The following is a 55,552-nucleotide window of genomic DNA, read 5'->3' on the forward strand; positions in this document are numbered from 1 at the left end:
CAACCTGCGCCCGTTCGGCGAACCCACCGGCCCCGATGTGGCATCGCGGTACTACGACTCGGTCGGCAACACCTTCGACTACGTCTACGAATTGATCGGCGACACACTCACCATCTGGGCCGGCGCGAAGGGCAGTCCCGCCTACTACGAGGGCACCTTCGACGCCCACGGCACCACTGTCACCGGTGCATGGGTCTACCCGGGCGGCGGTGGATACACCTCGACCATGACCCGCATCTGACCCGGCGGCCCCACGCCGCCCGGCCCAGACCCGGGCCGGGCGGCGCGGGGCGCGCTTTCGGGCGCCGGTCAGGCCAGAGTGAGATCGAGGCGGGAAAGGCGGCGCACCAGATGGCTCGGCGCCCAGCTCGGCGCGGGGGCGACGGCGCGGAAATCGCGCGTCCGGCGCAACAGCATGCCGATCGCCGCGCGGGCTTCCATACGGGCCAGCGCCGCACCGACGCAGAAGTGGATCCCGCGGCCGAAGGCGAGAGTGGTGTCGGCCACCACATGCCGGTAGTGCCCCCGGAACGGGGACTCCAGCCGCAGGACCTCCTCGACGAAGACCGGGATCAGGTCCGGCTCGGTGCGCAACATCGCGGCGAGCTCGGGCCGGGTGGCCAGCAGCCAGGCAGCGGTCAGCGCCGGCAGCACCATTGCGCGTTGTGACCGGTGCAGCGGATCGTCACCGGTGGCCAGCACGTGGCCGGCGTCGCCCAGGGCTGCCAGTTCGATCTCGGTGACGGCCCCATCGGGATGAACCATCATCGTCGCCGTCAGATTCGACGAGAAATCGGCCGGCCGGGCCGCCGCCTCTGCCACCAGGTCCCAGCTCGACACCAGATGGAACCGCGATCCACCGACCCGGTGCACCGGCGACTCGCGGCGTAGCCGGTCGTAGAACGGATAGGGGTCACCGAGTTCGTCCATGAGGTCCACGCTCGACCACGCGGCCCGCGGCACGGACCCCGCTCGGTCGCGACCTTCGCCGAATCCCCCGCGCTCATCCGCATCGCCGCCGACCTCACCGGCACCGGCCACGACAACCCCCTCGCCGCGACCTGGCTCATCCGATCCGTGCTGTCGATGCTGATGTGGCCGACCGACCCCGATACCGAAACCCGGCTCCTCCAGCACTTCCTTCTGCCCGCACTGACCGCCCCAGGCCCGCCGCAGCCGCCCGTCCGGAAAACCCGTCGGTGGATACCGCGTCACGCCGGGGCGCCGGTGGAACCGGAGAGCCGTGAGCGGGCCAGCCCGGTGGCGTCGCGCTCCAGGATCATCCACAGCGCGGTGATGTCCTCGACCAGGCGGTCGCGGGTGACCGATAAATCCCCACCGGCCCAGGACAGGATCGTTTGGGCAGTGCCGCCGATGACGAAGGCGGGGGCGGTGGAGGCCAGGGAGTCCTGTTCGAGTGACAGGTCGTGGGTGGTGCGGGCGTGCGCGATCAATGCGGCGGTGAGCCCCGCGATGACGGCGGTGCGTTTGTCGTGCGCCACCGGGGTGGTAGGGACACCGCCGAGGAGGACGAGCGCTTTGCGCGGGTCGTCACCGAGGATATCGACGACGGCGGCGATCGCGCCGCGGGCTTGTTCCCGCACCGGCCGGTCGAGCAGCGGGACGTAACCACCCACGGCCGCTTCGGCCACCTCGGCGGCGATCGATTCGATGACCGCGTCGGCCAGGGCGTCGAGACCGTCGAAGCTTTCGTAGAAGTAGCGCTTGTTGAGTTTGGCCGACCGGCAGAGCGCCTCCACCGTCGCCGTGCGCCAACGGTTCTCGGCCATCTCGGTGAGTGCGACGTCGATCAGGGCGCCGCGCCGGCGCAGCGTCCGCGTGGCTGCGGAATCTCCTGCGTACTTCCGTTCGGCGGTCGACACGCCGTCATCCTCCCATTTCCGCTGCCGGGCCGTTGACACACCGTCCATTGATCTGGCACAGTTCCGTACCAAATCAACTGGTACGGAAACGTACCAGATTGGAGAGAGTGATGACGGCACAGTGGGAACAACGAACGTCGGCGCCGCGCGCGATGTGCGAAGAGCTGCGGGACAGGGTGACGGCACATCCGGTTTCGGCTCGCGCGCAGGCGTGGGATTACCTCGCGGGTCTCGGTGCGCGGGAGGATCACGCCGGACTCGCGGAGGTGTTCGCCGCGGGGAGCGCACCCGAAGGACCGGACGGGAAAATGGAGGGCCTGATCGTCGGGAAACTCTTCGGAATCCCCGAAGCGCGGCTCGCGAATCCGCTGATGCGTATCGACCCGACCTGGCGGGGCAAAACCTTCGATGCCGCCGGCGGGGTCGGCTGGAACCGGCTTTCACCGATCGCCCGTTTCGTGATGCCGGTCATCACCGCCGGCTACCGCGGGCTGCGCCGCGTCGGCGCCGAGATGGAGGGTTTCGACTTCGCGCACGCCCTCGCCCCGAGCTGGATCGAACCGGACAAGACCGTGCGCGCCTTGGACTACGCGGTACCCGAATACCGCAATCCCGGCATCCGGACCTTCCCCATCGCGCGGACCCGCGACGAGATCGTCGAGGTGATCCCCGGCGTCTACCTCGGCCGGGCACTGCTACGGATGAACAACGGCGCGATCAGGCTCATCGCCTACTTCGCGCTGCGCGAGCCGATCGGCAGCCCGCTGTGATGGAGGTGCGCGGCGCCCGGGTCTGCATCACCGGCGGGGCGCGCGGGATCGGACGGGCCACCGCCGCGGAACTGATCGCCCGCGGTGCCCGGGTGTGGATCGGCGATCGCGATCTACCGGCCGCCGAACAGACCGCCGCCGAGATCGGTGCCACCGCCCATGTTCTCGATGTCACCGACGAGAACAGCTTCCGCACTTTCCTGGCCGCCGCGGAAGAAGACGGCCCGATCGACATGCTGGTCAACAATGCGGGCGTCCAGTTCATGGGCGGTTTCGCCGACCAGGACCTGGCCGCGATGCAGCGTGAACTCGCCGTGAACCTCGGCGCCGTGCTCACCGGCGTGCACTTGGTGCTGCCCGGGATGCGGCTGCGGCGGCGCGGGCACATTGTCAATGTCGCGTCCATGGCGGGCAAGATCACCACGCCCGGGATCGCGACCTACTGCGCGTCCAAGTTCGGGGTCGTGGCCTTCTCTCGCGCACTGCGGGCCGAACTCGCGGGCTCGGGCGTCACCGTCACCACGGTGCTGCCCGCCGCCACCCACACCGACCTCACCTCCGGCGTGCGGTTACGACTACAGCCCACACTCGCACCGCAGCAGGTCGCCACCGCTATCGCCGACAGCACCCGCCACGGCCGCGGCGAGGTGACCGTGCCCCGCTGGCTCGCACCGATGGGCCTGATCGAAGAACTGACGCCCACCCCGGTCCTGTGGTGGCTCAAACGCTTCGTAGGCGGCACCGAGTACGGCGGATACGACCCAGCACAGCGAAAGGACTACCTGGATCGCATCCGGTGACGGTGCCCCCGGCAGCCGGCGACCCCACGGACTGCCCGCCGGCACGAGGTCCCGTTCGGGCAGGACCGGATCGTCGGAAGGCTTCTCGGACCATGGGCATCGCAAAATCCGCAGGCGAACCGTCTCGGCTCCCGTTCCGCCGATCGCGCCACGAGTACCGCCCGCACCGACCGAGCATGGGTGGCGTAGCGAGCCCGTACGCCACACCGAATTGCGGACAGCATCTGGCCTATCCGCCGTTACGGTCGAGAACATCACGACGAGGCCGATGTGGACACGGAGAGTTCGGCCGGGAACCGGCGGCGGACCGAACCCGCCACCACGTGAGGTTCGCCGATCGACCCCCCTGCCGAACAGGGCGAATCGCGAACGCCCGCAACGCTTTTCTACGGTGGAGGTTCTGGCATGCTCGATCATCTCGCGGTTCAATGTGCCGATGTCGCGGCCGCGGCCGCCTTCTACGATCGGGTACTCGCCTCCTTGGGAGGGACCCGGATGATCGACTTCGGCGAAGTCATCGGCTACGGGAGTACGAACTCGCCCGGGCCCGATTTCTGGTTGGGACCGCTGCCTCCCGGAGCCGGGTTCCGTGAAACGCATATCGCTTTCACCGCACCGAGCCGAGCGGCGGTGCGCGCGTTCTTCCACGCAGCTGTGGACACCGGCGCGGAAGTCCTGCACCGGCCGCGGCTCTGGCCGGAGTACCACCCCGCGTACTACGGCGCGTTCGTGCGAGACCCCGACGGCAACAACGTCGAAGCCGTATGCCGGCACCCGGAGTAGCCTCGAGCGGTTCTCGAATCAGCGCCCTACCGTGGCGGCGCCGGAGTCCACAGCGGGAATCCCGGGGCGCAGCACTCGACGGACTCCCCGGCGCCGGCCTCGGGCGCAGAACGCGGGGCCTTCCCGGCCCGGGAACCGCGGGCGTCTGCCCTGAGTGCGTGCCGGGCAGGAATTTTCGCGGCGGTCCGTCAGGTTCATCCGCTGAGGCCCACGGCGACAAGACGGCGCGGGAATCCCGTGGCCGGCCGGCCACCGGCACGGGCATCGGAAGGAACATGATGAAGTACGCAGTCAGCTACAGCACCGCCCATTTCGGTGCGGATCCGGATCGCCTCGCCGCCTACGCACGGCATGCCGAGGCCTGTGGATTCGAAGGGCTGTACCTGCCCGAACACCTGGTCCTGTATCCCGGGGCGACACTGCACAATTTCGAGGTACCACCCGCCCTGCCCTTCACAGACCCGCTGGACACTCTCGCTTTCGTCGCCGCGGTCACCGACCGGCTGCTGCTCGGCACCGGGGTTCTACTGCTGCCCTATCGGCATCCGGTCGTGCTGGCCAAGCAGCTGGCGACGATCGATGTGCTGTCGAAGGGGCGGATGCGGCTGCTGTCCGTCGGGCTGGGCACACTGCCGGCCGAGGCGGCCGCGGCCGGCGTCGATTTCCGCACGCGCGGGCGACGGGCCGACGAGGCGATCGATGTGCTGCGGTTGCTGTGGTCCGGTGACGAGGAGGGGGTGAGTTATCACGGCGAATTCTTCGACTTCGAGAACCTGGTCCAGTTCCCCAAGCCGTACGAGGCCCGCACCTTGCCCGTGCACATCGGTGGTTCCAGCGCGGCCGCCGCACGCCGGGCCGGGCTGCGTGGCGACGGGTATTTCGCGGGTGGGGCGCTGCTCCCGGACGAGCGCGCGGCGCAGTGGGAACTGGCCCGGGCGACCGCGGCGGAGACGGGACGCGATCCCGGTGCGCTCGAGTACACGCGGTGGAGCGGACTGGATATGACCGACGAGCGATTGGCCGCCTTCACGGCGCAGGGAGTGACCCGGGTGGTCGTGAGCGCTACGGCCACCGATCCGGCCGAACAGCAGGACGAACTCTCCGAATTCGCCGAACGCTTCCTCGCCGAGGGTTCCTGACCGTTCGACCTGGTCCGCGCGGTTCAGACCGCGCGGACCAGGGCCTGGCGGCCACGGAGATCGGCCAGTAGGACCTCACCGCTGTGGAAGACCTCGATATCCTCGCGGGCCTGTTCCGGCACCCCGGCTGCCCCGAGGGCGCATCGTTTGAATGCCCGGGCGGCCGAGCTGAGGGGATGATGGGCGGACAGGACCCGGCACGCGAGTTCGGCGGGCAGCTCGTCGCCCCAGACCGCGAGTTCGGCCAGCCCCTTGTCCAGGCAGTCGATGGCGCCTTTGCGGACCCATTCGTTCGAAACGAAGACGTCCGGCGCCAGCAGCACACTCTCCGGCCAGGTGCCGTGCACGGGCGAGGCCATGGCGGTGGTGAGGTCCAGGACGGTCGCGCCGAGGATCTCGAGCGGGCGCACATCGTCGTGTTCGGTGAGCACGGCGACCACCTCCCAGCCGCCCATCATGCGGTCGAAGATGAACCCGCCCGCGTACCGCACCGCGTCCACGGTGTTCGGCGCGACGATTGCCAGCCGGTGGCGCAGCGGGTGACGGCGGGCGTGCGCACGCATGAAGTCGACCGGACGTAGCCCGGGACCGACCATGGTTTCGGTGTCCGGAGGGCAATCAGCCGCACTGTCTTCATCCCGTGAACCGATCACCGGGTACTCCGTTCGATAAACCAACTGCTGAAACAGTAGGGTCGAACGGCGATATGTGATGCACGTCTCATCGAATTATCAGGTGTGCTATACATCACAGACCAAGGTCTTTGGCAATGATAACTTTCATGACCTCGCTGGTCCCGGCGTAGATCCGCGCGACCCGGGCATCGGTGTAGAGCCGGGCGATCGGATACTCCATCATGTAGCCGTAACCACCGAACAACTGCAGGCACCGGTCGACGACCCGGGCCTGGGTCTCGGTGGCGAACAGTTTCACCCGGGCGGCGTCCGCACCGGAGAGCTGCCCGTCCACCAGATCCCGCACCGCGCGATCCACCAGGGTCTGCCCGGCCTCGATCTCGGCGGAGATCGCGGCGAGTTCGAATTTCGTGTTCTGGAACGACGCCACCGGCGTCCCGAATGCCTTGCGCTCCTTGACGTAATCGATGGTGGCGTGCAGCGCCGCCCGCGCCTGCGCCACCGACCCCACCGCCACCGTCATCCGCTCCTGGGGCAGATTGTGGCCGAGATAGCCGAAGGCGGCACCCTCCTCCCCCAGCCTGTTGACCACCGGTACCCGGACATCGGTGAACGACAGCTCCACCGTGTCCTGCACCTTGCATCCCATCTTGTCCAGGACCCGGCCCCGCTCGAAACCGGGCATCCCGTCCTCCACCACCAGCAGGGTCAGGCCCGCCCGCCGGTTGTCCGGATCGGTCGCGGTGCGGGCCACCACGATCACCAGATCGGCGAGCAGCCCGCCGGTGATGAAGGTTTTCGCCCCGTTGAGCACGTAGTCGTCGCCGTCGCGGACCGCGGTGGTACGGATACCGGCGAGATCGGAACCGGTGCCCGGCTCGGTCATGGCGATCGCGGTGAGCAGGCTCCCCTCGGCGAGTCCGGGGAACCACCGCTGCCGCTGCGCCGCGTCGGCGTACTCGAGGAAATACGGCAGGATGACGTCGAGCTGGGTCCGCACGGTACTGAGGGTCACCAGCGCCCGCTGGGCCTCCTCCTGCAACACCACGTTGTACCGGTAGTCCCGGTCCCCCATCCCGCCGTACTCCGCCGGGATCGCGGTACCGAGCAGGCCGAGTTCGCCGAGCCGCCGGAACACCTCGCGCGGCATCTGCCCCTGCTTCTCCCAATCCGGGTATCGGGGCACGACCTCCTTCTCGATGAACTCGCGCGCCAGATCCCGGAACGCTTCGTGGTCGGCGGTGAACAGATCGCGACGCATATTCTTCCTAGGAGACGAGTTCGACGACGGTGGCATTGGCGGTGCCGCCGCCCTCGCACATGGTTTGCAGGCCGAAGCGGATCCCGTGATCCCGCATGTGATGGATCATCCTGGTCATGAGCACCGCGCCCGAACCACCGAGTGGATGCCCGACTGCGATGGCGCCACCCAGCGGGTTGAGCCGCTCCGGGTCGGCCCCGGTTTCGGCCTGCCAGGCCAGCGGGACCGGCGCGAATGCCTCGTTCACCTCGAAGACTCCGATATCGGCCACCGTGAGCCCGGTTCTGCGCAGTACTTTCTCGGTCGCCGGGATGGGACCGGTGAGCATGAGCACCGGGTCGGCGCCCGCCACCGCGCCCGCGCGGTAGCGCACGAGCGGGGTCAGGCCGAGTTCGGCGGCCTTCTCGGGAGTGGTGACCAGCAGGGCCGCGGCGCCGTCGGAGATCTGGGAGGAGTTACCCGCGTGGATCACGCCGTCGTCCTGGAACGCCGGTTTCAGATTCGCCAGCTTCGCGGCGGTGGTACCGCGGCGGATCCCCTCGTCGGCGGTGACCTCGCCGCCCTCGGTCGTCTCCCCGGCGGGCGCGTCGACCGCCACGATCTGCGCGTCGAACGCGCCCCGGTCCTGGGCGGCGGCCGCCAGTTCGTGCGAGCGCGCGGAGTACTCGTCGAGCGCCGTTCGGGTGAAACCCCATTTCCGGGCGATGAGTTCGGCCGAGATCCCCTGGTTGAAGGAGAAATCCTCGTAACGCGCCAGCACCGCCGGGCCGTACGGCTGCCCGGTCGCGCGGGCCGCCCCCAGCGGCACCCGGCTCATCACCTCGACCCCGCCGGCCACCACCAGATCCTGCTGACCCGACAGCACCGCCTGCGCCGCGAAATCCAGGGCCTGCTGACTCGATCCGCAGGCCCGGTTCACCGTGGTACCGGGGATGGATTCGGGCCAGCCGGCGGCCAGTACCGCGTAGCGGCCGATATTGCTCGACTGATCACCGACCTGGGACACACAGCCCCACACCACATCGTCGATCAGCGCCGGGTCGACGCCGGTGCGTTCGGCGAGGGCCCGCAACACCACCGCGGACAGGTCGGCGGCGTGCACGCTCGACAGGCCGCCCTTCCGTTTACCGACCGGTGTGCGCACCGCGCCGGCGATCACTGCTTCCCGCATCTACCCGCTCTCTTTCTCGCCGCCGGCCGGGGGCAGCGACCAGGCGCCGGTGAAACGCGGGGCGCGTTTCCCGGCGAAGGCCGCGTACGCCTCCGGCGCGTCGGCGGTAGCGAAATTGACTCCCTGGGCCCGGGCCTCGCCGGCCAGAGCCTCTCGTAATGTCGAGTCTGCACCCTCGTTCAGCAATGCCTTGGTCTGCGCCAGCGCGACCGGCGGCCCGGCCGCCAGCCGGTCCGCGAGATCCGCGGTGAACGCGTCTATCTCGGCGTCCGCGATCACCCAGGTGACCAGTCCCAGCGCTTCGGCGCGGGCGGCGTCGACGGTCTCGGCCAGCAGAGCCAGGCGTTTGGCCTGTTGCAGGCCGACCAGCTTCGGCAGCAACCAGGAACCACCGAGATCCACCGACAGCCCGCGCCGCGCGAAGATCTGCGCGAATGTCGCCCCCGGGGTGGCGACCACCAGATCGCAGCCCAGGGCGAGATTCCACCCGGCGCCGACCGCCACTCCGGTCACCTTCGCGACGGTGGGAATCGGCAGTTCGTGCAGTTGCAGGGCGAGATCGGTGAAGATCCGCAGTTTGTCCATCGGGTGCCGGGCATCGGGCACCGAGATATCGGCTCCCGAACAGAATGCGCCCCCGGCCCCGGTGAGAACCAGCGCACGCACGGACCGATCGCTGCCGGTATCGCGCAGGACATCCGCCAGTTCCCGCCACATCGCCCAGGTCATGGCGTTCTTGCGGTGCGGCCGGTTCAGGGTCACCGTCCGTACTCCGGCCCGGTCGGCCACCAGCAGCTCGGGTTCGCCGGTGGGCGGCGCACTGTTGGTCACTATCGCTCCCCCGCGGCCCGGTACGCGGGTCCGATCACCGAGCCGGCGCGCAGCGCGTCGATCTCCGCCGCCGACCGGCCCAGTTCCCGCAGCACGGCGTCGGTGTGCTCGCCCAGTCCCGGAACCGCGCCCATGGGCGGATCGAAACCGCGGATCACGGCCGGCGGCAGCAGGGCGGGCACCGGACCGCCGGGACTGTCCACCGCGCGCCAGCGATCGCGGGCCGTCAGCTGCGGATGGTCGATCATCTCGGCGGCGGTGTTGTACCGCGAGTTGCCGATACCGGCCTCGTCGGCGGCCTTCTGCACCTCGGCCAGGGTGTGCCGGGCACACCAGCCGCCGATGGCCCCGTCCAGCGGCGCACGGTTGCGTACGCGGTCGGAATTGGTCCGGAAACGGTCGTCCCCGGCGAGATCCGGGCGGCCGAGGATCTCCCGGGCCAGCCGCTGCCACTCCCGGTCGTTGGTGGTGCCGAGCACCACGGTCTGTCCGTCCCCGGTGGGGTAGGCGCCGTACGGCGCCACCGCGGGCGAGCTCATACCGAGCGGCTGCTGCTCCACCCCGGAGTGCCGGGTGTAGTTCAGGTGGTAGCCCATCATCTCGGCCATGGTGTCGAAGAGGCTGATACTGATCGAGCCACCGGTGGTACCGGTCTCCCGATATCGTCCGCACAGCTGGGTCACGATCGACAGTGCCGCATACAGTCCCGTGGTCACATCCGCCACCGCCGGTCCGGGTTTGGCCGGTTCGCCCGGGTGCCCGGTCACCGAGCACACCCCGGATTCCGCCTGGACGAGCAGATCGTAGGCGCGTTTGTGCGAGAGCGGGCCGCCCGCCCCGAAACCATCTATCTCCAGCGCGATCAGATGTGGATGGCGGTCGGCCAGATCGGCCGGGGCAAGGCCGAGCCGTGCGGTGGCGCCCGGCGCCAGATTCGACACCAGCACATCCGCGCGGGTCAGCAGTTCGTGCAGCACCGCCAGACCCCGGCCGGATTTCAGGTCGAGGGTGACCGACTCCTTGCCCCGGTTGACCCAGACGAAATGGGCCGCCTGGCCCGCCACCACATCGTCGTAGTGCCGGGCGAAATCACCGCCGGCCGGGTTCTCCACCTTGATCACCCGGGCACCGAAATCGGCGAGGGTGCGGGTGCACATGGGCGCCGATACCGCCTGTTCCAACGCCACCACCAGCACTCCGGCCAGCGGTCCGGCGGTGGCCATCACATCACCATGCCGCCGTCGACCGGCAGCACCTGGCCGGTCACGAACGACGCGGCATCGGAGGCCAGGAAGACGAACGCGCCCGCGACCTCGTCGGGTTCGGCCCAGCGGCGCAGCGGGATCCGGTTGAGCATCTGCTCCGCGAATTTCTCGTCGGTGCGGATGGTTTCGGTCATGGGGGTCGCGGCCAGCGGCGCGAGCGCGTTCACCAGGATGTTCTTCCGGGCCAGTTCCCGGGCCAGCGATTTGGTGATGCCGATGATCCCGGCCTTGGCGGCGGAATAGTTGACCTGACCGAGGGTTCCGGTGAGGCCCGCGGAAGAGGTCACGTTGATGATGCGGCCGGTGCCGTCGGACGGTAGATAGGGCAGGACGGCCTGACTGCAGTTGAACGTGCCGAGCACGTGCACATCGAAAATCTTGCGCATGGAGTCCGGCGTGGTCTTCGAGAACATGGCCGGAGCAGTGATCCCGGCATTGTTCACCACGATATTGACCGTCCCGCCGCCCAATTCGGCGGCCTGCCGGGCGGCGGCCGCCGCGGAATCGGGATCGGCCACGTTCAGGGCGCACGCCCGCGCCGTGCCGCCGTCGGCGGTGATCTTCTCGGCGACCGCACCCGCGGCGCCGCCGTCGAGGTCGGTGACCAGTACCGCGGCCCCCTGGGCGGCCAGTGCGCGGGCCACGGCCGAACCGATACCGCCCGCCGCCCCGGTGACCAGGGCCGTGCGGCCGGTCAGATCGAACAAACCGTTGTTCGCTGCCATCAGTAACTCCTCGGCATTCCCAATACGTGCGACCCCAGATAGTTGAGGATCATTTCCTGACTGATCGGTGCGATCCGCATAACCCGCGACTCCCGGAAATACCGGGAGATGTGGTACTCCTCCGAATAGCCCATTCCACCGTGTGTCTGCATTGCCCGGTCGGCGGCCTCGAAGCCTGCCTCCGCGCAGAGGTATTTCGCGGTATTGGCCTCTCGGCCACACGCTTTGCCCTGGTCGTACAACCAGGTCGCCTTGCGCAGTACGAGTTCGGCCGCGTCCAGCCGGGCCAGCGAATCGGCCAGCGGGAACTGGATCCCCTGGTTCTTGCCGATCGGCCGCCCGAAGACCTCACGCTCGTTCGCGTACCGGACAGCCCGATCCAGCGCGACCCGGCCCAGCCCGAGCGCTTCGGCCGCGATGAGCATCCGCTCGGGGTTCAGGCCGTCGAGCAGATATTCGAACCCGCGGCCCTCCTCCCCCACCCGGTCCTCGACCGGTATCCGCAGATCGTCGATGAACAACTCGTTGGAGGACACCGCATTGCGGCCCATCTTCGGGATGGGCCGGATATCGATGTGGTCGCGGTCGATATCGGTGAGGAACAGCGTCATTCCGCTGGTCTTCTTCTCGACGTCCTCGTACTTCTGCGTGCGGGTCAGCAGCAGGATCTTCTCCGACTCCAGTGCCTTGGAGATCCAGACCTTGCGGCCGTTGACCACATAGCGGTCCCCGTCGCGGCGGGCGAAGGTGGTGATACGGCTGGTGTCCAGGCCCGCGCCCGGTTCCGTGACCCCGAAGCAGACGTGCAGGTCGCCGCGTGCGACCCGGGGCAGCGTGCGCTGCTTCAGTTCTTCGGAACCGTGCACGATCACCGGTTGCATACCGAAGATCGACATATGGATCGAGGTGGCGGCGTTCATTCCGCCGCCGGACCGCGACACCTGTTCGGCCAGGATCGAGGCCTCGGTGATTCCGAGACCGTGCCCGCCATACTCCTCGGGAATGCACAGGCCCAGCCAGCCGCCGTCGGCGATGGCGCGATAGAACTCGGTGGGGAATTCGTGTTCCCGGTCCTTCTCCATCCAGTACTGATCGTCGAATTTCCGGGCCAGTTCGGCCACGGAGTCGCGGATCAGCCGCTGATCCTCGCTCAGCTCGAAACTCATACCGTCGGACACATCAACTCCCTCTCGTCGTCGCCGGACCGCGGCCGCGCACCGCCGCCGCGAACCCGGCCCCGCCGCGGTGGCCCGGCGCGGCCGACCGCGGTGTACACCTGCACCGCCGTCGCGGGCGGCGGGTCCCCGCACCCGGATCGGGTCACCGATGAGGCGGAATGTTCCACTGTTTGTCCCGACCGGTTCGCCGCCGCGGCTCCGGATCGGTCCGCCGGCGCTGCCCGGGCGATTCACCGCCGCGCCCGGAGCGGTTCCTCCGGAGCGGTCCACCACTCGGTCCCGGAACGGTTCGCCGCTGCGAGACCGGCGGATTCACGTCAGATATCACCTGCCCCGCCGCCACGCGCGACACCGCGTCGGTCCGATATCGGCCCTATGGCGATACAGCGCGGTAGGCCGCAAACTCTCACCGCTGCGGCACCGTGACCGCACCGGATTCCTGCTCTGTGGGCCCGGGCAACCGCTCGGCCAGCAGGGCCAGATCGTAGGACTGCCGGGCCATCCAATACCGCAGGATCCCGGTCAAGGAGTAGCGCAGGAACAGCGCCGCCCCCACGATGCTCAACGCGACTCCGGCCAGAGCGATGACGAGCGCGTCACGCTGGACCAGCGCGTCGGAGGTGTTGTGCGACATCAGGTATGCCGGCACCGTCACCACCGGTCCGAGGATCAGTAGTGCCACGCCCACGCGCAACCACAGCGCGCCGCGGCCGGCGGCGGGGTCGGGGATCTTCAGTTCGGCGAGCTCGGCGACGAAACGGTCGGCCCGGGTCGATTCGGTCATGCGGAACTTCCTAGGTAGAGAGTGGCCAATTCGTTGCGGAGCCCTTGGTCGGGCGGGCCCTGATATTCGACGCGGCCGCGCACCAGGACGGCGGCGGAGTCGGCGATATCCAGGACGGCGGCGGCGAACTGTTCGACGACGAGCACCGCGACGCCCTGCCGGGCGATCTCGGCGACCTGTTCGTAGAGACGGCCCACCACCAGCGGCGCGAGCCCCATGGACAATTCGTCCAGCATCAGTACGGCCGGATCGGTGGCCAGGCCGCGCGCCAGCGCCAGCATCTGCTGCTCGCCGCCGGAGAGGGTGCCCGCGGTCTGCTCTGCCCGCTGGGCCAGGATCGGGAAGCGGGCGAAGGCGATCTCCTCGATCTGCGCGCGGGGCCGGCCGGTGAAGGTCATCATGAGCAGGTTGTCGCGCACGGTGAGATTCGGGAAGATGCCCCGGCCCTCGGGGATCAGGCAGACCCCGGCGCGTGCCAGGTCCCGGGGATCGACGCCGTTCACCACGCGTCCGCCGAGGCGGAGTTCCCCGTCCGCGACCGGATGCACCCCGGCCGCGACCGAGAGCGTGGTGGTCTTACCGGCGCCGTTGGGGCCGAGCAGTGCGACCACCTCGCCCGCGCGCACACTCAGATCGACACCGTGCAGCACGGTGATCGCCCCGTAGGCGGCGCGGATATCGCGTAGTTCCAACAGGGTGGTCATGCGGCCCCCAGGTATGCGGCGAGGACCTGTTCGTCGGCGCGGATCTGCTCCGGGATCCCGTCGGCGATCACCGTGCCGAGGTCCAGGACGTACACGTGGTCGCAGACGTTCATCACCAGGCCCATATCGTGTTCGACCAGCACCACCGCGGTGCCGTCGGCGGCGACCGAACGCAGCAGCCCGGCGAACCGGTCCGTTTCCGTACTGTCCTGCCCGGCAGCGGGTTCGTCGAGCAGCAGCAGCGTGGGCCGCACGGCCAGCGCCCGGCCCACCTCGACGAGCCGCGCCAGCCCGGTCGGCAGGGCGTCGGCGAGATCACCGGCGCGGGCTCCCAGTTCGAGGCGGTCGATGATCTCGTCGGTGAGCTGCGCGGCGCGCCGCCGGTGCGGGCCGAGTTCGGCGGCCACGAGCAAGTTGTCGCGGACCGAGAGCCGGCCGAACAGTTCGAGCCGCTGGAACGTGCGTGCCATCCCGTGCCGGGCCCGGCGCGCCGGAGCCAGCCGGGTGATGTCCTGCTCGCCCAGCCGGACCCGGCCCGCCGCGGGACGCCGCAATCCGCAGATCACATCGAACAGGGTGCTCTTCCCCGCTCCGTTGGGGCCGATCAGGCCGGTGACCTGCCCGGCCTCGGCACGCAACCCGGCACCGTCGAGGGCCCGCCGGCCGCCGAAGGTGACGGTGACATCGCTAACGTGCAGCAGTGACGGCATGGTCGAGCACCTCCTTGTCCGCGGCACGCCACGGGCGTTTCACACCCCACCATTCGACCGGTACGTCCGGTTCGCTCGCGGCGGTCCGTTGTTCCCGGTTGTCGGCCCAGATCCGGACCGCGAAGACACCGAGCACCGAGCCCCAGAACAGGATCCAGCCGTCGACGGCGCCGGCCAGCCGCAGCAGCCACAGCACCACCGGAATACCGATCATGGCGGCCAGGGCCGCCCGGTTGCGGATGGCCGCCTCGAAACCCTCCCGCATCCGCGCCACGGCACCGTGGCTCACCACCCCGCCGCCGAAGGCGATACCGGCCAGGGCCGGGATCACATGGATCAGGTTCTCGGTGGACGGGAAGAGCACCGGGACCGCCAGCAGCGGCCCGTAGAGCGCGACACCGACGAACAGCCCGTTGCCCAGGGCACCGAGTCCGGCGAACACGGCGACCAGGAAGATCGGCATCCCGGCCACGAAATTGAACTGTTCCGGTGTCACCGACCCGATCTGCATACCGTAGAGCGCGCCGCCCAACCCGGCCAGGCCCGCACTGAGCGCGAAGACCGCGACCTTGGCGAGCAGCAGGTTGCCGCCGAGGGTCGCGTAGGCGGCCTCGCTGTCGCGCAGGGCGATGAGCCGGCGGCCGAAACGCCCGCGGCGCAGCACCGCAACGCCGAGGGTGGCCAGTGCCAGGCAGACCGCCGCGAAGACGGTGATCTGCGCGGTCTCGTCCAGTTTCAGCCCGAAGAGATTCACTCCGGCCACTTCCACCGAGCCCTGGTCGAAGAACGCGATCCGCACGCTGCCGATCTCGAACGCGGGCAGGGTGAAGATCCACCGGTCCAGGATCACCGCGAAGGCCGCGGTGCCCAGGGCCAGGTACACCCCGGACAAGCGCAGCGCCGGGATCGCGACCAGCGCCCCCGCGACGGCCGCGATCAGTACCGCCCCGAGCAACCCCCACCACTGACCGTCCGGGGCCAGATGGGCGTAGGCGACGGCGCCGATACCCGCCATGCTGAGCTGTGCCAGCGAGATCTGTCCCGCGTAACCGGACAGCGGGACGAACGACAGCGCGATGACGCCGAAGGCGAACATCGGACCGTAGGCGATCAGATCGCTTTCGCCGAGGGTGGTGGCGACCATCAGGCCGAGCAGCGCGATCACGCCGGCGAAGAACAGCGCCCCACCGCGCGACGGGGTGGGCACCGGGCTGAGTTTGCGGTCGCGGCCGCGCAACCGACCGTGCGGGAAGAGCAGCAGCGCGATCAGCAGCAACAGCGCCGGCGCGGCCAGTCGCAGCCCGGGCAGGTATTCGTTCTGCGGCAGGTATCCGGTCAGGTAGCTCTCCATCAGCCCGACCACGATCGCGCCGACGAAGGTCATCGGCAGACTGCGCAGACGGCCGAAGATGGCCGCGGTGTAGGCGCTGACGATGAGCAGCGACAGCGTGGCGGCGTCCAGCGAGACCGTCGGAGCGATGAGAATGCCGCCCACGGCGGCCAATTCGATACCGAGTATCCAGGCGACCCGGTTGGCGCGGAGGGGATCCGCGCCGGTGAGACCGGCGAGCGCGCGATCGTCGACGGTGGCCCGCATCTCCGCCCCGGTCCGGGTGTTGAACAGCAGCACCCGCAGACCCACCGCGACGGCGACCGCCACCAGCATGGTCAGCACCTGATGCCAGGTGACGGTGGCCGAGCCGATCCGGAGGGGTTCGGTCTCGGCGAAGAAGGTGGGCAGGGTGCGGGCCCGCATCGGATCCCAGATCCAGCGCGCGGTGGCGATGAGCCCGCTCAGCAGCGCGACCGTCATCACCAGTTTCTCCGCGTCACCGAGACCCTGGACCGCCCGCAGCGCCCGCTCCACGAGCAGGCCGGACAGCGGCGCCAGCACCAGCAGCACGATCGCCAGGGCGACCGGGACCGGGACATCCCACCCGGCGGTGAGCTGCCAGTACGAGAACGCCGCCATCATGCCGGCGGCGCCGTGCGCGAAGTTGAAGATGCCGGTGGTCGTATGGGTGAGCACCAGACCGCTGCCGATGACGGCATAGACGGCGGCGGTGCTCAGCCCGACGATCCCGAAGGCGAGGAATTGATCCATGATCGATTACTCGACGTCCGCCATGGTCTTGCCGACATCGGCGAGCGTCATCGGCTCGCCGTAGTCACCGGTGTAGCGGTAGGGCGGGGTGTTGCAGCGGAACAATCCGTTGTCGGCGCCGAACTCCACGGGTTTCCAGCCGTCCGGCGTCGCCTGCATGACGTTGAAGCAGGTCGGCGGGGCGTCTTTGTTCGTGAGGTCGTTCGGGCTGTGCAGCCCGCCCCCGTTCCAGGCGTTCTCTTTCTGCGCCGCTTCGATCAGGCAGGTCCGGGTCAGCTCGGCACCGCAGCTGCTCGCCGCTTTGGCGAACAGCAGCCAGGCCGAGAAGGCACGGACGGCCGGCAGGGTGATCACCGCGTCCGGCGCGTACTCCTGGTAGAGATCCTGCAACTGCTGCATGGCCGCCGACCGGTCGGCCGACTGCGGCGGTACCACGCCGCCCAGGTCGACCAGGTTGTTCTGGAAGCTCGCCGAGCGTCCGAGCAAGTCGACGTAGTCGGGCCGGAAGGCGTTGTTGTTCGGGTCGATCCAGTCGAGCTTGTAGTCCATCGAGGTCAGCTTCTCCTCGAGTTTGGCCAGCGGCGCGTCCTCGCCGTACCAGATCAGCCCGCGGACCCCGCTGTTCTTGATGGCCTGCGCATAGGGCGTCCAGTCGGTGACCCCGCCCACCGGGTACAGCTCGTTGTAGATGACGTTCGCGCCCATCGCCTTCAGCGATTCGACGGCCTTGTCACCGAGCACCTTGGTGACCGGGGAGTCGCCGTTGATGATCCCGACCGCGCCCGCCGACTGCGGGTAGGCCTCCGTGGTCAGCCACCGCCGGAAGGCGTTGTAGGGGTCGTAGTGGGCGTAGGTGCTGGGTGAGGGGATCACCTGCAGATCGGTACCGAGGTTGGGCTGCTGGGAGACCTGCGCCGGGATATCGGGCAGGGTGCACTCGAGGCGTTCCTTCACACCGAGACCGTCGAGTCCGGCGCCGCCGCCCACCAGCGCGAAATCGGTCCGGCAGGCCTCCACCATCTTCTGGCGTACCGCCATCACCTTGGAATCGTGGGTCTGGGTGGTGATGGTGCGGCCGTTGATCCCGCCCGCGGCATTGCACCACGAGGTGAATACCTTGGCGGCGTCCACGAATTCCGGGTTCTTCGAATAGCCGACATCGGAGAAGACGCCGATGGTGATCTCGGTGTCGGTGACGCCCTGGGTCGGCGCTCCGGTGGCGTCGCCGTCCTGGCAGACACCGGTCAGGTCCCCGAAATCGGCGACCACCGAATCACCGGACGAGGTGTTCGCGGTTTCGGTTCCGGTGCGGCCTCCGCAACCGGCGGTGGCGAGCAATGCCACGGCGATCAGGCCGGCGGCTATTCGCTTCGGTCTCACGACGGTCCTTTCTGCGCCGGCCCCATCGGCCGGCCGATCGTGATCGGGCGGTACAGCGTCCGCCCGCGCACCGAGTTCCGCGGCGAGACTTCCCGGTCGGCCGGGCCGTATCCATAGCTCTCGGTGAATGAAAACTAGCTTCTCACTTATCGAGAATCAATATCCTCTTTTTCGGGTACCCCGGAGCTTCGAGGTCACGACACAGCACCCGAACATCGGCCCGCCCGCACCGCACAGTGGCCACGACCTGTCCGTAGACCCTCGCGTTGACTAACGGGCCGCCGCATGGAAACCTGTTATCCGAAAGCGAGAATACCATTCTCATCGAGAGGAGGCGCGATGCGTGTACCGCCGCTACCCGCCGAAGAGTGGGACGACGAAGTCGACGCCGCGCTCCGGGTGATGCTCCCGCGCCGGCTGCGCAATCCGGAATCGGCGAGCAACGCCCTGTCGACGCTGGTCCGGCATCCGGCGCTCACCAAGGCGTTCCTGACCCTGAACGTCCATCTGCTGTTCCGGTCGTCGCTGCCGGCCCGCCTGCGTGAGCTCGCGATCCTGCGGGTCGCGCACCGGCGGGACTGCATCTACGAGTGGAACCACCACCGGGAAGCCGCGTTGGCGGAGGGCATCACCGAAGCCGAGATCGAGGCGGTCCGGCGGGGCGAGGCCACCGCGGCGCTCGATCAGCTGATCCTGCGGGCGGTCGACGAGCTCGACGAGAAGTCGAATCTGGCCGACACCACCTGGGACGCGCTGTGCGCACACCTCGACGAACAGCAGCGCATGGACCTGATCTTCACCATCGGCACCTACAACACGCTCGCCGCGGCCTTCAACACCTTCGGCGTCCGATCCGAGTACGAGAGGTAATCCCTTGGCACACTTCAACAAACCGGCAGCGGGTAGCTGGACCGAGCATTACCCCGACCTGGGCACCGAGCCGGTCGACTACAGCGATTCCATCGACCCCGAGTTCTACGAGGACGAGCGCAACGCCATCTTCAAGCGGACCTGGCTCAATGTCGGCCGGGTGGAACGGCTGCCGCGCAGGGGCAGCTACTTCACCAAGGAGCTCTCCGCCGCGGGCACGTCGCTGATCATCGTCCGCGGCAACGACAACGCGGTCCACGCCTACCACAATGTCTGCCGCCATCGCGGCAACAAACTGGTCTGGGACGATTTCCCCAACGAGGAGACCTCGGGCTTCTGCAAACAGTTCACCTGCAAATACCACGCCTGGCGCTACAGCCTCGAGGGCGAGCTGACCTTCGTCCAGCAGGAGAAGGAGTTCTTCGGCCTCGACCGCGCCGACTACGGCCTCAAGGACGTGCGCTGCGAGGTGTGGGAGGGGTTCATCTTCGTCAACCTCGACGCCGACGCCGAACCGCTGACGACCTTCCTCGGCCCGATGATCAAGGGCCTCGAGGGCTATCCGTTCCACGAGATGACCGAGGTGTTCAGTTACAAGGCCGAGGTCGGCAGCAACTGGAAGCTGTTCATCGACGCCTTCGCCGAGTTCTACCACGCGCCGATCCTGCATATGAAGCAGGCGGTCAAGGATGAAGCCGACAAACTGGCCGGCTACGGCTACGAGGCGCTGCACTACGACCTGCAGCCGCCGCATTCGATGATCTCCTCCTGGGGCGGTATGGCGCCGCCCAAGGACCTGAACATGGTCAAACCGATCGAACGCGTGCTGCGCAGTGGTCTGTTCGGCCCCTGGGACCGGCCCGATATCGAGGGCCTGGACCCGCTGCCCGTGGGCATCAACCCGAGCGGGCACAAGGCCTGGGGTGTGGACGAGTTCGAGATCTGGCCCAACTTCTCGCTGCTGTTCTGGGCGCCGGGCTGGTACCTCACCTACCACTACTGGCCGACCGCGGTGAACAAGCACATCTTCGAGGCCAACCTGTACTTCGTACCCGCGAAGAATGCCCGGGAACGCCTGGCCCAGGAACTGGCCGGAGTGACCTTCAAGGAATACGCGTTGCAGGATGCCAACACCCTCGAGGCCACCCAGACCATGATCGCGACCCGCACCGTCACCGATTTCCCGCTCAACGACCAGGAGATCCTGCTGCGCCACCTGCACAAGACCGCCCAGAAGAAAGTCGAGGAGTACCGCAATGGCAACTGAGTCGAAACTGCCCGCCGAATTCGCCGATCTGGCGCGGTTCGAGGACTGGATCCTGCCCACCGAACCCGAGCGCTATGCCAAACGGCTGGCCTCCACGATGCCGGAGATGCAGGAGTTCTACGACGCGGGAATGGCGCGGCTCGAGGACGCCATCGCCTACTGCGACCGGTTCGACCTCGACGATCTGCCCGATGATGCTCGCAATCTGTTCCATCTGCTGCAGTCGCTGGTGATGGCCTCGTTCCCGGTGGAGGTGTGGAAGCAGCCACGGGTGCCGGACAGCGGTGCGGCCTACCTGGATATCGTGCGGGAGCCGGTGGTGTGAGCATGCTGACTCTGCGAGCCGCCGGTCTGCTCGATGTGGACACCGGCGAGATCGTCCGGCCCGGTATCCTGCGCGTCGAGGGTGATCGGATCGTCGGAGTCGGCGGTGAACCCGAGGGTGAAATCGTGGAGTTGGGCGATCTCGTCCTGCTCCCGGGGTTGATGGATATGGAGGTCAACCTGCTGATGGGTGGGCGGGGCGAAACCGGCCTCGTCTCCTCGGTGCAGGACGATCCACCACTGCGCATGCTGCGCGCGGTGGGCAATGCCCGGCGCACCCTCCGCGCCGGATTCACCACCGTGCGCAACCTCGGGTTGTTCGTCAAGACCGGCGGTTATCTCCTGGATGTGGCGCTCGGTAAAGCGATCGACGCGGGATGGATCGACGGACCGCGTATCGTCCCGGCCGGCCATGCCATCACACCGACCGGCGGGCATCTGGATCCCACGATGTTCGCCGCGTTCGCACCGAATGTTCTCCAGCTGACCTTGGAGGAGGGCATCGCCAACGGCGTCGACGAGGTACGCAAAGCGGTCCGGTACCAGATCAAACACGGCGCCCAGCTGATCAAGATCTGCGTTTCCGGCGGGGTCATGTCGTTGACGGGTGCTCCGGGCGCACAACACTATTCGTCCGAGGAACTGCGCGCGATCGTGGATGAGGCACATCGGCGCGGTTTGCGCGTCGCCGCGCACACCCACGGCGCGGAGGCGGTCAAGGAAGCGGTCCGGGCCGGCATCGACTGTATCGAGCACGGTTTCCTGGTCGACGACGAAGCCATCGATATGATGGTGCAGGCCGGCACCTATCTGGTGCCGACCACTCGGCTCGCCGACGCCATGGATGTGTCCAAGGCCGCCCCGGAGTTGCAGGCCAAGGCCGCCGAGATGTTCCCGAAGGCACGTACTTCGGTGAAGGCGGCCTTCGACGCCGGGGTCAAGATCGCGGTCGGCACCGACGCACCGGCCATTCCGCACGGCCGCAATGCCGACGAACTGGTGGCATTGGTGGAGCGCGGCATGGACCCGCTGTCGGTGTTGCGGGCGGCCACGGTCACCGCGGCCGACCTGATCCAGGTGAATGATCGCGGCCGGCTGGCCGAGGGACTGCTGGCGGATGTGATCGGGGTACCCGGCGATCCGCTGGCCGATATCACCGTCACCCAGCAGGTGCGGTTCGTCATGAAAGGCGGGAAGGTCTATGGCGGCAATCGATGACCTGATCGAGATCCAGCAGTTGCTCGCCCGCTACGCGGTGACCATCACCAAGGGCGATATCGACGGTCTGATCGGCGTATTCGCCCCCGACGGCACCTACAGCGCGTTCGGCGACACCTACACCCTCGAGGTGTTCCCCGAACTCGTGGACGCCGCCCCCAAGGGCCTGTTCCTCACCGGCACCCCACTGATCGAACTGGACGGCGATACCGGCACCGGCACCCAACCGCTGTGCTTCGTAGAGCATTCCAGTCACGATATGCGGATCGGCTACTACAGCGATACCTATCTGCGCACCGAACAGGGCTGGCGGTTACGGACCCGCGCCATGACCTTCATCCGGCGCAGCGGCATCCACGATTCCGGGATCCCGCACGCTTTCGAGCGGCCGGCGGTATGAGCGGGTCAGGCCCGGAGGCGGAAGCGAAGCGTGACCACGCAGGGCCCCCGCTCATACCCGATGGACACAGCATGAGCGGGTCAGGCCCGGAGGCGGAAGCGAAAGTCGAGGAGTTCCGGTCCGGCTTGCGCGTCTGGCTGGACGAGCACGACCTCGCCCCCGGACCGGAACCCGGTTTCGACGCCCAGGTCGCGCAGCTGGCCCGGGTCCGGCGGGCGCTCTACGACGGGGGCTGGATGCGGTACGGCTGGCCGGAGACCGTCGGCGGGTTCGGCGGCGAACCGCTGCTGCGGGCGGTGCTCGGTGAGGAGGTCGCCACCCGCGGCCTGGCCGAACCGGGTATCTACTCGATGGTCGAGGTGCTCGCGCCCACCATGATCTCCTACGCCCGGCCCGAACTGGCCGCGCGGATGGTGCCCAGGCTACTCGACGGCAGCGAACAGTGGTGCCAGGGTTTCTCCGAGCCGGGTTCGGGCTCCGATCTGGCCTCCCTGCGCACCCGGGCCGACCGGCGGGGGACGGACTGGGTGATCAACGGTCAGAAGGTGTGGACCAGCCTGGCGCAGTTCGCCGCCCGCTGCGTCCTGCTGACCCGCACCGGCCCCGGGCACGACGGGATCACCGCGTTCTTCGTCGATATGGACACGCCGGGGATCACCGTACGACCGCTGCGCACCATGCACGGCGTGGACGAATTCGCCGAGGTGTACTTCGACGATGTGGTGGTGGGCGCCGAACGGATGCTCGGCCGGCCCGGCGACGGCTGGCGGGTCGCTATGGATCTGCTGCCGTACGAACGCTCCACCTGCTTCTGGCATCGCATCGCCCACCTGTTCACCCGGCTCGACCGGGTCCTGGATCAGACCGCCGCCGGTGACGACGCCGATCTCGGCGCCGCCTATCTGGCGCTGCACACCGTGCGCTGCCGGTCCCGGGCCACCCAGCGGCGACTGGCCGGCGGTGCCGCCCTGGGGCCGGACACCTCCGTCGACAAGGTGCTGCTGGCGACCGCGGAACAGCAGCTGTTCGATACCGCGCGCGATCTGCTCCCGGGTGTCGTCGAACTCGACGAGACCGAATGGCGCTCGGAATTCCTGTATTCGCGCGCGGCGACCATCTACGGCGGCACCGCCGAGATCCAGCGCAACATCATCGCTCGCCGCCTGCTCGACCTGGGGAAGGAGTGAGCGGTGGACGCCGACGAACAGATTCTGCTCACCGATACGCTCCGCAAGACGATGAGGGCGACCACCGGCGCCGGCCTGTATTCGGCGCTGTGTGGCCTGGGCTGGCACGACCTGCTCACCGGTCCCGCCGTCACCGCCGGGATCGCCGTCCCCCTGGTCTTCCGGCTGCTCGGTGAAACCGGCACGCACGCCCCGCTGCTCGACGATGTGATCGCGCACGCGGCGGGCCGGCCGGTCGGCGAGCGGATACCGCTACCGTTCACCGGCGGCGCCTGGGTGCGCTGGGTCGACGAACGGCCGGCAGGCGCACCGGAACCCGTCGATCCCGAACTGCCGTTGGCGCGTACGAACGACACCACCGGGGCAGCCGCGGCACTGCCGGATGCGGCGACGAACGCCGCACGTCGGGCACTGGGCTGGTGGCTGGTGGGGTCGGCGCGGGCCATGCTGGAACCGGCCCGCCGGCATGCGCTCGAGCGCCATCAGTTCGGCAGGCCGGTGGCGGGGTTCCAGGCCATCCGGCATCGTCTGGCCGAATCGCTGGTGGCCGTCGAGGGCGCGGAGGCCGCGCTGGCGGTATCGCCCGGCGATGCCCACCACCCGGCGCATCCGGACCTGCACCGTCCCCGGCCCGAGGATTCCGAGGCGCTGGCCGCTCTGCTGGCGAAGGCTGCCGCGGGCCGGGCGGCGTTGCTGACGGCCCGGCATTGCCAGCAGGTCCTGGGCGGTATCGGTTTCACCGCGGAACACGAGTTCCATCGGCATTACAAGCGCGTGCTGGTCCTCGACGGACTGTTCGGCAGCGCCCGGGAACTCACCCGGGAGGCCGGCGCGATTCTCCGCGATCTGGGGTACGCGCCGCGGCTCGCGCATCTGTGAATCGCCGTCTCGCCCTGGTCGGCGCACCAGGGCGGTGGCTCGGTGGCCCGGTTCAACGACGCCCGCGCGAGGCGTTCCGGCTACCGGGTCGCCGGTGGGTTCAGGCGCAGGCCTGCGATACTCCCCCGGAGATCGCGACCAGGCCGCACATGGTGGAGGCCGCTATCTTCCAGCCGTCCGCCTCGCGGACCGCGTGACCGGCCTGTCCGTCCACCACCGGACTGCCGGAGATATTGAGGGTGAAACGTAATTCGGCTTTTCCGGGTTGGGCCAGTACCACATTGGTGACCTCCACCGTGGTGAGCGCCGTGCGGATATGATTCGCCATTCCCGAGATCTCGGTTTCGAAATCTGCCCCGTGCTCCACCAGAGCGATACGGTCCGCGGTCGAGGTGGCCGGGGCGAAGAATGTCGTATAAGCGCCCACGATGGCGGCGCTCGCGACAGCCGGTGATTCGGTGACCGCGACTCCGGTGTCGGATCCGGCTGCCGTTGCCGATTTCTCGGCTCCGGGAGTTTCCGCGGCGGGTAGCACATAGCAGTTGTCGGGGCCGAAGAAATTACCGCAACCGGTGGCCGCGGTCAGGGCGAGCGCGACCCCGCCCGCGGCAGCAATACGCGCTACCCGGTGTCTTCGTGACATCGATTCGTCTTTCTGCAGAGTGATGAAGCGCAGCTCCGGAAAACTTGGTTCGCCGCAGATGCCGCGGCGAGCTTAGCCCGGGACACTCTGGGGTAAGGGCGAATTCGAAGCAATTGAACGGATAGAAATCCGGTAAACAGCCGCGCTTCGGCTGCCTACCGGGGCATCCGGGGTCCGCGTCGGCCCCCGGCACCCGAGGTGACTTGTCCTCGACCCCCACGATCCGCGGCCGCCACCCCTTCACCACACCTCGGCACCATCACGACACCGAGATGACCGCCGCGGGCCCGGGCGGCATACCGATCCTGCGCAATCGGTACGCGGCACCCGAGCCCGGTGGAGAGTCCATCGCGCGATATCACCGCGCGGGGACGGATGTCCCGATGACGGGACCGGCGCCGCCCCGCGAGCGACGGTCAGCTACACGCCGGATTCGGCTCACCGCTGCCCTGGACGGCCAGCAGCGAACAGAACGTCATCGCCGCCACCTTCCAGGTGTCACCCTCCTTGATCGCCTGCCCGGATTGGTCCGGCAGCACCGGATTCCCGCCCAGCAGCAGGGTGTAGGTGACATCCGCTGTCTTGTCGTCGACGAGTTGGACCGCGGCGACGGTCACACTCGTCCCGGAGGCCCGGGGGTCGGCGGCCATACCCTCGAGCATCGGCGCGAACGCGTCGCCCTTCTCGACGAGCCCCGCCCGCGTGGCGGCCGGCGACTTCCCGTCGAAGAAGGTGACGAACGCGTCGGTGATCTCCTTCTGGACCTCCGGGGAGGCCGCGGCCGGCGCGGCCGAACCGGTGGCGGCCGGAGCCGAGGTGGCCGCGGCGGCATCGTCGGTGGAATCGCCGCAGCCGAGGACGGCCGTGGCCGTCAGCGCCATCAGGCCGATGAGTGCGGCACTACGCCGGGTTCTACTGGAACGCATGGCGGAAACCTTTCCGATGAACACGTCGATTCGTTGTCCATCAGGGAAATTCGGAAACAGGGTTCCGGGCAGTCGTAATCGGTTACGCTACCCGTGTCGAAGAATCCCTGACCGCCGGTTTCCTTTTCGGTGATCACTTTCCGATATCGGGGGATCGATACCGCGGCGAACGGATCGATCCCCCGGGCGGCAGGTCTACTTGATATTCGATTTCATCTGTTCGAGGTCGACCAGAATCGGATAGCCACTCACACTCAACGCGTTTCCGTGCCCGGTGGAATGGATATCGAAAACCGATTGCACCGCCGCGTAGAAACCCTGGACGTCCAGCGTCTGGTTCACCGCCCGTTTCGCCTGGCGCAATCCGAACGGCGGCATCTTCGCGATCCGGGCCGCCAGCTCCGCGGTCTTGGCCGGTAGCTCCGCCAGCGGGACCACCGTGTTCACCATGCCGGTCTGCGCGGCCTCCTGCGCGGTGACCGCGCGGCCGGTGAACAGGATCTCCTTGGCCTTGCGCGGGCCGAGTTCCCAGGTGTGCCCGTGATACTCGACGCCGCCGATTCCCATCATCGCCACCGGATCGGAGAACAGCGCGTTATCGGCGGCGATGATGAGATCACACGGCCAGCACAGCATCAGCCCGCCCGCGATACACCGGCCCTGGACCGCCGCGATCGACGGTTTGGGCACATTGCGCCACCGCAGCGTGTACTCCAGGTACCGTCGGCTCTCGGTCTGATAGATCCAGTCGAGGGTGATCTTCTCCGGTTTCGGCCAGCTGTCGTCCTTGAGATCGTGGCCGGCCGAGAAATGCTTACCCGCGGCGTTCAGGACGATGACCACTACGTCGTCGTCGGTGGCCGCCCGTGTCCAGGCGGCATCGAGTTCGTCCAGCAGCGCCGAGTTCTGGGCATTGGCGGCCTCGGGCCGGTTCAGCGTGATCGTCGCGATCTTGTCGGCGACCTCGTAGTCGATATACGACAAAGCAGTACTCCTCGGTTCCGGGTGCGCCGGGCACGGGCCCGGCGCGAGTTTGCGCTTACTGCGCCGCCCGCGGCCGTCGGATCGCCCGGCCGCCGCGGAGACGCGATCCCATGGTGTCGCCGATCATCGTGCGGCGGCGAGGTATTCCGCGGCGACCACCGCGCGATGCCGCGCCGCCCCGCCGAACAACAGCTCACCGGCCTTGGCCCGCTTGATCGCGAACTGCAGATCGTTCTCCCAGGTGAAACCCATGGCCCCGAACAACTGCACCCCGTGGCGGAACACCGTCGACTGGCATTCACCCGCCGCCGCTTTGGCCATCGCGGCCGCCAGCTTGCGCCGCGGATCGTCCTCGGCCAGGCACAGTGCCGCGAAATACGCCAGCGCCCTGGCTCGTTCGATGGCCAGATGCATATCGGCAGCCTTGTGCTGGACCGCTTGGAACGCGCCGATGGCGGTATCGAACTGATGCCGGGTGCGAACATGCTCGAGCACCATGTCGAGGACCCGCTGGCAGGCGCCCACCGTGGTCAGCGCCAGACCCGTCAGTGCCAGCTGGCGGGCACGTTCGGGATCGGCGGCGGTACGGTCGCCGTCGGTGACCCGTACCGCGTCGAAGGTGACCTCGGCCAAATGCAGCACCGGATCGAAGGCGGCGGTCCGCCGGGCGGTGACGGCATGGGCGGGGACCACGAACACACCGGCTTCGGTGACCACCGCGAGACGCTCGCAGCGGTCACCGTCCAGGACCGGAGCGGGGCTGCCGTTCAGCAGCCAGCCGTCACCGTCGCGGGTCGCGGTGACCCCCTCGAACACCGCGGCGCCGGTGCCGTCGGCGGTGGCCGAATCCCCGGCCAGCGGCGCGAACTGGGTCATGGTGGCGAGATAGGGTGTGGGATCGGTCGCCCGGCCCAGCCCTTCGAGCACGATACCGAGTTCCACGGTCGCTTCCGGTTCCACCAGTTCGGTCCAGCCGAGTTCGACGTAGGTCTTCCACAGCCGGGCCGGATCCGCACCGGCGTCGACGATCTCCCGGATCACCGCGGGCGGGCACTCCTTGGCGGTGACTTCCCGGACCGTATCGCGCAGCAGCCGTTGATCGGTATCGAACTCGAAGAGCATCCGGGCTGCCTCCTGTGGCGGGGTTGCGTTACGTTCAGGAGAATAGCATTCTCTTGAGATGAAATTAATAGTCTCCTCAGTGGCGCGGACACGGGACGTGCCTGCCCAGACATGGGACGTTCTCCGGTACAGTGCACTCATGTTCTCCACAGATGGGATCGATGGGATCGGACGGGCCATCCGGTGACCAGCCCGAGCGAAGAACCGGCCTGGAAGCAGCGCGCCGTCGAGCGCTCGATCCGCACCGCGAAACTACGCGCGGAGCAGCGGGTCCAGCGCTTCCTCGATGCCGCCCAGGCGATCATCACCGAGAAGGGCACCACCGATTTCACGGTCCAGGAGGTCGTGGATCGGTCGAAACAGTCCCTGCGCAGCTTCTACCTGCAGTTCGACGGTAAGCACGAACTGCTGCTGGCCCTGTTCGAGGACGCCCTGAGCCGGACCGCGGAACAGATCCGCGCGGCCGCGGCGGGTAAGGACAACGCCCTGGAACGGCTGCAACTGGCCGTGGAACTCCTCTACGAACTGTGCCGCCCGGATCCGACCGCACAGCGCCCGCTGTTCACCGATTTCGCGCCACAGCTGCTGGTCAGCCATCCGGCCCAGGTGAAGGTCGCGCACACCCCGCTGCTGGCATTGTTCACCGAACTCATGATCGACGCGGACAAGGCCGGACTGCTCCGCAGCGAGGTCAACCCGCGCCGGATGGCGGCCATGGTGATGCAGACGGTCATGTTCACCGCACAGTCCAACGGCGGTATCGACGACGAGACCGCGTATCCCATCTCCGCCGAGGAGATCTGGGAATTCTGCGCCCGGGGCTTCGCGCACGCCGACTGAGCGAGAATAACGTTCTCCAAATCAGAGAAACAGGCTTACACTCGCTGTATGCCCGATCTCTGGACCGACCTTCTCGCCTGCATGGACCTACGCCTGCGGCCGACCGCGCCGCAGACCGGCGACGACGACGCGCCCGCCGCCGACCCCCAGGCCACCCTCTCGGTGTTCGAGGGCCCCAATCAGCAACTCGAATACCACCGCTTGTTCGGCGGCCAGCTGCTGGCGCAGTTCCTGCGCGCGGCGGTTTTCGCCTGCCCCGACAAGACCGTGAAATCCGTGCACGTGATCTTCGCGCGCGAAGGTAAGAGCGACGCCCCGGTGTACTACGTGGTGCAACCGCAGCACCGCGGCCGCTCCTTCGCGACCCTCACCATCGCCGCGCGCCAGAAGGGCGATGTGATCGCCACCGCGCTGGTCTCCATGACCGCGATGGAGGACGGCCGGCAGAGCCAGGAGATCGCGGCGCCCTCACCGCTGCCGGGACCCGAGCACCGGATCGAGATCGGACTCATCCCCTGGGAGACCCGCTCACTGACCGACCTGAGCGATGAATCGGTGGGCCCGGCCGAATACGACCTGTGGATGCGTACCCCCGAGGTCGGGCCCGAACTCGCCCCCGGACTGGTGGCCTACGCGACCGACCTGAACGTGATCGGTACGGTGCTGCGCCAGCTCGACGGTTTCGAGCACAGCGGTAACGGCACCGAATTCACCTCGGCCACCACCTCGCACACTCTCTGGTTCCATCGGCCGTTCCGCAGCGACGATTGGCTGCTGCTGCGGCATCACGGCACGGTCCTGGCCCACGGTCGCGCCTACGGACGCGGCGACGTCCTCACCACCGACGGCACTCTGGTGGCCTCCTTCGCGCAGGAAGCCCTGCTGCGTTTCCGTCCCTGACCGGCAGTACCGCACTCCACGGACGGAGCATCCGATGCAACCAGACACTTTGACCTCCGCCGCCGGTCGTGACTCCGGCGGCCTGTACCGGGTTGCCCAATGGGCCACCGGCACCATCGGCCGACGCGCCCTGCGCGCGGTGATCGCCCATCCGGGACTCGAACTGGCCGCTCTCTATTCGCATTCGCCGGACAAGGCCGGGCTCGACGCCGCCGAACTCTGTGGCCTGGACGCACCGACCGGAGTCCGGGCGACCGCCGATATCGAGCAGATTCTGGCCCGGCACCCGGACTGCGTGCTCTATATGCCGCAGACCTGCGATATCGACGAGGTGTGCGCGATCCTGGCCGCGGGCACGAATATCGTCACCACCGTCGGCCTCTTCCATCACCCGCCCAGTATGGATCCCGGGATCCGGGCCCGGGTGGAGGCGGCCTGCGCCGCGGGCACCACCTCGATCCACAGCACCGGCAGCAGCCCGGGATTCATCACCGAGGCGGTACCGCTGGTACTCGCCTCGATCCAGCGACGGCTCGACTCGCTGGCCATCGAGGAATACGCCGACCTCTCCCAGCGGAACTCGCCGGCCATCCTGTTCGACGTCATGGGCTTCGGCAGCCCCCCGGCCGAGTTCGCCACCGCCCGGCTCGACCACCTACGCGACAGCTTCGGGCCGTCGCTGCGGTTGCTCGCCGACGGCATCGGCCTGCCCCTCGACGAGGTCACCGCGGCGGGCGAGGTCGCGACCGCGGGACACACATTCGACATCGCCGCCGGCACCGTCGAGAAGGGCACCGTGGCGGCGCAGCGCATCACGATCGCCGGCCGGCGCGCCGGGCACACCGTCGTATCCTTCCGGGCCGTCTGGCATTGCGGTGCCGACGCCGAAACCGGCTGGGATATCCGCCCCACCGGCTGGCATCTGTCGGTGCGCGGGGATGCTCCGCTCGAGATCGATATGGTGTTCCCCTTCCCGCTCGCGGAGATGGCCGAACACTCCCCCTCCTATACCGCCAACCGTGCGGTCAACGCCGTCGCACCCGTCTGCGCGGCGCCACCGGGCATCCGCACGGTACTGGACCTGCCGGCGATCACCGCGAACCTGGGACGACCATGAACGACCACGAAGCACTGCGCGCACTCAAAGCCCGCTATTTCCGCCTGATGGACACCAAGGACTGGGCCGGGTTCCGCGCACTGTTCTGCGACGACGTGGTGATCGACCTTTCCGAGTCGGGTGGCGAGGTGATCACCGGTGCGGACGAGTTCCTCACCTTCCTCACCGGCCGGATCGGCGACGCGCTGACGATCCATCACGGGCACTCCCCCGAGATCGATGTGCTGAGCGAGACCACGGCCCAGGGTATCTGGGCGCTGGAGGACCGGCTGTCCTGGCCGAACGGTACGCGAGTGCACGGTTTCGGGCACTACCACGAGACCTACGCCAAGATCGACGGCACATGGCGTATCCGGACCCAGCGGCTGACCCGCCTGCACACGGACTACCGGCCCGCGGACGCCTAGAACCGCGGGCAGCAGGACGAATCCCTGGTCCGGAGGCGAGATCGGGGCCCCCGAACCGGGCCACCGCTGGTCGGATTCGCGCTCCGTGGATAACCGGGGCACAGACCGGCCACGGCACGCCGTAGCCAGAGTTCCGCCTCCTCCGCTTTCCCTTGCCGGGTCAGGAGGCGCGCTATGGCATATAACGCATGATGGTTTCCACCGCTCACCGACCGCCGGAACCAGGCTTCGGCCTCCTCGATCGCACCCCTTCCCTCCAACATGAGCGCGAGGTTGTACATCGCCGTGCCGTGATCGGCGGCGACGGCTCGGCGGTACCACGTCTCGGCCGCGGAGGTCTCGCCCCTTTTCTCCAGCAGGACCGCAAGGTCGTTCATCGCCTCGGCGAGGCCTGCCTCGGCCGCGCGGCGCGCGCGGGTTTCGGCTTCGACCGAATCGCCCCGATTTTCCAGTAACACAGTGAGTACCCCCATCGCTGTGGTCTCGCCGGTATCGGTGCTCGGCGAGGTTGCTCGTCGATCATCGACCGGCTGTCGGCGCCGACACAGACCTATGGTGCCGGAGCACTACGACACACTTCGCTCATCGAGGAAGACCGGTAACCGGGGGCAACCCGGCCCTCCGAGGCATTGCCGCCACGGCGCGGGCGGCCGAGCACTGGGGACCGGGCACCGAGTTGTTCGACCTGTCCCCCACGGCTTCTGCGCGGATCACTCGGTGACGAGGCCGGTGGTGGGCCGGTCCCCGGTATCGACCGGCCGCATCAGGTGGTCGACGGCGGTATAGGGGTCGCATTCGCCCGCCCCGACCGCGTCGGCGAGGGCGCCGAGCGTGGGATGGACGCGTAATCGGCTGTAGGCGAGTGACAGGATCTGCGCCCGGGCCCGGGCGGCACGGCGCTGCGCGGTATCGGCGCGATGGTGGGCCTCGACGGCGCCGACCAGTTCGGGAATACCGGTACCGTTCGCCGCGACCGCCGTGAGAATCGGGACATCGGACTCGGCGCGCAACTCACGTACCGTCTGCTCGGCCCCGTCCCGGTCGGCCTTGTTCACCACCAGGATGTCGGCCACCTCGAGCAGTCCCGCCTTCGCGGCCTGCACGGCATCCCCGGCACCCGGGGTGAGGACCACGACGGTCGGGTCGGCCACGGCGGCGATTTCGATCTCGGACTGACCCACCCCGACCGATTCGATGACGACCAGGTCGTAGGACAGCGCGGCCAGCAGCCGGATCGCCGCGGGTACCGCCGCCGACAGTCCGCCCAGATGCCCGCGGGTCGCCATCGATCGAATCAGTACCCGCGGATCGTCGATATGGGCGGCCATACGGATCCGGTCACCGAGAAGCGCGCCGCCGCTGTACGGCGAGGACGGGTCGACGGCCAGCACGGCGACCCGGAGGCCCTGTGCACGATAGGTACTCACGACCGCCGCGATGGTGGTCGACTTCCCGGCGCCCGGCGGTCCGGTGAAACCCACCACCCGGATATCCGCCGGTTCCAGCAACCGCAGCACCTCGTCGCGGGCCGGCCCCTCGATCAGGGTGAGCAACCGGCCCGCCGCGCGCACCGATCCGGTGCGCGCGGCGGCGATCAGTTCCGCCGGGGACCTGCCCCCGGCGGCACCGTTGCCGGTCACGGCGCGGCGACCTCGAGCACGGTCGCCGAACCCATTCCCCCACCGGCGCACATGGCCACAATCGCCAGCCCGCCGCCACGCCGGCGCAGTTCGTGGACCGTGGTCACGATCATGCGCGCCCCGGTGGCCGCCACCGGATGCCCGAGCGAGCAGCCGCTGCCGTTGACGTTGACCAGATCCGGGTCCAGGTCCAGGGCTCGCACGGCCGCGACGGGGACGGACGCGAACGCCTCGTTGATTTCGAACAGTTTCACGTCGGCGAGCGAGATACCGGCTTTGCGCGCGGCTTTCGTGATCGCCTCGATCGGCGCCAGGCCGGTGTCGGCCGGGTCCACCCCCACCGACGCCCAGGACCGGATGGTGGCCAGCGCCGGCAGACCCAATTCGTCACTGGCGACGGTGAGCAGCGCGGCCCCGTCGTTGGCGCCCGCCGCATTGCCCGCGGTGATCGAGAACCCGTCGATCTCGGGGTGCAGCACCTTGAGCGAGGCGAGCTTTTCCAGGGTGGTCGTCCGCCGTGGATGTTCGTCGACCGCGAACTGCCCGAAGGGGGTAGCGATCGGCACCACCTCGGCGTCGAACCGTCCCTCGTCGATGGCCGCGATCGCATTGCGGTGCGAGCGCAGCGCCCAGGCGTCCAGGTCTTCCCGGGAGATACCGGATTTCATCGCGGTGTTCCAGCCCACGGTGATCGACATGTCCAGGTTCGGTGCGTCCGGCCGATCCGGGTGCGACGGCGAGGTCCACGGATCGGCCCATTCGTCGGGCCCGACCCGGAACCGCGCCTTCGGCGCGGTGGAATCGGCGTTGACCCCGCCGGCCAGCACCAGCCGGTCCATTCCGGCCCGGATACCGGCCGCCGCCGTCTGCACCGCCGCCATTCCCGCCGCGCAGTGGCGGTTGTGCGCCAGACCGGGCGCCCCGGTCAGCCCGGCGGTGATCGCCGCGTGCCGGGCGATCACCCCGCCGCCGTAGCGGCCCTCGCCGAGGATCAGATCGTCGATTGGCGCGTCGGTCTCGAGCTGTTTGGTCGTCGCCTCGACCACGTGGTGGGCCAGGTCGAAGGCGGTGGTTTCACGCAGCGTGCCCTTGACGGCGGTCCCGATCGGGGTGCGCAGCGCGGATACGATCACGGCTTCAGGCATCAGTTCTCTCCAGTTTCCCCCACGTCGACGATCTTGCCGATATACATGAGAATAGTATTCTCTCAATCTGAGAGCGATAATCGCAAGAGAGGGTAGCGCCATGCAGATCGAGGGAAGTTCGGCGATCGTCGTCGGGGGCACGGGTGGACTGGGCGAGGCCACGGTCCGGCGGCTGCACGCGGCCGGCGCCAAGGTGGTGGTGGCCGATGTCGCCGACGACAAAGGCAAGGAACTGTCCGACGAGCTCGGTATCCGGTATGTGCACACCGACGCCACCAGCGAGGATTCGGTGCGGGCCGCCGTCGAGGAGGCGAAATCCCTCGGACCGCTGCGTATCTCGGTCGACACCCACGGCGGGCCCGCCACCGGCGGGCGGCTGGTGGGCAAGGACGGCGCCCCGCTGGCGCTCGACGGGTTCCGTACCACCATCGAGTTCTATCTGATCGCGGTCTTCAACGTCATGCGCCTGTCCGCCGCCGCGATCGCCGAATCCGAGCCCACCGCGGAAGGTTCGCGCGGCGTGATCGTCAACACCGCGTCGGTCGCCGGCTACGAGGGACAGATCGGTCAGCTCCCCTACTCCGCGGCGAAAGGCGGCGTGATCGGGATGACCCTGGTCGCGGCCCGCGATCTGTCCCCGCTCGGCATCCGGGTGGTGACCATCGCCCCGGGCACGTTCAACACCCCCGCCTACGGCAAAGCCGCGGACCAGCTCGAACAGTACTGGTCGCCGCAGATTCCGTTCCCGAAGCGGATGGGGCGTTCGCCGGAGTACGGGCAGCTGGTGCAGTCGATCGTGGAGAACGACTATCTCAACGGCGAGGTCATCCGCCTCGACGGCGCCCTGCGGTTCCCACCGAAGTGAGCGGCCCGACCGAACCGGGTCGTGCGGCGGTCGGGCCGACCGGTGCGGGACCGGCCGCGTCGTCCGCCCGATCCCCGGCACAGGACTGCCGAGGCGCGGACTCCGGACCGGGGGCGGGTGCCGATGGCGAAACCGGCAGCTTCCGCGCGCGAAAACCGCTGGCGGGGAAGGTCGCCTTCGTGGCCGGGGCCAGTCGCGGTATCGGCGCCGCGATAGCAGCGAGCCTGGCCGCGCAGGGCGCGTCGGTCGCGGTGGCAGCCCGCTCCGAGGAAACAGGCCGGATCCCCGGGACCATCCACGATGTCGCCGGCCGGATAGCCGCCGCGGGCGGACGGGCGCTGCCGGTGCCCTGCGATGTCACGGACGAGGAATCGGTACAGGCGGCACTGGCGACCACTGTCACCGAATTCGGCGGCCTCGACATCCTGGTCGCGAATGCCGGGGTGCTGTGGCTGGGGCCCATCGAGAGCACCCCGCTGAAGCGCTGGCAGCTGTGCCTGGATGTGAACCTCACCGGTGTCTTCCTGGTGACCCGGGAGGCGATCCCCTACCTCCGGGCCCGCGGCGGAGGTTCACTCATCGCGGTCACCACCACCGGCGTGAACATGACGGACCGCGGGTCCAACGCCTACTGGGTGTCCAAGGCCGCGGTCGAACGCCTCTATCTCGGCCTGGCCGCCGACCTGCGGCCCGACAATATCGCGGTGAACTGCCTGAGCCCGTCCCGGGTGGTCCTGACGGAGGGCTGGCAGGCCGCGGGTGGCGCTGAGATCCCGGCCGACATGGTGGAACCGCCGGAAACGATGGGGCGGGCCGCGGCACTGCTCGCGGCGCAGGACGGTACCGGCATCACCGGGACGGTCCAACGCTCGGAAACCCTCCTCGCCACAGTGTGATTCCGGGTCCGGCTACCGGAGCCGTCGATTCGACTGCGCGACTCCCACAGCTGTGCGTCCCGTCGCAGCGGGGAGTCGTCAGCAGAGGTCGTGGCGCATCTCTACCGATCGCAACGAGGGGTCGGCGAAGTGTGGCCTGGACTCGCCGGTGAGTTGGAAAGCGTGCCGCAGATACAGATTCGTGGCGTGCTCGTTGTTCTCCCGCACCCACAGTCTGATCTCTCGATAGCCGTGCCCTCGAGCCCAGTCCACCGCGTGGGTCATCAGTTGATCTCCGATACCGGCCCCGCGGGCGGCGGGCGACACCCACACGGCGGCCATCGTCAGCATCGCGGGGTCATCGCCGTGCACGAGCCGGGTACGCCCTACCGGTGAGCCGTCCCGGAAAGCGACGAACGATTCGATCCGGTCGAAATCCGCCCGGTACTCCGGTTCGGTTTTCCGCTCCGCGCCCGACGCACCTGTCCGGAAGTCGAGAGGGTTGTCGTCACCCATAGCGAGAGCGATTTCTTTGTTGACCCGCCAATCATCCGGAGCCAGCCGGCGTATCGCGGCGCCGGTGGGACCGCTCCCTGGCGTTCCGGAAGCTACGGGTACGGCATCGCCGGAGGAGCTGTCGTGCTGATCCGCGGCGAACAGCGTGACGGCTCGGTCCTCGGCATCGCCCGCCGTGTCGAGTCCCCCACGGAGCCGGTCGGCGGTCTGGGCGGAGGGCGCGGCGCGGAGCTGGGCGACACCGTGTACGGCATTCTTCACACGCTGCATCAATTCGGCTTTTACCCGGGACCAGCCCGACATCGATTTCCTCCACGGACCGCGACACGTTTCTGCGCTGCCCCCGGCCGGACACACGACCGTAGATCCTGCCACCACGACGGGCGGTACTGCTCTTTCAGAAGTACAAACCGCCGGTACCACAGAATCCCGTTTCGTCCGGAGCCGAGCCCGCTGCCGGTGGTGGCGTTCCGCGCGGGTCGGCCGTGCCTGCGCCGCGGTGCCCTCGACCGACCGTCTACACGCCGGCGGGATCGAGCCGGGTCCGGCCGGCCTGTGCCCGGGACACACCGCGCGGCGTTTCGGGCGTCTCAGCGATGACGCCGTCGCCTGGTGAAATCACCGGCCGCACGTGCCGAGACCGACCTGTCGCCGACGCCGCCGTCGACCAGGACTTCACCGGTGGTCCGGGTAACTTCGGGCAGACGGCCGGTCGGGGCGTAGACGGTCATCGTCTTGCCGTCACCAGGGCCGCCGAGCAAGGCGGTGAGCCGCCCGGCGGTGACGCGCAGATCCACCTGGTCGAGGACGGTGTCGCGCCGGCGGCCGGTCTCGATGTCCGCGGTGAAGGAACGCAATCCGACCGGCACTGCTGATCAATCGCCGGCCGGCCGATAGGTGTCACGGGCAGCGTCGAACACCAAACCGGTGGTATCGATGAAATCGGCCAATCGGTGTTCCGGCGTCCGGACGGTCACGCCCTGGAACTCGGCATCCACCACCACTCGCAGCCGGTCGATATCCGCCCAGTCGTCCTCGTCGTTCACTTTGACCTGGTCCACCTCACACCAGCCCAAATGGATCATGAATCGCACCGTTGTTCCAGCCTGATGCAGCGCCTCGATGCGCACATAGTCGAAACTGCTGTGTTCGCCGTCGAAGAGGTAGGCCTCGATCGGCTCGCCGAACTCTTCGCATTCGGCCTGCGCGCCTTCGAGCTCACGCCAGGACGACACGGCGAATGGGATCCACTCGATGTGGAATTGCACCCCGGATGTCCCGTCCGGGTAGCCGTCGAAGTAGAGGCTCCACGTCAGTTCCGGAGCACCGGTCGCCCAGTTCTCCGACAGAACCCCTTGCCATGTCGATTCGGTGACCGGCCGGAATTCCGGCCACGGGTGGTGCTCACCGGCCGATGCGTCCATCGGCTCAGCATAGAGAACGGAACACCAACGGCCGCTGCCGTATTCATATGCCGGAAGCTACTTCTTCCCGGAGTTGAGCCGGGCGATCGTCGCCTGGAAATCGTCGGTCTGGAACGACTGGTACTCCGCGGTGGTGGCGTAGTCCAGGGTGGCCGCCACCGACTTCTCGAGCTGGATGTTCAACACCCGCTTGGTCGCTTCCACCGCTTGGCGGGGCATTTCCGCGATCCGCTTCGCACAGGCCAGCGCCTCGGCCAGCGGGTCGGCCACCACGTGATTGGCCAAGCCCATCTCCCGCGCGCGTTCCGCCGAGATACGCGCGCCGGTGAGCGCGTACTCCTTGGCCAGCAGCAGACTCGTGTGCAACGGCCAGGTCAGCGGACCGCCGTCGGCGGCCACCAGCCCGACCTGGACGTGCGGGTCGGCGAGATAAGCGGTGTCGGCGATATAGACGATATCGCTGAGCGAGACCAGGCTGCAGCCGAGACCGACGGCGGGACCGTTGACCGCGGCGACCACCGGTACCCGGCAGCGCGCCATACCGAGCACGATATCGCGACCGTGCGCGATGGTTTTCTCGCGCAGCACCGTATCGCGACTCAACTCCGCGAGATAGGCGAAATCACCGCCCGCCGAGAAGGCCTTGCCGGCACCGGTGAGCACCGCCGCCCGGGCGTCGTGATCCTCGGCCAGGCGCGGCCACAGCCGGGCCAGCCCGGTGTGCAGCGCGTCGTCCACCGCATTGAGCGCGTCCGGGCGGTTGAGGGTGATGATTCGCAGCGGACCGTCGGCGCGGACGTCGATTTCCGTTGGCATATCGTACATTTCAGGCTCCCAATCCGAGGATGCGCGCGGCGATGATGTTCTTCTGGATCTGCGATGTCCCGCCCATCACGCTCTGCGCGCGGCTGTAGAGATAGGAGCCGAACATCTCCTGGTCACCGGTGCCCGCCACGGCGAGCGCGGCATGCCCGACCGACTGGTCGACCCAGGTCATGAGCAATTTGTCCAGCGACCCCTGCGGCCCGTGGGTCACCCCGTCCAGTTGTTCGGACAGCCGCCGCCGCACATGCAGTCGCAGCATCTCCGCCTGGACCGCCGCCCACGCGAGTTCGTCGGGGACCGCGCCGTCGGTGCGCGCGGCCAGCTGGCGCACCAGCTTCCCGTAGCGTGCGGCGTAGCCGAGGGTGGACGGTTCGCGTTCGTGCCCGACCACCGTCATGGCCAGTTTCCAGCCTTCGCCGGGCGCACCCACCAGCTGGTCCGCGGGCACCCGGGCGCCGTCGAAGAGGACCTGTCCGAATTCGGTGGTCACCCCGCTCATCATCTCCAGCGGCCGCTGCTCCACTCCGGGCTGTTTCATCGAGAGCACGAACGCCGAGATCCCTTTGTGCCGGGGCGCGGCCGGATCGGTGCGGGCCAGCAGCAGGCACCAGTCGGCCACATCGGAGTAGCTGGTCCAGATCTTGTGGCCGTGGATGACGTAGTCGTCGCCGTCGCGGGTGGCCGTGGTGGTGAGGGAGGCCAGATCCGATCCGGCACCCGGCTCACTGAAACCCTGGCACCAGCGCTGGCTTCCGTCGATCATGCCGGGCAGGAAGCGGCGGCACAGCTCCGGGCTCGCATGACGGCCCAGCCCCTGGATCAGATAGCCGAGACTCGGCCGCGGCGGCGCCCCCGCGATCGCGAGTTCCTCGTCCAGGATCACGTCGTAGACCGGCGGCAGCTCCTGTCCGCCGTACTCCTTGGGCCAGGACAGGCCGAAGAATCCGGCCCGGTACAGCTCGGCATGCCATTCGCCCTGCCGGGCCCAGTATTCGTCGCCGGAGGTCGGGTAGGTGCCCGCCACCCCGGCGAGCCAGTCGCGCAGGCGCTCCCGGAACGCCGCCTCCTCCAGGGAATCACGAAAGTCCAAGGCCGGCCTCCTCCAGGCGTACGGGGAACAGTTCGGTGGACACCAGGGCCCGCCGCAGATACACGTGGGCCAGGCATTCCCAGGTGTTGCCGATCCCGCCGTGCACCTGGATCGCGGTTTCGCAGACGGTCCGGGCGGCGCGGGCGGCATAGAGTTTGGCGATCCGCGCCGCCCACAGGGCCGGCTCCGGTTCGAGTTCGTCGACCGCCCAGGCGGCATGCCACAGCGCACTGATCGATCCCTCGATCAGGGCCTCGCTCTCCGCCAGCAGATGCCCGATCGCCTGGTAGGAACCGATGGTGTTCCCGTACTGGCTACGCACTTTCGCGTACTCCACCGCGAGCCGCTGGGCACCGCGCGCGGCACCGACCAGATCGGCGCAGGTGGTGGTGAGCGCCAGCGCCAGCCAGCGATCCCGGTGCCCCGCGGAGATATCCCCCCTGGCTTCCCAGGGGCCCGCGGCCGCACCCGTGGCCCGGGTGAGATCCGCACCGGCGACCTGGTCGCCGACCGGCCCGGCGAATACACCGCTGTCCTCCAGTTTCAGCACCCGGTCGCAGCCTGAGGCGTCGATCGCGACGCCCCGGTGCGCCACCGTCCACCGCGCGGTGTCACCGTCGAGCCGGCCCTGTAGATCATCGGCGAGGACCGGGCCCAGGAACGGGACGTCGACCAGTCCGCGCGCGAACTCCTCGGCCACGATCGCCACCTCCACCCCGGAGGCGCCGTCGGAGCGCAGTTCCCGGAAACCGGTGCCCGCGACCGCGTCCTCCAAGCGGGTGCGGCGGCGGGCATCGGCGAGGTCCAGCACCGAACCCGGGCCGAGTTCGTCGGCCAGTTTCGCGGCCGCGTCGCGCAGTTGCCGCTGTTCACTCGTCAGCCGGACGTCCATACCGCTCCTTCAGCACTCGCCGCAACACCTTGCCGGACGGCAGGCGGGGAATCTCGTCCACGAACAGCACCTGCCGCAACCGCTTGTACCCGGCCAGCCGCTCCTGCACGGTCGTCATCAGTTCGTCGGCCGTCACCGGGCTCGTGAGCGCGACGGCCGCCACGATCGCTTCGCCGTTCGCACCGTCGGGCACCCCGAACACCGCGCAGTCGGCGACCGCGTCGTGGCCGTGCAACACGGTTTCGATCTCGGCCGGCGCCACCTGGAATCCGCGGACCTTGATCATTTCCTTGGAGCGGTCGGTGAGCCGCAGCCAGCCGTCCGCGTCCAGATTCCCGACATCGCCGGTGCGGTACCAGCCGTCGTCGAACGCTCCCGCGGTGGCCGCATCGGGAAGGTAGCCCGCCATCACCGATTCGGCGCGCAACTGGATCTCGCCGTCCTCCCCCGGCGCGACGGGTCGTCCGTCTTCCAGCGACACCACCCGCACATCGACGCCGGGCACGGCCTTGCCGACGGAATCGAGGCGCGGGGAGTCGATCGGGTTGCAGGCGATCACCGGGAGTTCGCTCGCCCCGTAGGCGGGTAGCCAGGTGACGCCGGTGCGCCGGGTGACGGTCTCGGCGACACTCGCCGTCACCGGAGTCGCGCCCCACATGATGTAGCGCAGTGAGGAGAGGTCGTAGGACTCCAGACCGGGGTGCTGCGCCATCGCCAGGGCGATCGGGGCGACCGCCATCTCGATGGTGATCTTGTCCGATTCGATGTGCCGCAGCACCCGTTCCAGTTCGAACCGCCGATGCAATCGCACCCAGGCGCCGCACTCCAGCGCGGTGACGATATTGAGGATGCCGAGGATATGCGACGGCGGTGTCGCCACCTGGATCCGGTCGCCCGAGCCCAGTCGCAGCGCATCGCGCCAGTGCCGCACCGCCGCCGCGAACGACGTGTGGGTGTGGCGGACGGCTTTCGGCATACCGGTGGTGCCGGAACTGAACACGAGCACCGCGTCACTGCCGGGCTCGGGCTCGGCGAACGTGCGGGTGGGCGAGGGTGCGGGATCGTCCAGGGAGATCATGTCCGCGAGCTCGGCCAGCACCGGATGATCGCCGAGCGCGTGCTGCGCGCCGGTGATCTCGAGCGCGTGCGCGACCTCGGCACGTTTCCACGCCGGACTGAGCAGCACGACCGCGGACCCCAGCCGCCAGACCGCCAGCACCGCGGTCACGAACTCCGGGCGGTTCGAGGACATCAACGCCACTCGCTGCCCGGATCCGACCCCGCGCTGTGCGAGCAACTCGGCCAGACCGTCGGCCGCCGCATCCAGTTCGGCGCGGGTGTACTCGCGGTCCTCGAAGGCGAGCACTGTGGGGCCCGTCATCTGCGTCCCCCGATCCGGTAGCACTTCATGGCAATTCCTATCCGAATTTGAGAATATCATTCTCGCTTGGATAGAATCTTAATACCAGAAGGAGGCGACCATGGCGAGACCACCGTTGTTCCGGCGCGCGAAGGTGACGCGCATCGTGAAGGAGACACCGGACACCCGCACCTTCGTGCTGGAACCGCACGACGGCCCCTTCGCCTACCAGGCCGGCCAGTTCTGCACGTTCAAGTTCGTGGTCGACGGCAAGCCGTACTTCCGCTCGTACTCGATGTCGAGCTGCCCGGTGACCGATACCGAGTTCATGACCACGGTCAAACGCGTACCCGGCGGCACGGTGTCGAACTGGATGCACGACAACCTGAGCGAAGGCGACGAGGTCGAACTGACGGTGCCGACCGGCCGATTCTGCCTGCGCGAAGGCGAGGTCCCGGTGCTCGGTTTCTCCGGCGGCAGCGGGATCACGCCGATCATCTCCCTGGCCAAGAGCACCCTGGCGACCACCGACCGCGATGTCCGCCTGCTGTGCGCCGACCGCGACCGCACCTCCGCCATTTTCGAAGCCGCCCTGGACGAACTGGCCGCCCGCTACCCCGGCCGGCTGACCGTCGTGCGGCACCGCGACGACGAACACGGGTACGTGAACGCCGCGAAGGTCCTCGAATTCGTCGGCCCCCACACCTCCGGCGACGCCTATATCTGCGGCCCGGAACCCTTCATGGAACTCGTCGAGAACGCCCTACCGGGCCCGGGCCGGATCTTCTCGGAACGGTTCGGCGGCGCCGCGGCCAAGCCCGCACCCCCCGCGGCCGGCGCCGCGAACCCACCTGCGGCACAGTCTGGATCCACCACGAATGCGACTACGGCTGCCACCCCGAATCCGGCTGTGGCGCAGGCTGGATCCACCGCAGCCGCGACCCCCGCCGCAGCCGTATCGAGTGCTGTCGTCAACCCGGTGGCCGACGCGGGGGCCCTGACACAGACCGCGAGCACCGGCGCCTCAGCGACCACCCCCGGGGGATCCGCCGTCGAGGAGGGCACGGTGACGATCATCCTCAACCGCAAGAAGAAATCCGTCCCGCGCCGCGACGGCGAAACCCTCCTGGAGAGCGCCCGCCGAGCCGGATTGACGCCACCGTTCTCCTGCGAATCCGGTAACTGCGCCACCTGCATGGCCAAACTCACCGAGGGTAAGGCGACCATGCGAGTCAACGACGCCCTCACCGACGACGACCTCGACGAGGGTTACATCCTCACCTGCCAGGCCGTCCCCGATACCCCATCGGTGACCGTCCGCTACGAATAGCTCCCGCTGACAGCGGCGTTGCGCGCGTGGGTTGCGGTGACGTCGTCGGTCATCTCGCGCGGCGGGGTGCACGGGCATGCCCCTGGAGACGGAGTGCTGCGGCGCTGGACGAGATCGACCTCGATGACCTTCACGGTGAGGACGCCGTCGACCTCGACGACGTCTCCGGCCGATTCATCCAGCTCCCGGACAGCAGGCACAGGCTCACCCGCGATCGTTCAGAACCTCCCGCAGCTTGTCCGCGAATTCCTCGGGCTGCCCCGCGTACCCGAATTCTTCATCGAGGAAGCCACCGTGATGGCTCGGGAACACGGCCACTCGCTGACCGAGTAATTCGGCGGTGGCCACCGCGGTGCGGCCGGTGAACGTATCCCCGGTCTCCACTCCCACCGCGATGACTACGCGGGTCGGCGCGGCGGCCACTACGCCGGGGTCGGGCCGATAGCCGGTGACCGCCCGTGAGCGATCCGACAGCAGCGGGTTGTCCCGAGAGCCGTCGTCCTCGGTCGGCATCCCGAACACGGCCGGGTCGGCCGCCGGTTGCGCGAAGTACTCGTCGGTGAACTCGCCCTGCCAGGAAGTCATCGCGAGGAAGGCCGCCATCCCGGCACCGAAGCCCTGTGCCTCGTATACGTCACGCACAGCCGCACGGGCACGTTCGGCGGCCGCGGCATCGGGCAGCACCGGGATCAGCGGCGGCTCGTGCGCCACCAGGGTGATGACGTCGCCGGGGTGGGCCACCACGAGCGCGAGCGCGGTCACCGCGCCGCCGCTGCTCGCGAACATCTCGACCGGGCCGGCACCGAGCGCCTCGACCACGGCATGAACGTCCTCCGCTTGTACCTCCGGCACGTGGTCGACGCGACCGTCCTTGCGGATGCTGCGGCCGATGCCCCGCGGGTCGTAGGTGACGACGGTGCGGTCGGGGAACTGCGCGGCGAGCGCCCGGAAGCCGGCCGCCTCCATGGGCTGGCCGATCATGAACAGCGGCGGCCGTCCCCCAGCGGGGGGCAGCGGGCCGTGCACGTCGTAGACGATATCGGCACCGGCGGTTTCGAGAGTATGGGTCGACATACCGGTGACGACGCCCTCCGGACCGATAAATCATCGCCCCCGGACCGGTTCGGCCGAGCTTCCGGCCCGGTCCGCGATGACTACCCGAGCCTCGCAACGGCGGCGGGAAGACCGGTCGAGGCGAGAAATCTTCGGTCGCAGTTTCGGCAGAATACTGCCGGAAATACCGGCCAGGACGACCCAGGACGTAACCACAGGCATGAAACGGCAGAATCTTGCCGATTCAGGGCAGCTGCCGTACTCTTTGGACTACTTCTTGGGCTTTCGGCAGCATTCTGCCGGATTGGAGGCGGTATGAATCGGATGCAGCGTATCGGCGCCGATATCCGTGCTGCCCGCCGCCAATACCGGCTCACTCAGGAGCAGCTCGCCGATCTCGCCGGAACATCGACCCGCACGGTGCGCGATATCGAGCACGGAACCGGGACAACCGGGATCGGAACGGTTGCCGAGGTCGCAGACGTCCTCGGTCTCACACTGGAACTCCGCGGATGACGGACCTGACCCGCCTCCGCACTGTTCGCGCCGCGGACGTCTACAAGTCCGGCCGACGAGCGGCGGCGATGACGAAGAGCATCGACGGAACACTCGAGTTCCGTTACCTTCCCGAATATCTGACTGCATCCGAACGACCGATCGCCACCACGCTGCCATTGACCGACGAGCCGATCCGCACTTTCGGAGGAAGCCTGCCGGCCTACTTCGCGGGGTTGCTCCCCGAAGGACACCGGCTGTCGGTACTGCGACGGGCGGTGAAAACCGGCCTCGACGACGAACTCACCCTGCTACTGGCGGTCGGCACCGACGCACCCGGGGACGTGCAGGTGATACCTCGTGGAGAACCTCTGGTCGAGGTTCCGGCACTCGTCAGCGGCGAGTCCCCTGCCGATCTGGACTTCACGGACTTGGTGGAGACGGTCGACCCTCATGCGCTGCCGGGTGTGCAACAGAAGGCCAGCACGTCCATGATCAGCACGCCTCTCGCGGCCGGTTTCGGACGGTTCGTCCTGAAACTCTCGCAGGATGGGTTTCCGCATCTGGTGGAGAACGAAGCGCTTCACCTGGAGGCGGCGCGGTTGCTCAAGGTTCCCGTCGCCGCCGGGCAGTTGATCACCGACCGCGCAGGCACGTCCGGATTGCTGGTGCGACGGTTCGACCGTGTCGAGCGGGGCGGCGAATGGACTCGCCTGGCGTTCGAAGACGCCACACAAGTAATGGGAATCCCGCCTGCGGGGAAGTACACAGTGGACGCGATCGAAGCCGTCCGGGCACTCGCGGCCGTGGCGCACGCACCGCGCGTCGCCGTACGGAACCTGTACCTGCAATTCTTGTTCGCCTGGCTCACCGGGAACGGGGATCTACACGCCAAGAACCTCGGCGTGCTCGAAGCTCCGGACAATCGCTGGGCAATCGCACCGATATACGACATCCCCGGCACACTGATCTACGACGATGATTCGATGGCACTGCCGATAGGCGGCCGAACCCGCAAACTGAAGGCACGCGACTGGATCGGCTTTGGCGCCGAGATCGGCCTACCCGACCGTGGCGCAGCCTCCGCGCGCGCCGTCGCCCTGCGCGCCGCGGCGGCTGTCGACTACGGCCGGCTCCCTTTCACCGGCTCCCCGGTCCGACGAGTGGAACGTGAACTGGGGTTCCGCCGCAGCGAGTTGCAGCGGCTGTAACGTCGATCGCGGCCGCTGCAAGTCCTCAGGCGAAACCGCGGAACACACCGTCCGGATCGGCGGCATCGGCGAAGTCCTGGAAGTCCATATTGGCGATGGACAGATTGTTTTCGATGCCCCACATCTCCGACGGGAGGATTCGGACCGTCCGGCCGCGTTCGTGACCGGTCTCCTCCGGGCCGGTGTCGACAGCGAGGATCGGGTGTTCGGGGTCGGTGAGAGTGACGGTGTCGGCGAGGAAAGCGAAGTAGGTCGGCCGGTCACCGATCTTGTCGAGCAGTGCATCGATCGACAAGCCCTCGTTCTCCGGATTGTCGATACAGGTCAGCGTGGCGACGAATTCGGCCTCCTCGCCCGCGCCGGGGGCCATCGCCAATGCGGCCACGATCCGCCACGCCTCGTCGTCACCGAAGTCGGTCCGGATGAACAGCGACACGTCGTCGTCGAGGTGGTCGTCCAGGCTGCGCCCCGTGCCGAGCGCTTCGGTGAGTTCCGCACCGGCCCGCGCGGCCGCATCGGCCGGGATGTCCTCGCGGTCCTGTCCGGCACCGTCCGGCGAAACGATAGAGGCGATGATCCGTTCACAGTCGAGCGGGGACAGTGAGATATCGCTGCGGATCTCGAATGTCCAGGGACCGAGGGACTCTCGGTGGGCTACCGGTGTCTGCCTCACCGAGGGTTCCGGCTCGGGTTCGCCGGTATCGGTATGCCACTGGCGCAGGGTGAACGACATTCGGCGATGGTAGAGCACCGGCCCGACACCCGGCGGACGCTCCTGGCGTACCAGCGTTCCCCTTTCCGGCTACTGCCTGGGGACCGCATCCCGTCGATATACGGGCCGTAGCAGCCGGTGTGCGGAGTGTCCGGAGGGCGGCCCCGAACAGGGCATCTTATTGACAGTCCAATCAGACTGTGAAAGCGTGCTCGGCACCGACGCCGCCCAGATTGGAATACCGAGATGACCTTCGCCGGTAATACGGTCGACTACGCAGTACGCGACCATCGCGCCTACCTCACCCTGAACCGCCCGGAGCGGCTGAACGCGATCACCGGCGAGATGGCCGGGGAGATCGGCGCGGCCGTCGCCGCGGCGAATGCCGACGATTCCGTGCGTGTCATCGTGATCCAGGGCGCCGGGCGCGCCTTCTGCGCGGGCTACGATCTGAAGCTCTATGCCGAAGGCGGCGAAGAACATCAGGGTGCGGTCTGGGATCCGATCAAGGACTTCCGGATGATGAAGGCCAATACCGACCACTTCTTCTCGCTCTGGCGCTCGGCCAAGCCGACCGTCGCCAAAGTGCACGGTTACGCGGTGGCGGGCGGCAGCGATATCGCCCTGTCCTGCGATTTGGTCGTGATGGCCGAGGATGCCCGGATCGGTTACATGCCGGCCCGGGTATGGGGCTGCCCCACGACCGCGATGTGGGTGTATCGCCTCGGCGCCGAACGTGCCAAACGGATGCTGCTCACCGGTGACACCATCGACGGGGTCCGGGCCCGGGAGTGGGGGCTGGTCATCGATGCGGTACCGGCGGCCGAACTCGACACCGCGGTAGAAGACCTCGTCGACCGGATGGCCGGGGTCCCGACCAATCAGCTGGTCATGCAGAAGATGATGATCAACCAGGCATACGACAACATGGGCCTGCAAACCACCCAGAACCTTGCCGTCCTCTTCGACGGCATCACCCGTCACTCCCCCGAAGGCCGCTGGTTCGTCGACTTCGCCCAGCAACACGGCTTCGATGCCGCGGTCCAGTGGCGTGATACCGGTCGTTTCATCCCCGACGGCGGCGGCGATATCCCGTCCGACGACGAAATCGGCCGGATGAAACGCGAACTCGACGAGAAAGCGGCCGCCACGGCGGAGCGCGGCCGATGACCCCGCTCACCCGATCCGTATGGCCGATCGACATCAGCAGTCCCGTGCTCGAGCTCACCGTGGGCGGACTGCTCCAACAGGCGGCCGCCGAGGCACCCGAACGGCTCGCGCTCGTCTCGGTCGCGCCCGACCGCGACGACCGCACCTGGACTTACGCACAGTTGCTCGACGATGCCGAACGTGCGGCAGCCTGGTTGCTCGACCGTTTCCGGCCGGGTGAACATATAGCCGTATGTGCGCCGAATGTCCCCGAATGGCTCGTACTCCAGTACGGCGCCGCCCTCGGCGGCCTGGTGCTCGTCACGACCAACCCCGCTCTGCGCGGATCCGAACTCGAATACGCGCTCGACAGGTCACGCGCGGCCGGTGTCTTCCACACCGACAGCTTCCGCGGCACCGATATGGCCGTACAGATCCGCACGGTGCTGCCCGCAGTGCCCGCGGTCCGGGAATCCATTGCCTTCGAAGGCTGGCTCGACGAGGTACGCCGCACCGAGAAGCGGGCGCAGTTACCGGTTGTCGATCCGCGGTCGGCCACCCAGATCCAATTCACCTCCGGCACCACCGGCCGGGCGAAGCCGGCGGTACTCGCGCACCGGTCGATGGTGACCAACGCCGCGTTTGTCCGTGACCGCTGCGGCGCCTCTCCGGGAGCGATATTCGCCACCGCGCTGCCGCTGTTCCACACCGCGGGCTGCGGTCTGGCCGCACTGGGTTCGATGTACCAGCGGGCCACGCTCGTTCTCGCCGAGATCTTCGATCCCACCACAATGCTGACGGCGATCCAGGATCATCACGCCGAGATCTACGGTGGCGTGCCCGCGATGCTGCACGCCTTACTCGCGCATCCCGGACTTGCCGATTTCGACCTCGGTGCGTTGCGGGTCGTCATGTCCGGGGGCGATGCCGTCCAGCCTGCCCTGGTCGACGCCTGGGCGAAACTCTGCGGCGCCGCGACCAGCGCGGTCTACGGTCAGACCGAACTCGGGCCGATCGTATGCCAGACGAGTCCGGCCGACAGCCACGAGGACAACCGGTTCACGGCGGGCCGGCCCCTGCCCGGAGTGGAAGTGTCCATCGTCGATCCCGGCACCGGTGCGGTGCAGCCCCTCGGGGTCGAGGGCGAGATCTGTGCCCGCGGGTACCAGCAGATGATCGGTTACCTCGATATGCCCGCCGAGACCGCACAGACGATTGATGCCGAGGGCCGGCTGCGCACCGGCGATCTCGGGACGATGGACGCCCGCGGATACATCCGGGTCACCGGACGACTCAAGGATATGATCATCCGCGGCGGGGAGAACATCTATCCACGCGAGATCGAACAAGCTCTGGTCGCGCACCCCGCGATCGCCGACGCGGCTGTGCTCGGCCTGCCCGACGAGATCTGGGGCGAAAGTGTGGCCGCCGTGGTCCGGCCGGACCCGGCAACGCCGGCCCCCACGCCGGCGGAGCTGCACGATTACCTGCGGGAACGACTCGCCCCGCACAAGACTCCCAAAGCCTGGTACGTCGCCGAGAGCTTTCCCGTCAACGCGATGGGCAAGCTCCAGAAATTCCGGCTTCGTGACCAGATCGCCGACGGCCGGCTGGAAACATTGTGAACCGGAAGCCCGTGCGCGCCGAGCACGGTGGAGATTCGGAGCGGCCGCCTTCCGCGCCGCCGGCGGCGCGCGCGGCGATTCCGACCCGTAAAGAGCAGCATGCGAGAACCCGTGCGGCGCTGCTCGACGCCACGATCCGATGTCTGGTGGAGCACGGCTACGCCGGGACGACCACGCAGCGGATCCAAGAGGCGGCCGGTGTATCGCGGGGCGCGCTGCTCCATCATTTCCCCTCGAAATCGGAACTACTGGTCGCCGCGATCCACCACATCGCCGATATCCGCCTGCGTCACCTCGGTGAAGTCGCCGCCGATCTCGGCGACGGCCCCGAGGCCCTGGCACAGCTGGTGCGGGCGATCCGGTCGGCGATGACCGGACCGCCCTTTCAGGCCGCCCTCGAGCTGTGGGCCGCCTCCCGCACCGATACGCAACTGCGCGAGGCGCTACTGCCGGCGGAGAAACGGCTGGGGTCCGCACTCCGCGCGTTCTTCCGGCAGCATGCGGGCATCGCCGATCCCGAAGCGGCCCGCACCGCCTTCGAATCGCTCATGGCCCTCGTGCGCGGACTCGAACTGACCCGCCTCATGCGCGCCGATCCGACCGTGGCCGACCGGATCGTCGATGACTGGCTGCTCAGCGTGGACCGGTTGCGCGACAGCTGACGGCTATACCGGCCACAGCGGGGGTGACGGGGGAAAGACGACGGGTAGCGCGGTCAACGCGCGATGGAACGCACCGGTACGCCAGGTCAGCTCGGCGGCCGGCACCGCCAGCCGGATCTCGGGTAGGCCGTCGAGCAACTGGTCGATGGCATCCTGCGCGATCAGATAGGCCAGCGAACTCGCCGGACAGACGTGCGGCCCGCCACCGAAGGCCAGGTGCGCGCGGTTGCCCGCATGCTGGTTCGACCCGATCGCCGGATCGGTGTTACAGGCGGCCATACTGATGACGACGGGCTGATGGGCCGGCAGCCAGACATCGTCGATGAGGATCGGCTGTTTCGGGAACGTGAAACAGAAATTCGCCATCGGCGGATCATTGAACAGCACCTCGTCCAGAGCGTCTCGGGTGGACAGGCTTCCGTCGAGCGCCCGGCCCCCGAACTGCTCGTCGGTGAGCATCAGACGCAGCGCATTGACGATCAGATTCTGCAGCGGTTCGATACCGGCCCCGTAGAGCGTGCCCACCTGATTCATGATCTCGGGCTCGGTCAATGCGCTCGAATGCCGCATCATCCGTGTCGTCACATCATCACCGGGTTCGGCGCGTTTGAGTTCGACCAGATCCGCCAGCGATTTCATCAGCGTCTGGGCGCCCTCCTCCGCGCCGACGCCCTCGAACATCGCCGCCATGCCGGCCGCGGCCCGCTGCGCGATCTCGGTGGGACAGCCCAACATCGCGTTCAGCACCGCGAAGGTGAGCGGAAACGCATACTGCCGGATCAGATCAGCGGATCCGTCGCCGCAGAAGGAGTTGATCAATGGAACAGCGATCTGCTCCACGGTCGCGTGCAGACCGAACGGGTCGACCTCGGCCAGCCCCGCGACGATGGCCTGCCGGTAGCGCGCGTGTGCGCGGCCGTCGTTACGCCGTGCGTTCGGCCGCCACTGCATGAGCGGCAGTACCGGGCAATCCGCCGGAATATCGCGCTGCCACATACGCGGATCGGCCGGGAAATGGTCCGGATCACCGAAGATACGCAGTGCGGTGTAATAGCCGATCACCAGCGTCGCGGGCACCCCGGGAGCCACCTCCACCGGAACCAGCGACCCGTACTGTTCCCGCATCGCGCGATAGGTGCTGTGCGGATCGACCGCGAAATCCGGTACATACAGCGGGATCCGTGGGCCGTCGGTACCGGTCGGTGAGCTGCCCGGAGCCCGGGGCAATAGCTGATCGGAATTCGTCACCGGACGAATCCTAGGCACCATACCGGTGCGATATCGCCGAACAGACGCAGTCGTTCCCGGGCGACAGCCGGTTTTCAGCCGAGGTCCGGTGGTGCCAACTCGGCGCCGAACAGGTAGGTGGTGCCACGCGCCCAGCCCGGGGCGCCTTCCCGGACGAAACGGGCCCACGCACCCGTGACCCGGTCGGTGAGGCGGGCCGGGTGTCGTCCACTCAGCATCGGCGCGTGCTGCCAGGCAGCGGAGTTGCCGAAGAGGAAAGGCAGTTCGAGGCAATGGCACGCACCGAACGGGCTCCCCGGAGGCGACCAGTCGAATCGGTAGACCCACGGTGCATTTCGTCGCGCGAGTAGCAACGCGAGTCGGCGTGCGGGCCCCGCGAACAGCCGCTCGGTCACCGCCCGCACCAGCACCGGCTCGCCGGGAGCGAAAGCGGCCGCCTCGTCGCGTGTGGTACCGATCATCAATTCGACCTCACCGCCGTTCATTCCTACTGCGGTAATCGGATCGGCGGAAACCAGGTCGCCGTCGGCGACCAAGCGGAATGGAGGAACGGGTTCGGCAGGGTCGGCGGTTCGTCGCATGACCGTCGACTGGGCAGTAAGGAGCGCGGTGACCGGCACGTCGGCGAGCCGACCGGCGTCACGCGGCGCGATGGCGAGTTCCTCCAGTATCAGCGCACCGATACGTTCGGCCTCGCCCGTTGTCAATGCGTTCATCCCCGCCGGGGTGCTCTGCAGTACGGCTCGCCGGAACAGACCGTTCGCGCGCTCGCCCGCGAGCAAGGTCAGGATCGACAGCGCCCCCGCGGACTGACCGGCGACCGTCACCGCACCGGGATCCCCGCCGAACCCCTCGATATTGTCGTGGACCCAACGCAGTGCGGCCAGTTGGTCGAGCAGCCCGAGGTTACCGGGACTCACCCCCGGCAGGTACAGGAATCCCAGGGCACCCAACCGGTAATTGACGGTCACCACCACGATGTCTCCGCGGGCCGCCAATTCGGCACCGTCGTACCAGGGCAGTCCCCCGGACCCGCTGACGAATCCTCCACCGTGCAGGAAGACGAGCACCGCCCGGGAGCCTCCACCCGGCGGCGTCCAGACATTCAGTGTCAGACAATCCTCGGCTTGCGCGACCTCGACATCACCCATCACCGCGGCCAGCCGTGAGGGCAACTGAGGTGCCGCCGGGCCGGGTCGCACGGCATCGAGGACCCCCGCCCGAGGCGATACGGTCGCCGGTGGCGCGAATCGGGCGGCGCGGGCGTAGGGGATCCCGCGAAACGCGGTAACCGGGCCGGACCTGGTTCCCCGGACCTTGCCGCCGGTGGTGTCGACGATCATCGCGCCGCGCCGAAGAAAAGCCCGCAACCGCACGCGTCCCGGCCGGAAACGAAGAATCCGGTGCCGGTGGTCCGCGTCTCGGTGCCCGCTTCCTCGACGCATTTCCGGGCCCGGCCGATATCGTCGACCACAACGGTCAGCGCCGCCAGATATGACGGCGCCGGCGCGGTCTCACCCGGCAGCACCTCCGGCGCAGCCGACGCGGATACGATCTCGATGCGCGCATTGCCGCGGGTCAGAACGGTCGCCGGACCGGCGGTCTCCGGCGTGACGCCGAGAACATGCTGATAGCGCCCTACGACGGCGTCGAGTTCGGCGTCGGCGACGACGATCAGCAAAGCGTTCAACCCAAGGGCACCGTTCGGGTGGGTCAAATAACGCGGTTGCAGAACGTATTCACGGGTGAGGTGCTGGGCGACACCGATATAGCCCTCGGCCGTCGAGCGCGGATCCAAATGGACAGACCGGGCCCGCAACACCGCCGGGCCGTCCTCGGTGTCGACCGGCCGCTCGAGATCCAGCACCCCGGAAGTCCGCAGCCCGGCCGCGCCCAGTCGCGCGTCGGTACCCTCCGCATCCGCTGTCTCGAAGCTGAGAATCCGCAGCCCTTCGTGCTGCTCCACCATCTGCTTGGTATGCCACGGGTCGGGGGCGGAGTCGTCCACGATGCCGAGCAGCTCGATATACGAATCACCGAACAGCGCACACATATTGGCCGTACAACCCGCCGTCAGTGGGGCCCCCGGCCGCTCGGACAACATATGCCGCGACCGCGGGCTCAGGGTGAACCCGAACGACCGATACGTCGCCTCCATGGTGTCCAGATCGCGATTGACGATCCCGACGTGGTGAAAACCGTTGATGTCGTGTCCCATGGCGACAATCGTCGACCGCCGTCGGCCTACGGCCACGTCATCCGCACGTATACGCCGCAATCCGACACCGGACAGCCCCGCAGCGGCGTATCCGGACACCCGCCGCCGGCGGGCCGCTACTGCCGGTGGCGGCTGCGGTCGGCCGCGAATCGGGCGTTCTGGGCAGAACATCGGTTCAGCGCAACACGCGATTCTGGACACAACACTGAAGCGACAGGGTGTCGCTCAGGAAATCGCGCTGGTACTGCGCAGCGACCTGGAATCCCGTTGCGCGTCGGAGCATCCCCGGCCCCCACCCATCAGGCGCGCGTTGCTCGCATCCTCCAGGCGTCCTTGCACGACACGGCTCAACCCGATCGGCCGGAACTTGCCGGAAGAGGTGACTGCTCTCCCCGGTCCGTACCGCCCGCGCCGAACCAGCGCGGCAGATGTTCGAGCAGATCCTGTTGCTCGTCGCCGACCCATGCCACATGGCCGTCAGGGCGGAGCAGAACAGCAGGTATATCGAGTTCCGCACTGATATCGACGACGTGGTCGATCCGATCCGTCCACCCGGTGACCGAAAGCCGCCCGGTCCGGTCGAGCAGCAGGCCGCGACCCGCGTGCATCAACTCGTAGAGCCGGCCGCGCCCCAATCGCACGTCACGCAGACGCCGGCCGAGCAGCTCGTGCCCCTCACCGAAGTCGTAGCGGATACCGATCGCGACGATCTTCTCGATCAGATAGCGGTTCACCTCCTCGAAGTCCATCAATTCCGTCAGCAGCCGGCGCACCGCCTGCGGACCGGGTTCGGTGGACATCAACTCCGCCTGGGCACGAGTGTTGTCGAGCATGTCGGCCGCCACGGGCCGCCGTTCGCTCTCATAGCTGTCCAGCAACGCCTTCGGCGCCCAGCCGTTGATCTCGGCGGCCAGTTTCCAACCGAGGTTGAACGCGTCCTGGATGCCGAGATTGAGCCCCTGGCCGCCCATCGGCGGGTGGACGTGCGCCGCATCGCCGGCCAGCAGCACCCGCCCGACTCGATACCGCTCGGCCAACCGGGTGGCGTCACCGAAACGGGACAGCCACCGCGGTGCATGCACACCGAAATCGGTCCCGGCGACCACCTGCAGCTGCTGCCGGAACTCCGCGAGTGTCGGTGTCACCGATCGGTCCTCGACCACCTCGGCCGCGGGTACGACGACGCGATACACCCCGTCACCGAGCGGCCCCAGGCCGAACCGCGTCTGCGTTTTACGGATCTCCGCGACGATGGCGTCTATCACGGCAGGATCCTCGGCCGCCGCCATTTCACCCACCAGCGTGTCGTTCTGGGACGGTTCGCCGGGAAAATCGATGCCGAGCAGCTTGCGCACCGTGCTACGGCCACCGTCACAACCCACGAGGTACCGCGCACGCAACCGCGTGCAGTCGCCGAGCTCGACCTCCACCCCGTGCTCGTCCTGACTCAACCCGGTCACCTCACTGCCCCGCCGTATCTCCGCGCCGAGCTCGGCCGCGCGCTCGGCCAGCAAGGGATCGGTGATGGTCTGTGGAACACCGAGCACATAGGCATGCGCACTGTCCAGTTCGGGTGCGGGCTTGGCGATACCGGCGAAGAAGCCCCCGAGCGGATGTTTCTTTCCGACCGCGAGGAACCGCTCCAGCAACCCTCGCTGATCCATCACCTCGATACTGCGCACATGCAGCCCCCGCGACCGGACGAACGCGGGCGGCACCACCTCCCTTTCCAGTACGAGCACACGCACACCATGCAGGCGCAGCTCCCCGGCCAGCATCAAACCGGTCGGCCCGCCACCGGCCACGATCACATCGAACACGAGTCACCCATCCACAAGAGTTCGGATTTGCGCCAGACACCCCGTGCGAGCACCGCATGAACCCCGCATTTCCTCAGGTCCCGGCCTTCGGCGAGATATTCTGCGGCATCCCCCCGGCCTTGCGGCAAGTCCCCCTGTGCGCTATATCTTGAAAAGAGACGGGGAATTCTCACCATTCAGCCTCAATATG

At 68.1% G+C, this 55,552-nt stretch carries 59 protein-coding genes (1 of these 59 only partly in view); 24 read left to right on the forward strand and 35 right to left on the reverse strand.

Annotation, left to right across the window (positions count from 1 at the left end; all coding sequences use genetic code 11):
• Positions 1–241 carry the 3' portion of a hypothetical protein gene (locus tag IG75_RS0110695; RefSeq protein ID WP_030521054.1) on the forward strand. The gene continues 188 nt to the left of window position 1, outside the view, so 241 of the gene's 429 nt are visible here — the last part of the coding sequence; its start codon lies off the left edge, out of view; the stop codon is at positions 239–241.
• A 68-nt stretch (positions 242–309) separates the two neighbouring features.
• Here IG75_RS0110695 and IG75_RS0110700 read toward each other — a convergent pair whose 3' ends face one another.
• Both IG75_RS0110700 and IG75_RS0110705 read right to left on the reverse strand, forming a co-directional pair.
• Positions 310–930, reverse strand: coding sequence for a cytochrome P450 family protein (locus IG75_RS0110700; protein WP_081876820.1), 621 nt, complete (start codon positions 928–930; stop codon positions 310–312).
• A 281-nt stretch (positions 931–1,211) separates the two neighbouring features.
• Positions 1,212–1,883 (reverse strand): TetR/AcrR family transcriptional regulator, encoded by a 672-nt coding sequence (locus tag IG75_RS0110705; RefSeq protein WP_030521056.1) that lies wholly within the window; start codon positions 1,881–1,883, stop codon positions 1,212–1,214.
• Between the two features lie 110 nt (positions 1,884–1,993).
• Here IG75_RS0110705 and IG75_RS0110710 point away from each other — a divergent pair, with 110 nt between their 5' ends.
• The 4 genes from IG75_RS0110710 (at position 1,994) to IG75_RS0110725 (ending at position 5,375) form a co-directional block, all read left to right on the forward strand.
• Positions 1,994–2,653, forward strand: a complete 660-nt coding sequence (locus IG75_RS0110710) for a hypothetical protein (protein ID WP_030521057.1) — start codon at positions 1,994–1,996, stop codon at positions 2,651–2,653.
• On the forward strand, positions 2,650–3,453 hold the full coding sequence (locus tag IG75_RS0110715) for an SDR family oxidoreductase (protein WP_030521058.1): 804 nt from the start codon (positions 2,650–2,652) through the stop codon (positions 3,451–3,453). Before IG75_RS0110710 ends, IG75_RS0110715 begins: the two co-directional genes overlap by 4 nt.
• Before the next feature lie 405 nt (positions 3,454–3,858).
• Positions 3,859–4,236 (forward strand): VOC family protein, encoded by a 378-nt coding sequence (locus IG75_RS0110720; RefSeq protein ID WP_030521059.1) that lies wholly within the window; start codon positions 3,859–3,861, stop codon positions 4,234–4,236.
• Positions 4,237–4,514: 278 nt separating this feature from the next.
• The gene (locus IG75_RS0110725) at positions 4,515–5,375 is read left to right on the forward strand and encodes a TIGR03619 family F420-dependent LLM class oxidoreductase (protein WP_063834132.1); all 861 of its coding nucleotides are present in this window, start codon (positions 4,515–4,517) and stop codon (positions 5,373–5,375) included.
• Between the two features lie 23 nt (positions 5,376–5,398).
• On the opposite strand, the gene IG75_RS0110730 is transcribed toward IG75_RS0110725, so the two are convergent.
• The 12 genes from IG75_RS0110730 to IG75_RS0110785 form a co-directional block, all read right to left on the reverse strand.
• Entirely contained in the window at positions 5,399–5,938 is a 540-nt protein-coding gene (locus tag IG75_RS0110730; RefSeq protein ID WP_156058816.1) for a hypothetical protein, read from the reverse strand.
• 184 nt (positions 5,939–6,122) lie between these two features.
• Positions 6,123–7,271, reverse strand: a complete 1,149-nt coding sequence (locus IG75_RS0110735) for an acyl-CoA dehydrogenase family protein (RefSeq protein ID WP_030521062.1) — start codon at positions 7,269–7,271, stop codon at positions 6,123–6,125.
• Positions 7,272–7,278: 7 nt separating this feature from the next.
• Positions 7,279–8,442, reverse strand: coding sequence for a thiolase family protein (locus IG75_RS0110740; RefSeq protein ID WP_030521063.1), 1,164 nt, complete (start codon positions 8,440–8,442; stop codon positions 7,279–7,281).
• Positions 8,443–9,273 carry an enoyl-CoA hydratase/isomerase family protein gene (locus IG75_RS0110745; RefSeq protein ID WP_036513292.1) on the reverse strand — a complete coding sequence of 277 codons (831 nt, stop codon included), beginning with the start codon at positions 9,271–9,273 and terminating at the stop codon, positions 8,443–8,445.
• The gene (locus IG75_RS0110750) at positions 9,273–10,496 is read right to left on the reverse strand and encodes a CaiB/BaiF CoA transferase family protein (protein WP_030521065.1); all 1,224 of its coding nucleotides are present in this window, start codon (positions 10,494–10,496) and stop codon (positions 9,273–9,275) included. Before IG75_RS0110750 ends, IG75_RS0110745 begins: the two co-directional genes overlap by 1 nt.
• Complete coding sequence (locus tag IG75_RS0110755) at positions 10,496–11,263, reverse strand: SDR family NAD(P)-dependent oxidoreductase (protein ID WP_030521066.1); 768 nt, start codon at positions 11,261–11,263, stop codon at positions 10,496–10,498. The genes IG75_RS0110750 and IG75_RS0110755 overlap by 1 nt, the downstream gene beginning before the upstream one ends.
• Positions 11,263–12,429, reverse strand: coding sequence for an acyl-CoA dehydrogenase family protein (locus IG75_RS0110760; RefSeq protein ID WP_030521067.1), 1,167 nt, complete (start codon positions 12,427–12,429; stop codon positions 11,263–11,265). Before IG75_RS0110760 ends, IG75_RS0110755 begins: the two co-directional genes overlap by 1 nt.
• 418 nt (positions 12,430–12,847) lie before the next feature.
• Positions 12,848–13,225, reverse strand: a complete 378-nt coding sequence (locus tag IG75_RS0110765) for a hypothetical protein (protein ID WP_030521068.1) — start codon at positions 13,223–13,225, stop codon at positions 12,848–12,850.
• Positions 13,222–13,929: an ABC transporter ATP-binding protein gene (locus IG75_RS0110770; protein ID WP_030521069.1), complete on the reverse strand. Its 708-nt coding sequence runs from the start codon at positions 13,927–13,929 to the stop codon at positions 13,222–13,224. The genes IG75_RS0110765 and IG75_RS0110770 overlap by 4 nt, the downstream gene beginning before the upstream one ends.
• On the reverse strand, positions 13,926–14,639 hold the full coding sequence (locus IG75_RS0110775) for an ABC transporter ATP-binding protein (protein ID WP_030521070.1): 714 nt from the start codon (positions 14,637–14,639) through the stop codon (positions 13,926–13,928). The genes IG75_RS0110770 and IG75_RS0110775 overlap by 4 nt, the downstream gene beginning before the upstream one ends.
• Positions 14,617–16,743, reverse strand: a complete 2,127-nt coding sequence (locus IG75_RS0110780; RefSeq protein WP_030521071.1) for a branched-chain amino acid ABC transporter permease — start codon at positions 16,741–16,743, stop codon at positions 14,617–14,619. The genes IG75_RS0110775 and IG75_RS0110780 overlap by 23 nt, the downstream gene beginning before the upstream one ends.
• Before the next feature lie 6 nt (positions 16,744–16,749).
• Positions 16,750–18,123 (reverse strand): ABC transporter substrate-binding protein, encoded by a 1,374-nt coding sequence (locus IG75_RS0110785; RefSeq protein ID WP_081876785.1) that lies wholly within the window; start codon positions 18,121–18,123, stop codon positions 16,750–16,752.
• Between the two features lie 339 nt (positions 18,124–18,462).
• Between IG75_RS0110785 and IG75_RS0110790 the strand changes: the two genes are divergently transcribed.
• The 7 genes from IG75_RS0110790 (at position 18,463) to IG75_RS0110820 (ending at position 24,268) form a co-directional block, all read left to right on the forward strand.
• Positions 18,463–18,993, forward strand: a complete 531-nt coding sequence (locus tag IG75_RS0110790; RefSeq protein WP_030521073.1) for a carboxymuconolactone decarboxylase family protein — start codon at positions 18,463–18,465, stop codon at positions 18,991–18,993.
• A 4-nt stretch (positions 18,994–18,997) separates the two neighbouring features.
• Positions 18,998–20,260 (forward strand): aromatic ring-hydroxylating oxygenase subunit alpha, encoded by a 1,263-nt coding sequence (locus tag IG75_RS0110795; RefSeq protein ID WP_030521074.1) that lies wholly within the window; start codon positions 18,998–19,000, stop codon positions 20,258–20,260.
• A complete protein-coding gene (locus tag IG75_RS0110800) occupies positions 20,250–20,585 on the forward strand; it encodes a hypothetical protein (protein WP_030521075.1) in 336 nt (111 codons plus the stop codon). The genes IG75_RS0110795 and IG75_RS0110800 overlap by 11 nt, the downstream gene beginning before the upstream one ends.
• A gap of 2 nt (positions 20,586–20,587) precedes the next feature.
• Positions 20,588–21,802, forward strand: coding sequence for a metal-dependent hydrolase family protein (locus IG75_RS0110805; protein WP_030521076.1), 1,215 nt, complete (start codon positions 20,588–20,590; stop codon positions 21,800–21,802).
• Complete coding sequence (locus IG75_RS0110810) at positions 21,786–22,202, forward strand: nuclear transport factor 2 family protein (protein ID WP_030521077.1); 417 nt, start codon at positions 21,786–21,788, stop codon at positions 22,200–22,202. Before IG75_RS0110805 ends, IG75_RS0110810 begins: the two co-directional genes overlap by 17 nt.
• A 71-nt stretch (positions 22,203–22,273) precedes the next feature.
• A complete protein-coding gene (locus IG75_RS0110815) occupies positions 22,274–23,389 on the forward strand; it encodes an acyl-CoA dehydrogenase family protein (RefSeq protein ID WP_030521078.1) in 1,116 nt (371 codons plus the stop codon).
• 51 nt (positions 23,390–23,440) lie between these two features.
• A complete protein-coding gene (locus IG75_RS0110820) occupies positions 23,441–24,268 on the forward strand; it encodes an acyl-CoA dehydrogenase family protein (RefSeq protein ID WP_051714518.1) in 828 nt (275 codons plus the stop codon).
• Between the two features lie 100 nt (positions 24,269–24,368).
• Here IG75_RS0110820 and IG75_RS0110825 read toward each other — a convergent pair whose 3' ends face one another.
• The 4 genes from IG75_RS0110825 to IG75_RS0110840 form a co-directional block, all read right to left on the reverse strand.
• Positions 24,369–24,911, reverse strand: a complete 543-nt coding sequence (locus IG75_RS0110825) for an MTB12 C-terminal domain-containing protein (protein ID WP_030521080.1) — start codon at positions 24,909–24,911, stop codon at positions 24,369–24,371.
• Between the two features lie 416 nt (positions 24,912–25,327).
• Entirely contained in the window at positions 25,328–25,837 is a 510-nt protein-coding gene (locus IG75_RS0110830) for an MTB12 C-terminal domain-containing protein (RefSeq protein ID WP_030521081.1), read from the reverse strand.
• Between the two features lie 195 nt (positions 25,838–26,032).
• On the reverse strand, positions 26,033–26,821 hold the full coding sequence (locus tag IG75_RS0110835) for an enoyl-CoA hydratase (RefSeq protein ID WP_030521082.1): 789 nt from the start codon (positions 26,819–26,821) through the stop codon (positions 26,033–26,035).
• Between the two features lie 123 nt (positions 26,822–26,944).
• Complete coding sequence (locus IG75_RS0110840; protein WP_030521083.1) at positions 26,945–27,943, reverse strand: acyl-CoA dehydrogenase family protein; 999 nt, start codon at positions 27,941–27,943, stop codon at positions 26,945–26,947.
• A 183-nt stretch (positions 27,944–28,126) separates the two neighbouring features.
• On the opposite strand from IG75_RS0110840, the gene IG75_RS0110845 reads away from it, so the two are divergent.
• From IG75_RS0110845 to IG75_RS0110860, 4 genes are read left to right on the forward strand one after another with little or no spacing between them, the layout of a single operon-like run.
• Positions 28,127–28,783, forward strand: a complete 657-nt coding sequence (locus IG75_RS0110845) for a TetR/AcrR family transcriptional regulator (protein ID WP_030521084.1) — start codon at positions 28,127–28,129, stop codon at positions 28,781–28,783.
• 48 nt (positions 28,784–28,831) lie between these two features.
• Positions 28,832–29,683: an acyl-CoA thioesterase gene (locus tag IG75_RS0110850; protein WP_030521085.1), complete on the forward strand. Its 852-nt coding sequence runs from the start codon at positions 28,832–28,834 to the stop codon at positions 29,681–29,683.
• Positions 29,684–29,717: 34 nt separating this feature from the next.
• The gene (locus IG75_RS0110855) at positions 29,718–30,800 is read left to right on the forward strand and encodes an NAD(P)H-dependent amine dehydrogenase family protein (protein ID WP_051714477.1); all 1,083 of its coding nucleotides are present in this window, start codon (positions 29,718–29,720) and stop codon (positions 30,798–30,800) included.
• Positions 30,797–31,207 carry a nuclear transport factor 2 family protein gene (locus IG75_RS0110860; RefSeq protein WP_030521087.1) on the forward strand — a complete coding sequence of 137 codons (411 nt, stop codon included), beginning with the start codon at positions 30,797–30,799 and terminating at the stop codon, positions 31,205–31,207. The genes IG75_RS0110855 and IG75_RS0110860 overlap by 4 nt, the downstream gene beginning before the upstream one ends.
• On the opposite strand, the gene IG75_RS40870 is transcribed toward IG75_RS0110860, so the two are convergent.
• From IG75_RS40870 to IG75_RS0110875, 3 genes are all read right to left on the reverse strand, one after another.
• Positions 31,204–31,680, reverse strand: a complete 477-nt coding sequence (locus tag IG75_RS40870) for a tetratricopeptide repeat protein (protein WP_030521088.1) — start codon at positions 31,678–31,680, stop codon at positions 31,204–31,206. The genes IG75_RS0110860 and IG75_RS40870 overlap by 4 nt on opposite strands.
• 237 nt (positions 31,681–31,917) lie before the next feature.
• Complete coding sequence (gene meaB / locus IG75_RS0110870; protein ID WP_051714478.1) at positions 31,918–32,847, reverse strand: methylmalonyl Co-A mutase-associated GTPase MeaB; 930 nt, start codon at positions 32,845–32,847, stop codon at positions 31,918–31,920.
• Positions 32,844–33,992, reverse strand: coding sequence for a thiolase family protein (locus tag IG75_RS0110875; RefSeq protein ID WP_030521090.1), 1,149 nt, complete (start codon positions 33,990–33,992; stop codon positions 32,844–32,846). The genes meaB and IG75_RS0110875 overlap by 4 nt, the downstream gene beginning before the upstream one ends.
• Before the next feature lie 100 nt (positions 33,993–34,092).
• Between IG75_RS0110875 and IG75_RS0110880 the strand changes: the two genes are divergently transcribed.
• A complete protein-coding gene (locus IG75_RS0110880; protein ID WP_030521091.1) occupies positions 34,093–34,857 on the forward strand; it encodes an SDR family NAD(P)-dependent oxidoreductase in 765 nt (254 codons plus the stop codon).
• 179 nt (positions 34,858–35,036) lie between these two features.
• Positions 35,037–35,753 carry an SDR family NAD(P)-dependent oxidoreductase gene (locus IG75_RS0110885; protein WP_245713298.1) on the forward strand — a complete coding sequence of 239 codons (717 nt, stop codon included), beginning with the start codon at positions 35,037–35,039 and terminating at the stop codon, positions 35,751–35,753.
• A gap of 78 nt (positions 35,754–35,831) precedes the next feature.
• On the opposite strand, the gene IG75_RS37305 is transcribed toward IG75_RS0110885, so the two are convergent.
• The 7 genes from IG75_RS37305 to IG75_RS0110920 all read right to left on the reverse strand — a co-directional run bounded on the left by IG75_RS37305 (position 35,832) and on the right by IG75_RS0110920 (position 41,860).
• Positions 35,832–36,518 (reverse strand): GNAT family N-acetyltransferase, encoded by a 687-nt coding sequence (locus IG75_RS37305; RefSeq protein WP_051714479.1) that lies wholly within the window; start codon positions 36,516–36,518, stop codon positions 35,832–35,834.
• 320 nt (positions 36,519–36,838) lie between these two features.
• Positions 36,839–37,117, reverse strand: a complete 279-nt coding sequence (locus tag IG75_RS36230) for a P-loop NTPase family protein (RefSeq protein ID WP_030521094.1) — start codon at positions 37,115–37,117, stop codon at positions 36,839–36,841.
• Between the two features lie 6 nt (positions 37,118–37,123).
• Complete coding sequence (locus tag IG75_RS0110900; RefSeq protein ID WP_030521095.1) at positions 37,124–37,672, reverse strand: hypothetical protein; 549 nt, start codon at positions 37,670–37,672, stop codon at positions 37,124–37,126.
• A 57-nt stretch (positions 37,673–37,729) separates the two neighbouring features.
• The gene (locus tag IG75_RS0110905; RefSeq protein WP_030521096.1) at positions 37,730–38,497 is read right to left on the reverse strand and encodes an enoyl-CoA hydratase/isomerase family protein; all 768 of its coding nucleotides are present in this window, start codon (positions 38,495–38,497) and stop codon (positions 37,730–37,732) included.
• A 1-nt stretch (position 38,498) separates the two neighbouring features.
• Positions 38,499–39,587, reverse strand: a complete 1,089-nt coding sequence (locus IG75_RS0110910) for an acyl-CoA dehydrogenase family protein (RefSeq protein ID WP_030521097.1) — start codon at positions 39,585–39,587, stop codon at positions 38,499–38,501.
• Positions 39,574–40,479, reverse strand: coding sequence for an acyl-CoA dehydrogenase family protein (locus tag IG75_RS0110915; RefSeq protein ID WP_030521098.1), 906 nt, complete (start codon positions 40,477–40,479; stop codon positions 39,574–39,576). Before IG75_RS0110915 ends, IG75_RS0110910 begins: the two co-directional genes overlap by 14 nt.
• Positions 40,457–41,860 carry a class I adenylate-forming enzyme family protein gene (locus tag IG75_RS0110920; RefSeq protein ID WP_030521099.1) on the reverse strand — a complete coding sequence of 468 codons (1,404 nt, stop codon included), beginning with the start codon at positions 41,858–41,860 and terminating at the stop codon, positions 40,457–40,459. Before IG75_RS0110920 ends, IG75_RS0110915 begins: the two co-directional genes overlap by 23 nt.
• Positions 41,861–41,960: 100 nt before the next feature.
• Here IG75_RS0110920 and IG75_RS0110925 point away from each other — a divergent pair, with 100 nt between their 5' ends.
• Positions 41,961–43,169, forward strand: a complete 1,209-nt coding sequence (locus tag IG75_RS0110925) for a ferredoxin--NADP reductase (RefSeq protein ID WP_030521100.1) — start codon at positions 41,961–41,963, stop codon at positions 43,167–43,169.
• On the opposite strand, the gene IG75_RS0110930 is transcribed toward IG75_RS0110925, so the two are convergent.
• Together IG75_RS0110930 and IG75_RS0110935 are read right to left on the reverse strand one after the other, a co-directional pair.
• Entirely contained in the window at positions 43,160–43,369 is a 210-nt protein-coding gene (locus tag IG75_RS0110930; RefSeq protein ID WP_030521101.1) for a hypothetical protein, read from the reverse strand. The two genes, IG75_RS0110925 and IG75_RS0110930, sit on opposite strands and share 10 nt — an antisense overlap.
• Positions 43,370–43,373: 4 nt before the next feature.
• Positions 43,374–44,243 carry an alpha/beta fold hydrolase gene (locus tag IG75_RS0110935; RefSeq protein ID WP_030521102.1) on the reverse strand — a complete coding sequence of 290 codons (870 nt, stop codon included), beginning with the start codon at positions 44,241–44,243 and terminating at the stop codon, positions 43,374–43,376.
• A gap of 294 nt (positions 44,244–44,537) precedes the next feature.
• Here IG75_RS0110935 and IG75_RS0110940 point away from each other — a divergent pair, with 294 nt between their 5' ends.
• Together IG75_RS0110940 and IG75_RS0110945 are read left to right on the forward strand one after the other, a co-directional pair.
• Entirely contained in the window at positions 44,538–44,738 is a 201-nt protein-coding gene (locus IG75_RS0110940) for a helix-turn-helix domain-containing protein (protein ID WP_030521103.1), read from the forward strand.
• Positions 44,735–45,928 (forward strand): type II toxin-antitoxin system HipA family toxin, encoded by a 1,194-nt coding sequence (locus IG75_RS0110945; RefSeq protein ID WP_030521104.1) that lies wholly within the window; start codon positions 44,735–44,737, stop codon positions 45,926–45,928. Before IG75_RS0110940 ends, IG75_RS0110945 begins: the two co-directional genes overlap by 4 nt.
• Positions 45,929–45,953: 25 nt before the next feature.
• Here the strand turns inward: IG75_RS0110945 and IG75_RS39825 are convergent, their stop codons facing one another.
• Positions 45,954–46,661: a DUF6924 domain-containing protein gene (locus IG75_RS39825; RefSeq protein ID WP_051714480.1), complete on the reverse strand. Its 708-nt coding sequence runs from the start codon at positions 46,659–46,661 to the stop codon at positions 45,954–45,956.
• A gap of 225 nt (positions 46,662–46,886) precedes the next feature.
• Between IG75_RS39825 and IG75_RS0110955 the strand changes: the two genes are divergently transcribed.
• Genes IG75_RS0110955 through IG75_RS0110965 form a run of 3 tightly spaced genes read left to right on the forward strand, consistent with a single transcriptional unit; the run spans position 46,887 to position 50,076 of the window.
• Entirely contained in the window at positions 46,887–47,810 is a 924-nt protein-coding gene (locus tag IG75_RS0110955; RefSeq protein WP_030521106.1) for a crotonase/enoyl-CoA hydratase family protein, read from the forward strand.
• Positions 47,807–49,414, forward strand: a complete 1,608-nt coding sequence (locus tag IG75_RS0110960; RefSeq protein WP_030521107.1) for a class I adenylate-forming enzyme family protein — start codon at positions 47,807–47,809, stop codon at positions 49,412–49,414. Before IG75_RS0110955 ends, IG75_RS0110960 begins: the two co-directional genes overlap by 4 nt.
• On the forward strand, positions 49,411–50,076 hold the full coding sequence (locus IG75_RS0110965; protein WP_245713297.1) for a TetR/AcrR family transcriptional regulator: 666 nt from the start codon (positions 49,411–49,413) through the stop codon (positions 50,074–50,076). The genes IG75_RS0110960 and IG75_RS0110965 overlap by 4 nt, the downstream gene beginning before the upstream one ends.
• A 3-nt stretch (positions 50,077–50,079) precedes the next feature.
• Here IG75_RS0110965 and IG75_RS0110970 read toward each other — a convergent pair whose 3' ends face one another.
• The 4 genes from IG75_RS0110970 to rox form a co-directional block, all read right to left on the reverse strand.
• Complete coding sequence (locus IG75_RS0110970) at positions 50,080–51,324, reverse strand: cytochrome P450 family protein (protein WP_156058818.1); 1,245 nt, start codon at positions 51,322–51,324, stop codon at positions 50,080–50,082.
• Positions 51,325–51,398: 74 nt separating this feature from the next.
• Positions 51,399–52,667 (reverse strand): carboxylesterase family protein, encoded by a 1,269-nt coding sequence (locus IG75_RS0110975; protein ID WP_051714482.1) that lies wholly within the window; start codon positions 52,665–52,667, stop codon positions 51,399–51,401.
• The gene (locus tag IG75_RS0110980) at positions 52,664–53,542 is read right to left on the reverse strand and encodes a VOC family protein (protein ID WP_081876788.1); all 879 of its coding nucleotides are present in this window, start codon (positions 53,540–53,542) and stop codon (positions 52,664–52,666) included. The genes IG75_RS0110975 and IG75_RS0110980 overlap by 4 nt, the downstream gene beginning before the upstream one ends.
• A 347-nt stretch (positions 53,543–53,889) precedes the next feature.
• Entirely contained in the window at positions 53,890–55,362 is a 1,473-nt protein-coding gene (gene rox / locus IG75_RS0110985) for a rifampin monooxygenase (RefSeq protein ID WP_051714483.1), read from the reverse strand.
• Between the last annotated feature and the right edge of the window lie 190 nt (positions 55,363–55,552).

Source organism: Nocardia rhamnosiphila NBRC 108938, assembly GCF_000720425.1.
GTDB classification, from domain to species: Bacteria; Actinomycetota; Actinomycetes; order Mycobacteriales; family Mycobacteriaceae; genus Nocardia; species Nocardia rhamnosiphila.

Bases quoted from the DNA above. Each gene is read 5' to 3' on its own strand.
- IG75_RS0110700 (WP_081876820.1), bottom strand. From the start codon at position 930: ATGGACGAACTCGGTGACCCCTATCCGTTCTACGACCGGCTACGCCGC.
- IG75_RS0110710 (WP_030521057.1), top strand. From the start codon at position 1,994: ATGACGGCACAGTGGGAACAACGAACGTCGGCGCCGCGCGCGATGTGC.
- IG75_RS0110720 (WP_030521059.1), top strand. From the start codon at position 3,859: ATGCTCGATCATCTCGCGGTTCAATGTGCCGATGTCGCGGCCGCGGCC.
- IG75_RS0110725 (WP_063834132.1), top strand. From the start codon at position 4,515: ATGAAGTACGCAGTCAGCTACAGCACCGCCCATTTCGGTGCGGATCCG.
- IG75_RS0110730 (WP_156058816.1), bottom strand. From the start codon at position 5,938: ATGCGTGCGCACGCCCGCCGTCACCCGCTGCGCCACCGGCTGGCAATC.
- IG75_RS0110735 (WP_030521062.1), bottom strand. From the start codon at position 7,271: ATGCGTCGCGATCTGTTCACCGCCGACCACGAAGCGTTCCGGGATCTG.
- IG75_RS0110740 (WP_030521063.1), bottom strand. From the start codon at position 8,442: ATGCGGGAAGCAGTGATCGCCGGCGCGGTGCGCACACCGGTCGGTAAA.
- IG75_RS0110750 (WP_030521065.1), bottom strand. From the start codon at position 10,496: ATGGCCACCGCCGGACCGCTGGCCGGAGTGCTGGTGGTGGCGTTGGAA.
- IG75_RS0110755 (WP_030521066.1), bottom strand. From the start codon at position 11,263: ATGGCAGCGAACAACGGTTTGTTCGATCTGACCGGCCGCACGGCCCTG.
- IG75_RS0110760 (WP_030521067.1), bottom strand. From the start codon at position 12,429: ATGAGTTTCGAGCTGAGCGAGGATCAGCGGCTGATCCGCGACTCCGTG.
- IG75_RS0110765 (WP_030521068.1), bottom strand. From the start codon at position 13,225: ATGACCGAATCGACCCGGGCCGACCGTTTCGTCGCCGAGCTCGCCGAA.
- IG75_RS0110770 (WP_030521069.1), bottom strand. From the start codon at position 13,929: ATGACCACCCTGTTGGAACTACGCGATATCCGCGCCGCCTACGGGGCG.
- IG75_RS0110775 (WP_030521070.1), bottom strand. From the start codon at position 14,639: ATGCCGTCACTGCTGCACGTTAGCGATGTCACCGTCACCTTCGGCGGC.
- IG75_RS0110780 (WP_030521071.1), bottom strand. From the start codon at position 16,743: ATGGATCAATTCCTCGCCTTCGGGATCGTCGGGCTGAGCACCGCCGCC.
- IG75_RS0110790 (WP_030521073.1), top strand. From the start codon at position 18,463: ATGCGTGTACCGCCGCTACCCGCCGAAGAGTGGGACGACGAAGTCGAC.
- IG75_RS0110800 (WP_030521075.1), top strand. From the start codon at position 20,250: ATGGCAACTGAGTCGAAACTGCCCGCCGAATTCGCCGATCTGGCGCGG.
- IG75_RS0110805 (WP_030521076.1), top strand. From the start codon at position 20,588: ATGCTGACTCTGCGAGCCGCCGGTCTGCTCGATGTGGACACCGGCGAG.
- IG75_RS0110810 (WP_030521077.1), top strand. From the start codon at position 21,786: ATGGCGGCAATCGATGACCTGATCGAGATCCAGCAGTTGCTCGCCCGC.
- IG75_RS0110815 (WP_030521078.1), top strand. From the start codon at position 22,274: ATGAGCGGGTCAGGCCCGGAGGCGGAAGCGAAAGTCGAGGAGTTCCGG.
- IG75_RS0110820 (WP_051714518.1), top strand. From the start codon at position 23,441: ATGAGGGCGACCACCGGCGCCGGCCTGTATTCGGCGCTGTGTGGCCTG.
- IG75_RS0110825 (WP_030521080.1), bottom strand. From the start codon at position 24,911: ATGTCACGAAGACACCGGGTAGCGCGTATTGCTGCCGCGGGCGGGGTC.
- IG75_RS0110830 (WP_030521081.1), bottom strand. From the start codon at position 25,837: ATGCGTTCCAGTAGAACCCGGCGTAGTGCCGCACTCATCGGCCTGATG.
- IG75_RS0110840 (WP_030521083.1), bottom strand. From the start codon at position 27,943: ATGCTCTTCGAGTTCGATACCGATCAACGGCTGCTGCGCGATACGGTC.
- IG75_RS0110850 (WP_030521085.1), top strand. From the start codon at position 28,832: ATGCCCGATCTCTGGACCGACCTTCTCGCCTGCATGGACCTACGCCTG.
- IG75_RS0110855 (WP_051714477.1), top strand. From the start codon at position 29,718: ATGCAACCAGACACTTTGACCTCCGCCGCCGGTCGTGACTCCGGCGGC.
- IG75_RS0110860 (WP_030521087.1), top strand. From the start codon at position 30,797: ATGAACGACCACGAAGCACTGCGCGCACTCAAAGCCCGCTATTTCCGC.
- IG75_RS40870 (WP_030521088.1), bottom strand. From the start codon at position 31,680: ATGGGGGTACTCACTGTGTTACTGGAAAATCGGGGCGATTCGGTCGAA.
- IG75_RS0110875 (WP_030521090.1), bottom strand. From the start codon at position 33,992: ATGCCTGAAGCCGTGATCGTATCCGCGCTGCGCACCCCGATCGGGACC.
- IG75_RS0110880 (WP_030521091.1), top strand. From the start codon at position 34,093: ATGCAGATCGAGGGAAGTTCGGCGATCGTCGTCGGGGGCACGGGTGGA.
- IG75_RS37305 (WP_051714479.1), bottom strand. From the start codon at position 36,518: ATGCAGCGTGTGAAGAATGCCGTACACGGTGTCGCCCAGCTCCGCGCC.
- IG75_RS0110900 (WP_030521095.1), bottom strand. From the start codon at position 37,672: ATGGACGCATCGGCCGGTGAGCACCACCCGTGGCCGGAATTCCGGCCG.
- IG75_RS0110905 (WP_030521096.1), bottom strand. From the start codon at position 38,497: ATGTACGATATGCCAACGGAAATCGACGTCCGCGCCGACGGTCCGCTG.
- IG75_RS0110915 (WP_030521098.1), bottom strand. From the start codon at position 40,479: ATGGACGTCCGGCTGACGAGTGAACAGCGGCAACTGCGCGACGCGGCC.
- IG75_RS0110920 (WP_030521099.1), bottom strand. From the start codon at position 41,860: ATGACGGGCCCCACAGTGCTCGCCTTCGAGGACCGCGAGTACACCCGC.
- IG75_RS0110925 (WP_030521100.1), top strand. From the start codon at position 41,961: ATGGCGAGACCACCGTTGTTCCGGCGCGCGAAGGTGACGCGCATCGTG.
- IG75_RS0110935 (WP_030521102.1), bottom strand. From the start codon at position 44,243: ATGTCGACCCATACTCTCGAAACCGCCGGTGCCGATATCGTCTACGAC.
- IG75_RS0110940 (WP_030521103.1), top strand. From the start codon at position 44,538: ATGAATCGGATGCAGCGTATCGGCGCCGATATCCGTGCTGCCCGCCGC.
- IG75_RS0110945 (WP_030521104.1), top strand. From the start codon at position 44,735: ATGACGGACCTGACCCGCCTCCGCACTGTTCGCGCCGCGGACGTCTAC.
- IG75_RS39825 (WP_051714480.1), bottom strand. From the start codon at position 46,661: ATGTCGTTCACCCTGCGCCAGTGGCATACCGATACCGGCGAACCCGAG.
- IG75_RS0110955 (WP_030521106.1), top strand. From the start codon at position 46,887: ATGACCTTCGCCGGTAATACGGTCGACTACGCAGTACGCGACCATCGC.
- IG75_RS0110960 (WP_030521107.1), top strand. From the start codon at position 47,807: ATGACCCCGCTCACCCGATCCGTATGGCCGATCGACATCAGCAGTCCC.
- IG75_RS0110975 (WP_051714482.1), bottom strand. From the start codon at position 52,667: ATGATCGTCGACACCACCGGCGGCAAGGTCCGGGGAACCAGGTCCGGC.
- IG75_RS0110980 (WP_081876788.1), bottom strand. From the start codon at position 53,542: ATGGGACACGACATCAACGGTTTTCACCACGTCGGGATCGTCAATCGC.